Annotated in this window: 44 protein-coding genes and 1 tRNA gene (1 of these 45 running past the window's edge); 27 read left to right on the top strand and 18 right to left on the bottom strand. The window is 37.5% G+C overall.

What is annotated here, in order from left to right:
• The 4 genes from PLJ10_06135 to PLJ10_06120 form a co-directional block, all read right to left on the bottom strand.
• Positions 1 to 656: the beginning of a DUF4139 domain-containing protein gene (locus PLJ10_06135; GenBank protein HOK09225.1), read on the bottom strand. The gene continues 790 nt to the left of window position 1, outside the view; only the first 656 of its 1,446 coding nucleotides appear in the window; its start codon is at positions 654 to 656; its stop codon lies off the left edge, out of view.
• Positions 657 to 938: 282 nt separating this feature from the next.
• Positions 939 to 1,388: a DUF1844 domain-containing protein gene (locus PLJ10_06130; GenBank protein ID HOK09224.1), complete on the bottom strand. Its 450-nt coding sequence runs from the start codon at positions 1,386 to 1,388 to the stop codon at positions 939 to 941.
• 225 nt (positions 1,389 to 1,613) lie between these two features.
• Positions 1,614 to 2,072, bottom strand: a complete 459-nt coding sequence (gene ndk / locus PLJ10_06125; GenBank protein ID HOK09223.1) for a nucleoside-diphosphate kinase — start codon at positions 2,070 to 2,072, stop codon at positions 1,614 to 1,616.
• A 93-nt stretch (positions 2,073 to 2,165) separates the two neighbouring features.
• The gene (locus PLJ10_06120; protein HOK09222.1) at positions 2,166 to 3,176 is read right to left on the bottom strand and encodes an ABC transporter ATP-binding protein; all 1,011 of its coding nucleotides are present in this window, start codon (positions 3,174 to 3,176) and stop codon (positions 2,166 to 2,168) included.
• 192 nt (positions 3,177 to 3,368) lie between these two features.
• Between PLJ10_06120 and PLJ10_06115 the strand changes: the two genes are divergently transcribed.
• Both PLJ10_06115 and PLJ10_06110 read left to right on the top strand, forming a co-directional pair.
• Positions 3,369 to 5,639: a GLUG motif-containing protein gene (locus PLJ10_06115; protein HOK09221.1), complete on the top strand. Its 2,271-nt coding sequence runs from the start codon at positions 3,369 to 3,371 to the stop codon at positions 5,637 to 5,639.
• 99 nt (positions 5,640 to 5,738) lie between these two features.
• Positions 5,739 to 7,829 carry a DUF4965 domain-containing protein gene (locus PLJ10_06110; protein ID HOK09220.1) on the top strand — a complete coding sequence of 697 codons (2,091 nt, stop codon included), beginning with the start codon at positions 5,739 to 5,741 and terminating at the stop codon, positions 7,827 to 7,829.
• A 12-nt stretch (positions 7,830 to 7,841) separates the two neighbouring features.
• Here the strand turns inward: PLJ10_06110 and PLJ10_06105 are convergent, their stop codons facing one another.
• Positions 7,842 to 9,887 carry a VCBS repeat-containing protein gene (locus PLJ10_06105; GenBank protein HOK09219.1) on the bottom strand — a complete coding sequence of 682 codons (2,046 nt, stop codon included), beginning with the start codon at positions 9,885 to 9,887 and terminating at the stop codon, positions 7,842 to 7,844.
• An 89-nt stretch (positions 9,888 to 9,976) separates the two neighbouring features.
• Here PLJ10_06105 and queF point away from each other — a divergent pair, with 89 nt between their 5' ends.
• Positions 9,977 to 10,471 carry a preQ(1) synthase gene (gene queF, locus PLJ10_06100; protein ID HOK09218.1) on the top strand — a complete coding sequence of 165 codons (495 nt, stop codon included), beginning with the start codon at positions 9,977 to 9,979 and terminating at the stop codon, positions 10,469 to 10,471.
• On the opposite strand, the gene PLJ10_06095 is transcribed toward queF, so the two are convergent.
• Positions 10,468 to 11,523: an alpha/beta hydrolase family protein gene (locus tag PLJ10_06095; protein ID HOK09217.1), complete on the bottom strand. Its 1,056-nt coding sequence runs from the start codon at positions 11,521 to 11,523 to the stop codon at positions 10,468 to 10,470. The genes queF and PLJ10_06095 overlap by 4 nt on opposite strands.
• 143 nt (positions 11,524 to 11,666) lie before the next feature.
• Between PLJ10_06095 and PLJ10_06090 the strand changes: the two genes are divergently transcribed.
• The 5 genes from PLJ10_06090 (at position 11,667) to tatB (ending at position 17,663) form a co-directional block, all read left to right on the top strand.
• Positions 11,667 to 13,592: a SurA N-terminal domain-containing protein gene (locus PLJ10_06090; protein HOK09216.1), complete on the top strand. Its 1,926-nt coding sequence runs from the start codon at positions 11,667 to 11,669 to the stop codon at positions 13,590 to 13,592.
• Positions 13,593 to 13,670: 78 nt separating this feature from the next.
• On the top strand, positions 13,671 to 15,398 hold the full coding sequence (gene pabB / locus PLJ10_06085; protein HOK09215.1) for an aminodeoxychorismate synthase component I: 1,728 nt from the start codon (positions 13,671 to 13,673) through the stop codon (positions 15,396 to 15,398).
• Between the two features lie 119 nt (positions 15,399 to 15,517).
• Positions 15,518 to 16,102 (top strand): hypothetical protein, encoded by a 585-nt coding sequence (locus PLJ10_06080; GenBank protein HOK09214.1) that lies wholly within the window; start codon positions 15,518 to 15,520, stop codon positions 16,100 to 16,102.
• Between the two features lie 143 nt (positions 16,103 to 16,245).
• Complete coding sequence (gene tatC / locus PLJ10_06075) at positions 16,246 to 17,079, top strand: twin-arginine translocase subunit TatC (protein ID HOK09213.1); 834 nt, start codon at positions 16,246 to 16,248, stop codon at positions 17,077 to 17,079.
• 14 nt (positions 17,080 to 17,093) lie between these two features.
• On the top strand, positions 17,094 to 17,663 hold the full coding sequence (gene tatB, locus PLJ10_06070) for a Sec-independent protein translocase protein TatB (GenBank protein HOK09212.1): 570 nt from the start codon (positions 17,094 to 17,096) through the stop codon (positions 17,661 to 17,663).
• Positions 17,664 to 17,674: 11 nt separating this feature from the next.
• On the opposite strand, the gene PLJ10_06065 is transcribed toward tatB, so the two are convergent.
• Positions 17,675 to 18,175 carry a recombinase family protein gene (locus PLJ10_06065; GenBank protein ID HOK09211.1) on the bottom strand — a complete coding sequence of 167 codons (501 nt, stop codon included), beginning with the start codon at positions 18,173 to 18,175 and terminating at the stop codon, positions 17,675 to 17,677.
• A gap of 199 nt (positions 18,176 to 18,374) precedes the next feature.
• Between PLJ10_06065 and PLJ10_06060 the strand changes: the two genes are divergently transcribed.
• Positions 18,375 to 19,385 (top strand): hypothetical protein, encoded by a 1,011-nt coding sequence (locus PLJ10_06060; GenBank protein ID HOK09210.1) that lies wholly within the window; start codon positions 18,375 to 18,377, stop codon positions 19,383 to 19,385.
• Positions 19,386 to 19,418: 33 nt separating this feature from the next.
• On the opposite strand, the gene PLJ10_06055 is transcribed toward PLJ10_06060, so the two are convergent.
• Both PLJ10_06055 and metF read right to left on the bottom strand, forming a co-directional pair.
• Positions 19,419 to 20,630 (bottom strand): hypothetical protein, encoded by a 1,212-nt coding sequence (locus tag PLJ10_06055; protein ID HOK09209.1) that lies wholly within the window; start codon positions 20,628 to 20,630, stop codon positions 19,419 to 19,421.
• A gap of 27 nt (positions 20,631 to 20,657) precedes the next feature.
• Positions 20,658 to 21,542 carry a methylenetetrahydrofolate reductase [NAD(P)H] gene (gene metF / locus PLJ10_06050; GenBank protein HOK09208.1) on the bottom strand — a complete coding sequence of 295 codons (885 nt, stop codon included), beginning with the start codon at positions 21,540 to 21,542 and terminating at the stop codon, positions 20,658 to 20,660.
• Between the two features lie 206 nt (positions 21,543 to 21,748).
• Between metF and PLJ10_06045 the strand changes: the two genes are divergently transcribed.
• From PLJ10_06045 to PLJ10_06035, 3 genes are all read left to right on the top strand, one after another.
• Positions 21,749 to 22,747 carry a pectate lyase gene (locus PLJ10_06045; GenBank protein HOK09207.1) on the top strand — a complete coding sequence of 333 codons (999 nt, stop codon included), beginning with the start codon at positions 21,749 to 21,751 and terminating at the stop codon, positions 22,745 to 22,747.
• A 115-nt stretch (positions 22,748 to 22,862) separates the two neighbouring features.
• A complete protein-coding gene (locus tag PLJ10_06040) occupies positions 22,863 to 26,489 on the top strand; it encodes a homocysteine S-methyltransferase family protein (protein ID HOK09206.1) in 3,627 nt (1,208 codons plus the stop codon).
• 81 nt (positions 26,490 to 26,570) lie between these two features.
• A tRNA-Leu gene (locus tag PLJ10_06035) sits at positions 26,571 to 26,654 on the top strand.
• A 116-nt stretch (positions 26,655 to 26,770) separates the two neighbouring features.
• Here PLJ10_06035 and PLJ10_06030 read toward each other — a convergent pair.
• Complete coding sequence (locus PLJ10_06030) at positions 26,771 to 27,886, bottom strand: aldo/keto reductase (GenBank protein HOK09205.1); 1,116 nt, start codon at positions 27,884 to 27,886, stop codon at positions 26,771 to 26,773.
• A 135-nt stretch (positions 27,887 to 28,021) separates the two neighbouring features.
• Here PLJ10_06030 and PLJ10_06025 point away from each other — a divergent pair, with 135 nt between their 5' ends.
• Both PLJ10_06025 and PLJ10_06020 read left to right on the top strand, forming a co-directional pair.
• Positions 28,022 to 28,939, top strand: a complete 918-nt coding sequence (locus PLJ10_06025; GenBank protein ID HOK09204.1) for a hypothetical protein — start codon at positions 28,022 to 28,024, stop codon at positions 28,937 to 28,939.
• Positions 28,939 to 31,371 carry a hypothetical protein gene (locus tag PLJ10_06020; GenBank protein HOK09203.1) on the top strand — a complete coding sequence of 811 codons (2,433 nt, stop codon included), beginning with the start codon at positions 28,939 to 28,941 and terminating at the stop codon, positions 31,369 to 31,371. Before PLJ10_06025 ends, PLJ10_06020 begins: the two co-directional genes overlap by 1 nt.
• 114 nt (positions 31,372 to 31,485) lie before the next feature.
• Here PLJ10_06020 and PLJ10_06015 read toward each other — a convergent pair whose 3' ends face one another.
• The 3 genes from PLJ10_06015 to PLJ10_06005 all read right to left on the bottom strand — a co-directional run bounded on the left by PLJ10_06015 (position 31,486) and on the right by PLJ10_06005 (position 36,346).
• Positions 31,486 to 32,652, bottom strand: a complete 1,167-nt coding sequence (locus PLJ10_06015; protein HOK09202.1) for a thiolase family protein — start codon at positions 32,650 to 32,652, stop codon at positions 31,486 to 31,488.
• Between the two features lie 26 nt (positions 32,653 to 32,678).
• Entirely contained in the window at positions 32,679 to 35,078 is a 2,400-nt protein-coding gene (locus PLJ10_06010; protein HOK09201.1) for a 3-hydroxyacyl-CoA dehydrogenase/enoyl-CoA hydratase family protein, read from the bottom strand.
• A 290-nt stretch (positions 35,079 to 35,368) separates the two neighbouring features.
• Positions 35,369 to 36,346 carry a polysaccharide deacetylase family protein gene (locus tag PLJ10_06005; GenBank protein ID HOK09200.1) on the bottom strand — a complete coding sequence of 326 codons (978 nt, stop codon included), beginning with the start codon at positions 36,344 to 36,346 and terminating at the stop codon, positions 35,369 to 35,371.
• A 162-nt stretch (positions 36,347 to 36,508) separates the two neighbouring features.
• Here PLJ10_06005 and PLJ10_06000 point away from each other — a divergent pair, with 162 nt between their 5' ends.
• Together PLJ10_06000 and PLJ10_05995 are read left to right on the top strand one after the other, a co-directional pair.
• Positions 36,509 to 38,284, top strand: coding sequence for a cytochrome c biogenesis protein CcdA (locus PLJ10_06000; GenBank protein HOK09199.1), 1,776 nt, complete (start codon positions 36,509 to 36,511; stop codon positions 38,282 to 38,284).
• A 25-nt stretch (positions 38,285 to 38,309) separates the two neighbouring features.
• Positions 38,310 to 39,716 carry a phospholipase D-like domain-containing protein gene (locus tag PLJ10_05995; GenBank protein HOK09198.1) on the top strand — a complete coding sequence of 469 codons (1,407 nt, stop codon included), beginning with the start codon at positions 38,310 to 38,312 and terminating at the stop codon, positions 39,714 to 39,716.
• 58 nt (positions 39,717 to 39,774) lie between these two features.
• On the opposite strand, the gene PLJ10_05990 is transcribed toward PLJ10_05995, so the two are convergent.
• Positions 39,775 to 40,401, bottom strand: a complete 627-nt coding sequence (locus PLJ10_05990) for a hypothetical protein (protein HOK09197.1) — start codon at positions 40,399 to 40,401, stop codon at positions 39,775 to 39,777.
• A 213-nt stretch (positions 40,402 to 40,614) separates the two neighbouring features.
• Between PLJ10_05990 and PLJ10_05985 the strand changes: the two genes are divergently transcribed.
• The 3 genes from PLJ10_05985 to PLJ10_05975 are packed head-to-tail and all read left to right on the top strand — an operon-like array spanning position 40,615 to position 43,118.
• Entirely contained in the window at positions 40,615 to 41,181 is a 567-nt protein-coding gene (locus tag PLJ10_05985; GenBank protein ID HOK09196.1) for a hypothetical protein, read from the top strand.
• A gap of 16 nt (positions 41,182 to 41,197) precedes the next feature.
• On the top strand, positions 41,198 to 42,148 hold the full coding sequence (locus PLJ10_05980) for a glycosyltransferase family 2 protein (GenBank protein ID HOK09195.1): 951 nt from the start codon (positions 41,198 to 41,200) through the stop codon (positions 42,146 to 42,148).
• Positions 42,135 to 43,118, top strand: a complete 984-nt coding sequence (locus PLJ10_05975; protein HOK09194.1) for a hypothetical protein — start codon at positions 42,135 to 42,137, stop codon at positions 43,116 to 43,118. Before PLJ10_05980 ends, PLJ10_05975 begins: the two co-directional genes overlap by 14 nt.
• Positions 43,119 to 43,168: 50 nt before the next feature.
• On the opposite strand, the gene PLJ10_05970 is transcribed toward PLJ10_05975, so the two are convergent.
• Entirely contained in the window at positions 43,169 to 44,473 is a 1,305-nt protein-coding gene (locus PLJ10_05970; GenBank protein HOK09193.1) for an alpha-glucosidase/alpha-galactosidase, read from the bottom strand.
• Between the two features lie 229 nt (positions 44,474 to 44,702).
• On the opposite strand from PLJ10_05970, the gene PLJ10_05965 reads away from it, so the two are divergent.
• The 6 genes from PLJ10_05965 to PLJ10_05940 all read left to right on the top strand — a co-directional run bounded on the left by PLJ10_05965 (position 44,703) and on the right by PLJ10_05940 (position 50,626).
• Positions 44,703 to 45,548: a hypothetical protein gene (locus PLJ10_05965; protein ID HOK09192.1), complete on the top strand. Its 846-nt coding sequence runs from the start codon at positions 44,703 to 44,705 to the stop codon at positions 45,546 to 45,548.
• A gap of 11 nt (positions 45,549 to 45,559) precedes the next feature.
• On the top strand, positions 45,560 to 46,324 hold the full coding sequence (gene hisF, locus PLJ10_05960) for an imidazole glycerol phosphate synthase subunit HisF (protein HOK09191.1): 765 nt from the start codon (positions 45,560 to 45,562) through the stop codon (positions 46,322 to 46,324).
• Between the two features lie 220 nt (positions 46,325 to 46,544).
• The gene (gene hisI, locus PLJ10_05955) at positions 46,545 to 46,910 is read left to right on the top strand and encodes a phosphoribosyl-AMP cyclohydrolase (protein HOK09190.1); all 366 of its coding nucleotides are present in this window, start codon (positions 46,545 to 46,547) and stop codon (positions 46,908 to 46,910) included.
• Positions 46,911 to 46,927: 17 nt separating this feature from the next.
• Entirely contained in the window at positions 46,928 to 48,415 is a 1,488-nt protein-coding gene (gene trpE / locus PLJ10_05950) for an anthranilate synthase component I (protein ID HOK09189.1), read from the top strand.
• Positions 48,412 to 48,984, top strand: a complete 573-nt coding sequence (locus PLJ10_05945) for an aminodeoxychorismate/anthranilate synthase component II (GenBank protein HOK09188.1) — start codon at positions 48,412 to 48,414, stop codon at positions 48,982 to 48,984. Before trpE ends, PLJ10_05945 begins: the two co-directional genes overlap by 4 nt.
• A 16-nt stretch (positions 48,985 to 49,000) precedes the next feature.
• On the top strand, positions 49,001 to 50,626 hold the full coding sequence (locus PLJ10_05940; protein ID HOK09187.1) for an FAD-binding oxidoreductase: 1,626 nt from the start codon (positions 49,001 to 49,003) through the stop codon (positions 50,624 to 50,626).
• 22 nt (positions 50,627 to 50,648) lie between these two features.
• On the opposite strand, the gene PLJ10_05935 is transcribed toward PLJ10_05940, so the two are convergent.
• The 3 genes from PLJ10_05935 to PLJ10_05925 all read right to left on the bottom strand — a co-directional run bounded on the left by PLJ10_05935 (position 50,649) and on the right by PLJ10_05925 (position 54,338).
• Complete coding sequence (locus PLJ10_05935; protein HOK09186.1) at positions 50,649 to 51,095, bottom strand: HNH endonuclease signature motif containing protein; 447 nt, start codon at positions 51,093 to 51,095, stop codon at positions 50,649 to 50,651.
• Between the two features lie 108 nt (positions 51,096 to 51,203).
• Positions 51,204 to 53,309 (bottom strand): right-handed parallel beta-helix repeat-containing protein, encoded by a 2,106-nt coding sequence (locus PLJ10_05930; GenBank protein ID HOK09185.1) that lies wholly within the window; start codon positions 53,307 to 53,309, stop codon positions 51,204 to 51,206.
• Positions 53,310 to 53,417: 108 nt separating this feature from the next.
• Positions 53,418 to 54,338, bottom strand: coding sequence for an NAD-dependent epimerase/dehydratase family protein (locus tag PLJ10_05925; GenBank protein HOK09184.1), 921 nt, complete (start codon positions 54,336 to 54,338; stop codon positions 53,418 to 53,420).
• Between the two features lie 211 nt (positions 54,339 to 54,549).
• Here PLJ10_05925 and PLJ10_05920 point away from each other — a divergent pair, with 211 nt between their 5' ends.
• Both PLJ10_05920 and PLJ10_05915 read left to right on the top strand, forming a co-directional pair.
• Positions 54,550 to 55,914, top strand: coding sequence for a cystathionine beta-synthase (locus PLJ10_05920; GenBank protein HOK09183.1), 1,365 nt, complete (start codon positions 54,550 to 54,552; stop codon positions 55,912 to 55,914).
• A 35-nt stretch (positions 55,915 to 55,949) separates the two neighbouring features.
• Positions 55,950 to 57,089 carry a PLP-dependent aspartate aminotransferase family protein gene (locus tag PLJ10_05915; protein HOK09182.1) on the top strand — a complete coding sequence of 380 codons (1,140 nt, stop codon included), beginning with the start codon at positions 55,950 to 55,952 and terminating at the stop codon, positions 57,087 to 57,089.
• Positions 57,090 to 57,671: the final 582 nt, after the last annotated feature.

Raw genomic sequence — 57,671 nt, 5'->3', positions numbered from 1 at the left:
CTTTTAGGTTCATCATAAACAAGTACATAATCGGCCTTCCATGAGATACCTGAGGTTAAATAAGTAGCTTCTAATTCCTGGTCTTCAAGGTCGTTATCTAACATCCACACTAAGGTGGGCTTCGCAATCAGTTCTGTTGGAAGTTCGGGCAGTACGACATTCCCTGGATGTCCTAAGTAAATCTGATTTTCTACCTGAAATACAGGTGATTCATTCACACTTAACAGTTTTGCGGTAACTTCATAAAAATCCATATCTTTGTTTTTATTCACCAACTTAACCTCTTTACCTACATACTTCTCCATTAATTTGGATGGGCTAATCAAATCATATTCATAATTTTGTTCGAGAATACGAAGACTTCCTGCTTTTGTTAAAGACTTCATACTAACCGTTTCGGGAATGATTCGCTCTGGCACACCCATAAATTTCAAATAACTCTCCCCTTCTGGTAACTTAACCTTTCGCTTCTCGCGTACCAAAGCACGGTCATTGTTATATATTGTAACAGCCACATCCGTCTGGTCTTGAAGGGTTGTCTCTGATTGCTTTACTTCGGATATTTTTACATTTAAGTTTGCATCCTGAGCCTGTGTAACTGACATTAAAAAAAACACAGCCAACACACATAATTTGACAAAATGTTTCTGTTTCATAAGTCGTCTCCTAATAGATTTTTTAATATTTTCTAATTACAATCTTACTACGAATATATTAATAAAACGAAATTTATTAATAATAAATAACAGAAACAATTTTTACAAAATAACCCGCTGGCACTTTGAAAACGTATGTTACTTTACTTTTTGTACCCTAAAAAATATTTTATATGCAAAGAACCCTATTCGGAATAAGAAGGTTTTATTGTTGATTGGTAAAGAACAACCTACTATAAAACAAGGCACAAAGAATTTGAGAAATAACTATTAATTGGATTTTTATGGTTGTTGTGGATTAGGTTTTATACCTGCTTGCCTCAGTTGGGCTTCATGGTATTGCTGATTGCGAACAAGGAAAATCTCCTGTAATTGAGCGATGGAATTGTTAAGAATACCTTCTTCCTGAGGAGATAGATTTCCCTTTGTTTTGTCACGCAGAATCATAAGCAGGTCAATAAAGAATTGAGCCTGTTCCAAATCAATAATAACCTGTTGAGACCCTTGAGGAGCAATAACACCTAATGCCAACATCGCATCTGTAGTAAGAATACCCACAATTGTTTCGAAGGACGGGGTAAGAGCCTCATCACCTTCGTTAACTCCACCAGCGGTTGTGTCTTGTTTCTGAGCCTTTTCTTGTTCTAACTTTTTCTGAAGTTCTTCTTTTTCTTTTTGGACTTTTGTTTTCCAATCTTCATCAATAATAATTTTCTTCTCTTCGTCGCTCACAATAATTCTCCCTTCTGAATGGTTGAGGCTCATTTAAAAGTACTGTTTCAGGAAAGGAATATCCCTTCCCTGAAACAACAAGCCTTTAATTACTTTTTATTTTTATGACGATTTAAGCGTCTCTTCTTCTTACGTTTATGTTTGTTAATTTTAGCTTTGCGAATTTTTCTTCCACCAGCCACGAATATTCTCCTTTATGTTATTTTGTTTTATTCTGAAACCTAATTATTTGCTCGTTAGCCAATGTTCATCATCTGTCTTATATTGTAATATATCTCCAGTTGAGAAATAAAGTGCTATCTCTCGCTCTGCGGATTCCGTCTTATCTGATGCGTGCACAATATTCATTTGCGTTATCAATGCAAAATCTCCACGGATAGTCCCTGGCTCCGATTTTAATGGATTGGTATTACCAATCATGTTCCGAACCTGATTTATAGCATCTTCACCTTCCCAAACCATCTGGACTGTCGGTCCTGAGGTGATAAAGCTTATCAAGCTTTCGTAGAATTCCTTGCCTTTATGCTCTTGATAGTGTTCTTCTGCCTTTTCACGGGTTAAAATCTGCATCTTTATAGCGACTAATTTAAGTCCACGTCTTTCAAAACGTTGTATACATTCGCCAATTAACCGCCGGGCAACACCATCTGGTTTTATCATGACAAAAGTACGCTGTATTGACATTCAGGGGAATTCTCCTTGGATGGGATTTATTTAATCAGGCATTAATTATAATACATCCTCCTTTTTTCCTGCAACCATGTTAGACACTGACAATTACAAACGTAGATTTATTTCTCCTTCTATAACACGCCAGCAGGATGTAAAATGCTGAGGGGCAATCTCAGTAAGTTCATCATCTTTCTCAAGACATTCACTTACAGCATTGGGACAACGCTCCACAAAAGGACAACATTTTGAAAAAGATTTCAGGTCTGGGGGAGTTCCAGGCAAACTTTCCAATCTTCTCCTTGAGCCCATATTACGTTTGAGAGAAAGAAGGGCAAAGGTATAGGGATGAGCGGGATTACGAAAAATTTGAGTTATCGTTGATTGTTCCAAAATTTTGCCTGCATACATAATCCACACATGACTACAAAGTCCAGCAACAAGACTGAGGTCATGAGTGATGATTATCATTGTAAAAGGATTATCTCGATGTAATTTTCTAAACAAATTCAAAACCTGAATTTGCAAAGTCGCATCTAATGCAGTGGTCGGTTCATCGGCAATTAGTAACTTTGGCTTTGTAATTAATGCCATAGCAATTGCAACTCGTTGTCTCATACCCCCAGAAAGTTCATGTGGAAACATACTAAGTCGAAGTTCAGGGTCAGGTATTTGGACAGATTTTAATATCTTTACTGCCTCCTGCCGTGCCATATCTTCTCTATAATTAAAATGGATATACAGAGGCTCAACGATCTGATAACCAATGGTCAAATGAGGATTTAATGATACAAGCGAATCTTGAAATACATAACTAATAAAATGCCCTCGTATCTTTCGCCAATCCCGTTCAGACACATTTAACAAATCATAATTTAGAAACCGCAGTTCTTCCGCCTCAATCTGGGTAATTTCTTCTGGTAAAAGCCTACCTAATGATAACGCAAACACACTTTTCCCAGAACCTGATTCGCCAACAATTCCTATTATTTCTCCTTCCTTGATACTACAACTTATTTTTTGGACAGGATAGATATTACCATACCGTGTTCGAAGGGTAACCGTTAAATCTTTTACTGATAGCAGGATTTTTTGATTGGTAACAGTTTTTACTTCCATAGAAATTTACTTATGATTTTGCTATTATTATACACAATTAAAATTTTAGTACTATAATATTCATTAAAATAAAGTTGTCAAATATTTTTTTGAAATTATATATAATTAAAACGGATAATAAATATATCCTGTGAATATTGGATATTGTTAAAAGAAATTAACATTATTGGTTTGTAAATAGAGGATTTTATTATGACCAAATTTGTGAACTTAAAAACTAACATGTTTCTTCTTGCAAGCTTATTAATATGTATTACCTATGCTTCGCATGCCATCCCTATTGAAATAAGTAGTGTATCCGATTTTTTAAAAATTGGGAAGGATGCTAATTATCCTCTGTCCGCAGAATATATTTTAAAGGTAGATTTGGATTTTACTGGAAGTCAAACATGGAATGACGATAAGGGTTTTGAACCAATTGGGACAGAAGAAAAGCCTTTTACGGGGAAATTTGACGGAAACTTGCACAAAATTATGGGTGTATACATTAATCGACCGTCTACTGACAATGTTGGAATTTTTGGTGTTATAGGAAAGGATGGGGAAGTATATAACCTGGCTGTTGACAAATCAACTATTGTGGGAAAAGATAGAGTTGCAGTGCTTGTTGGATACAATAAAGGGTCTATTCAAAATTGTTATGTATTAGGTGTGGGAGAAGGACAAAACGGGATAGGCCTTTTTAGTGGTCAAAATGAAGGAACTATAAAAAACTCCTTTGCAATGGGCTATATTAAAGGTAACACCTGGGTCGGTGGATTTACAGGAAGAAATGAAGGCGGAGAAATATCTTATTGTTATTTTGTGGGAAAACTTTATGGATTAACACTTTATGGAGGGTTTACTGGAGTAAACAACGGAGGGGAAATTAATTATTGTTACTGGGACAGGGAAGTGGCAGGAATAACAAACTCTGCTGGTGGAATATCAAAAACCACCGCACAAATGAAAAAGAAAGACACGTATGAGGAATGGGACTTCACGAATATTTGGGATATAAAAACTAATACAAACTATCCTTATATCAAAACATTAGGAGAAGTTTCATTCCCAACTCCACCTAAAAAGAATATTTCTACAATTGATGAACTTCAAAAAATTGGGGAAAGTTTAGAATATCCATGGTTTGGGATATATGAATTAACAAAAGATATTGATGCAACATCAACTAAGACATGGAACAATGGCAAAGGATTTCAACCGATTATACCATTTGGAGGCGAACTAAACGGAGAGGGCAAAAAAATTTCAAACTTATACATAAACCGCAAAAGTGAAGATTATGTAGGGCTTATAGGAAGATTGGTATCAGGTGGAAAAGTATCTCTTTTAAATTTAGAGAATTGTAAAATCGTTGGTAATTGGAAAGTTGGTAGTATTGTTGGACAAAGTGACAATGGCTCTATCGAAAACTGCACTGTTTCTGGGAAGACCTCTGATAATACTGTTATAGGTAATACGTATGTTGGCGGTATTGTTGGTTTAATTTCAAGAGGAACTGTGGCTGTTTGTAGCTACACAGGAACTGTAGAGGGCTACGATACTGTCGGCGGTGTTATTGGTAAAAATGAACGAGCAAGTATAACCGTTTGCGACTCCACTGGTTTAGTAAAAGGTGATTTCGTATCTGGAGGACTTTTAGGATGGAATAGTAATGGAACCGTTTCAGAAAGCTACTCCATTGCAACCTTAGACAAAAACGGTTCAGAATACGTCGGTGGTTTTGTAGGATTAAATGATAAAAAAATATTGAATTGTTACGCTAAAGGGAATGTTACAGCGTATAATTTTTTAGGTGGTTTCGCAGGAGTAAATAGTGGAGATATAAACAATTGCTATTCTATCGGTATTGTTACAGCAACCAATTCAATGTCACCAATTTATGCAGGTGGTTTCTGTGGATATAACGATAAAGGTATTATTATATACTCCTATTGGGACACTGAGGTGTCTAAACAGGAAAATTCAGACGGGGCTCAACCTTGCACAACAAAAGAGATGAAATGTAGTATTACATACAAAGACTGGGATTTCAATGAAATATGGTACATAAAACAAGGTACTGAATATCCAGTTCTACGTTGGCAAGGTGAATTTGAAGGAGAACTGGAAGGAATCGACAACTGTGAAATTGAAGGCGAGGGAATTACAGAGGGTGCCGAGGAAGGCTCCTCAGGAAATGAGGGAGAAGGAACCATAGAAGGCTCTACTGAAGGTAAAAAAGAAGGCGAAGGAACCAAAGAGGGGGGTGTAGAAGGCTCTACCGAAGGCAAAAAAGAAGGAGCGGGAACTACAGAAGGAACAACCGAAGGTGAAGGAACTAAGGAAGCAGAGAATGCAAAATGTGGATGTGACTTATTCAAAGGAAAATCCTTTACAAACTTCTGGAAGTACATCTTTGACTTCATAATTATAGGGATGTTGTTATCTATCATGAGTGGTATGTATATAAAGAAAAAGTAACCACCAAGAAAATTTGTTTTCACCACTGCTTAAAAGCGGATATATCATTGTTTAGGTAACACTGTTTTTAAAAAACAATTTTATAGAAAGGGTAGAACTATGCTAATGACCTTTATGATACTAAACATAACAGGCTATTTTATGCTTCAAGCAACAGAACTTCCTCCTAATTTTCGTCCACCTGCAATACCTTTAGTTGTCCATGACCCATATACAAGCATTTGGAGTTTCTCTGATACCTTAACTGAGCAATGGAGTAACCACTGGACAGGCAAAACCAGAACCATGGTTGGACTTCTTATAGTGGATGGAAAACTATATCGTTTTATAGGTCCTCCAGAGGTAGGAGGTGAAGCAATTCAAACAAAGTCATGTCAGGTATATCCAACCAGAACAATTTACCAATATGAAGGGGCTGGTGTTGCTTTTAAGTTAACATTTATTACACCTATGCTCGCTGAAAATTTTCGTTGGCTAACTGCTCCTATTTCTTATGTTGAATTTGAATTATCATCAATAGATGGCAATGCTCATAAAGCAGTGGTTTACTTTGACATAGGTACAGATTGGTGTGTAGACACTGAACAGCAGACAGTCCAATGTGAAAGACAAACATCACCGCAAGGTTTAACATTACTGAAAGCAGGCACCGTTGACCAGCCTATTCTTGAAAAAGCAGGGGATAACAGGAGAATAGACTGGGGTTATCTATATCTAACATCTTCTACAAACCAGAAAATAAAAACATCCATTGGCGAGCGAAAATCCATAATAAATACATGGACACAATCTACATTACTGCCAGAAAAAGATAGCAATACTGCACCCCAGGAAGTGGGCGAAAATCCTGTAGCATTGGCAGTGTCTATACCAATAGATATATCACCACAAGCCAAAGAATCGAGATACATAGTGGTTGGTTATGATGACATTTATTCTATCGAGTTTATGCATGAAAGACTTAGACCTTGGTGTTGGAAAGAATTTGGTGATAACTTTGCTCAACTGTTAGATGAAGCTTACAAAGAATTCCCCACCTTAAAACAGAAGTGTGAAGAATGGGATTCCTTTTTAATAAACGAATCTGCCAAACAAGTAAGTCCTGAATATGCATTATTGGTAGGCTTAACGTATAGGCACGTTTTGGGGAGTGGAAAAGTAGTTGTTGGGAAAGATAATACCCCATGGTTTTTTCATAAAGAATGCTTTTCTAACGGCTGTATTGCTACGGTAGATGTCTCCTATCCTGCATCACCTTTCTTTGCTTTATTTACCCCATCTTTACTGCGTGGTATGCTTGAACCTGTTTTCAGATTTGCCCAAACACCCGAATGGACATTTGATTTTGCACCCCATGATGTTGGAACTTATCCAAAAGCTAACGGTCAAGTTTACGGGAAAGAGAAGAATGTTTTCATATTAGAAAGACAAATGCCTGTAGAAGAATGTGGAAACATGATATTGATGACCGCCTTATACTCAGAAATTACAGGCAAAATCGATTACGCTCGAGAGTATTGGGAACTTCTTGAGCAGTGGGCAAATTATCTGAAGAACCACGGTGGAGATCCTGAAAATCAACTATGTACCGATGATTTTGCGGGACATCTTGCACATAATACTAACTTGTCGCTAAAAGCAATAGTTGCTATAGGTGCCTTCGCAAAAATGTGTCAACAACGGCACCTTGCAACTGCCCAAGATTGGGAGCAATTAGCAAAAAAGATGGCACAAGATTGGATTGAACGTGCAAAAGATAATGACCATTTTCGACTTACTTTCGACAAAAGTGACACATGGAGTATGAAATACAACCTTGTATGGGATGCCATTCTGGAACTTAATTTGTTTCCAACAGAAATAAAAAAGATGGAGATGGAATATTACAAAACAAAACAAAATCAATATGGGCTACCTCTGGATTGTCGTAAAGACTATACAAAAACAGATTGGTTAATATGGTGTGCAACATTAACACAAGACAAAGATGATTTTTTATCGCTATACCTGCCATTTTATCGTTTTATGAATGAAACCCCTGACCGTATCCCATTAACAGATTGGTACGACACAAAAACAGGTAAATGCGTTGGATTCCGTGCCCGACCTGTTATTGGTGGTGTTTACATCCCATTTCTCTATAACCGCAATCTATGGCAAACCATCGCCAATAAAGATATGTATAAATAACATTAATGAATTTTATTTGACATCTCCACTTTGAATGTCATTCATTTCAATTATTTGTCGTATCAACCGATTAGGAACTATATCACGAAGTTCTTTTATTACTTTATTTTGTGAACTAATAATAAAGTAAGGCAATTCCCATGAATCGCCCAAGCCAAAATAAAGACGATAGTGTCCCTGATTTGAACGAGAATGCTCTGATTCACCAACCACACGAACTTTACTCCATCCCTCTTCAGTTTTACATAGTACCTTTGTCCCAAAAGACTGAGGATTACCCTCAGGCCCATAAAGTTCAAACTGAACCCAATTCCCTGTTATACTGAGATTATGAAAAAAACTTAAATACCACCATGGACCATAACCAGATGGCGTATCACCATGAATACGATAGCCTAAAATAACATCCTGTTTTCCATCGTTATCTCCGTCAAAACATTCAACCCTTGCATCTACCATTTCTGTAACAGGAATATGATTCAAAGATAATATACTTGTGGATGTAAAAGATGCACCGTTATTGTTTATAAATACCCCTTCTGGGATTGAAATAAAATCATCAAAACCATCATTATTAAAATCTGCCCAACTCGCCCATAACGATTTTTCAGGCAACCCATATTGGTTAGGTTCAAGCCACTCAAAATGAGTATTCTCAATGTGCCTTATGAGAAATGTCTTAAATGTCTCATGGTTTGCAAAAAAGAATTCTAATTGTCCATCGTTATCAAAATCGCATGCCGATAAAAATGCGGGTGTTAAAATAATATTTCCTTCATTAGAAATCGATTCTTTGCGGAATTGAGTTCCATTCTGGTTGACAAATGCACAAAGTTTATCATCATAAAAAGACAGTAAATCGATAAAACCATCGTCGTTCATATCAAACCAAAAACAAGGCTGTTCCCCTATAATATTTAAGCCAAAGAGTTCTGAACACTCCTTATATTTTTCATTTTGGGTCTCTCTACGGAATAATCTACAAGGCTCATTACGAGCACATATCACAAATAATTCAGGGGACTTATCATTATCTATATTCACCCAATATGACTTCCGTGTTCCACAACCACAATTTACAAGGCCAGAATCATCATATACATTCTCAAACCAGTTATTATCTTTATTAATAAAAAGTTGGTCTTTTAATTGTCTTCGAAGATATTCATATTCTGGACTTCCTCTCAACCCACCACGTCCCGAAAAAACATCCATTCTACCATCATTATTAATATCAGCCCAAGAATAGGTGTGACGATCAAATGTATTTAATGTAAAATGATGTTTAGTAGGTGACATTTTACAAGTTCCAATATAGATCTTATTTAGAGGTAATTCATCTGAAATCTTGAATTCCACTGGAATGGAAGGTCGGTCAATATCAAGTACCACGAGTGCTTCCCGTTCAAAAATTAAATTATAATGTGTTTCCCCAATTTCATCTTCCTTCCCTTGTTCTATAATCTTGTGTACGATGATATCTCCCTGATGCTCAATCAAATTAGTACGCTTGTGAGGCACACGAATATCGACAGTAATTTTACGAGTCAATGTGGATGAAGGTAGATAGTAAATATGAAGTTTCTGCCATAAATAGTAAATATACAAACCAACTTCCACAACTTTAGGTGGTTCCATGCTACAAGCAAACTCAGACAACTCTGGTAGCAAACCCAATTGAAGTTCACGCACAGCATTCTCAAAAGTAAGGCCACCGCGATTTAATAAAATGGATGGGCGAAAATTACAATTACTGGAAAAAACATCTAACAATCCATCTTGATTAATATCTGCCACACCAAAATCAAATAACTGATGGCGATGTATCGGTAAAGAAACATGTTCAAAAATTAAAGACTTATTTTTAAGCACAGGACTTTGAAGTTCATATCGGGGCAAACCTGTTTCATTCAAAGGTGAAGCAGGACCTAATGGAATCTGAGGCGTTATAGAGTCATCAATACCAAAAAATGAACGTATTGCTCCTTCAAAAAAAACAAAAACTCCTATACCGATTAAAATAATAAGAACTACTCCCAATAAAACACGCAATAGCACTATATATTTCCTTTTAAATAAATAGCCTTTTATCGTATTATATCATTGAATAGAATACATATTAATAAACCTTAAAAAAGGCAATGACAATGGAAAAGAAGAAAAACACAACACGTAAGGTAAAGGTCATTCGTAATTTTAAACCTCAAGGGAAAACCCTCTCATTCAAAGGGCCAGAGGCAATAGAGAGTACCTGTTTAGAATGTTTTGAATATGAGTATGCAACAACAGAATCAGGCAGAAACATGGAAATTGTTTCAACGACAGATGAGTTTACCTCTGTGTGTCCCTTTTCTGGACTACCCGATTTCGCAAAGGTAACCATTCGCTATGTGCCAGATAAATATTGTTTGGAACTCCGTTCATTAAAATACTATTTGTTATCCTATCGGGATGTAGGTATCTGGTATGAGCATCTGGTAAATCGTATGTTAGAGGACCTCGTTTTTGCTTGTCGACCTCGTAAAATGTCTATTGTAATAGAATGTAACCCAAGAGGTGGCATATCCAGCACGGTATCTGCTTCTTATGATGCTGACATAATGGGTTCCCCCGAAGAATGGAGCAAAGGAAAAACACCTTAACCTGTCCGATTCGTCTGACTCGTCTGGCCTTTTAAATGCTTTTCAAAGAATACTATTAATGGCTTTATTGCTATTTCATGTCCACCAGAATGGATAATTAGTTCTGCTTGATTTTCTGCATTAAACACTCGATAAACAGATATTATCTCTGACCATCCCTTTTGTGCTAATGATGGTGGAAACTGGTCTGGCGGTTCTTTTTCTCCATTCTGACATTGTAAGGCACGGGGTGCCATCATAGCATAAATATCGGGAAAATCTACCAATTCACGAAGTCCCTCAAATTTCCAACACATACAATGATTTTTCTCCATCTGATCCATATAAGTAAGAAAACCACAAACAGCAGTTGCCTTAATTCGCGTATCTATCGCTCCTAACCACATCGCCATCTCACCTCCTAATGACAAACCAGCACAACCTATTCGATTTGCATCTACAAAAGGAAGTGTTTCAAGGTAGTCTACACAACGGATTAAATCCCAGAGTCGTTCACCAATCAACGTTCTACCTTGCTCATAAATATCATGCTGACCTACATCCGTAGTTATAACGATATATCCATTTTCAAGTAGTCTTTTTCCAAACTCATGATAGGGAGTTGGCTCTTTTTCAAAAGCAGTATAACGATTTCCACCATGCCCATGAATACAAACGACTGCAGGAAATTTCTTCGGTTTATCTGTTAGTGGAACACCAACACAAACATGAATACTCCTTTGAAGAGTGCTTTGAATCTTAAACTCTTCTAATTTATACCCTTCTCTCATTTCCTCATTTATTTTTTCCGTTTCGAAAGACGTGGGTTTTTGGTCAGGTAGAGATACTATCTTGGATAATTTTTTATGAACTTCTTCCTGCCATGTTTCGATTGTTTTCCGATTATCAACTGCGGTAGGAATTCTTAGTTGACGTAACGTGTTACCTTCTGATTGAACTGGTAACATCAGAACTAATAGGGCAGAACTTAATATAACGATAGAACTCAGCATATACATGTAAAGCCTTCTATAAACCCACAAAATTTCTTGGTTTTGTCCTTTTTTTAGCATATATCGAGTCCTATCGTATTTGAGTATAAAACACCAATTATGATACATTTAATGTTCAATTAACAAAATCCCTGATTTGTAACTAAATACTAATTTCAAACGTAAAATCTTTAACTGGATTAAAGTATAAAAGGTTTGTATCTATGATTCAAGATTTAATGAGAAAACATCGTCGTGCTATTTTATTGTTTGTAGTTCTTGTCATTGCAGTGCCATTTGTTCTATTTTTCGGGATGCCTGGTAAATACAGGTCAGCCACTCCTGAATTTAAAGATAACCCAGTGGCAACTGTTGCAAATTTACCCGTATTAGAAAGTGAATTTCGTAGAAATTTAAATATGCTTATTCAGCAAAGGTCTATGCCCGATAAACCAGCCACAATTGAAGAACTCGAGAAATCAGGTGAAACAGATAAAATTTTACAACAAATGATAGACTCCAACCTTATTACGTTAGAGGAACAAAAACGAAACTTTAAGGTAGACCGTAGCCTATTAATTGAACAAATGCAAAATTGGCCTCAATTTAAAACGGAAGATGGAAAATTTGACCGCGATGCGTGGAATGCCTGGGTCGATGCCAATAAAGGGAAAATCAACTGGAACGAAATTTATGCCGATTTGCAAAAATCCATTTCTCGACAGGTATTTATTAACGCTTTATTAGCACCTGCAAGATTTGACCCAACAACTATCGACAAAAAAGTTAAAAACAGTTTTACTAAAATTCGTATCAAATATGCCAAAGTAGAACCCAAAATAGAGATAAAAGATGAAGACCTCAACACATATTTTGAAGAACATAAAGAAATCTATCGCGACCCTGACTCAATAACAATCGAAACAGTACGTATCTCATTAGTACCACCTGTTCCAGATAAGGCTATTGAAGCATATAATAAAGCAAAGCAAGGAGAAGATTTCGCAACATTAGCCGATACATATTCAGACCAACAAACCAAAAATGGTGGAGATATGGGTTGGCAATCACCACGTGAGAATGACCCACCACATCGAGAATTATTATTCACCTTGAACGTTGGTGAGATTAATGAACCCATTTATACATTCGGTGCATATTATATTTTTAAGGTAGAAGAAGAGCGGACAAACCAGGAAACTGGGAAAAGAGAAGTTCATGCTCGTCAAATCATGATTCGTGCATCATTAACGGATGAAGAAAAGAAAGCAAGGGAAGAAGAAGCCAAATCAATAGCAGAAAAAGCAAATCAGGAAAAAAGTTTAGAAAAAATAGCAGGGGAGAAAAATTTAGTAATAGAAAAAATAGGACCTTTCTCAAAAGACTCAACCAAAATCCCAGGAGTCAATATGTTTGATGTATACCAGTTAAGAGGTGCATTCACTGACACAGAAAAAGATGCAGAGTATCAGACGATTACTGCTCGGGATAATATATTCATTGCAAAAGTTATAGAACGTGTCAAAGGTGAAATTCCACCTTTAGAAAAAGTTCGTGAACGTGTAGAAAAGGATTATATTGTTGTAGTAAAAAATAAAGATGATTATAAGAAAAAAGTTGAAGAATTGACGAACAGGATTATTGCGGAAGCAAAATCGATTGACGATTTGCCAAATCTGTTTCCAGATTTAAATGTCGAAGTTAAAGAAATAAGTAAACCTTTTACAGCCAAAGATTATCTTTATCAAGAAGGGTTGATGATTTCACCTGAAGCTATCTTTGAAAAAATCGAGGATAAAGACGTAGGTGCCTTGGTAGGACCGATTAAAGATTTCAATAACGACAACTATTTCGTACAGCTTTTAGAAAAGACTCCTCCAACAGATGCTGATAAGGAAAAAATGGAGGAAGAACGGAAAAAACTATTAGATATGGAACTACGTATGGCTCAAAACGAGATTTTAGAGGACTACCGACTATACTTGCGTGAAAAAGCCATGAAAAGTGGTGTACCTATAAAAATTAATCAACAACTCATCTCCTCTATATTAGGTAAAGATAAAGAAAAAACTGGGGAGGGAGAAAACAAACCTACTTCCAATAAACCAACCTCTGACCTTGAAAAATTAAACACACTAATTGGCGATTAATACTCTTTTCATTAATGTTTATTTCATGAGCATTTCAAACTCATGAAAGTAAAAGTTCTAATCCATATTGATTAAAAAATGGCACCTCACACTATCATTATTCATAACAAACAAGAATGGCATTTTAGCCGACCCTCTGAAGTAGCATTCTCGTTTTCACCAAACGAAGTTCATAAAGTCATCACTCAAGCCGATATCTGGGCACATCAAGGAAAATATGTTATAGGATGGGTATGCTATGAATCAGCCCTCGCATTTGACCATGCTTTCCCCAAAAAGCAAAATATTCCAGAACTACCATTGGTATGGTTCGGTGCTTTTCATGAACCTATAATAATCCCTTTATCTTTTTCTGCTAAACAACCAGCAGGGTATCAGGCAAAACATGACTGGCAACCTATGATAAAAAGGCAGGAATATAACGAGAGGTTTCAAATAATACATGAAAATATATGCAAAGGGAATGTGTATCAGGTTAATCTTACTTTTCCACTCACCTCAAAAATTGAAGGGGATTTACAATCCTTATTTTATCATCTTTGCTTTGCACAAGGTGACGGTTACTTTGTGTATATCCAAACTGAAGATTTTTCTGTTCTTTCCATATCCCCAGAGTTATTTTTCCATTATAAAGATGGCTCTATCACCTTAAAACCTATGAAAGGTACACGTCCACGGGGCAGATGGAACATAGAAGATACAAAAAACCTTCACGAACTGAAAAACGACCCTAAGGACCGTGCTGAAAATTTAATGATCGTTGATTTATTAAGAAATGACGTCGGAAAGATTGCCATTATAGGTAGTGTAGAAGTTCCAGAACTTTTCAGTTGTGAACCTTACCGTACTGTTTGGCAAATGACTTCTACTATTCGTGCCAAAACAGAAACACGTTGGATACATGTATTATCTGCATTATTCCCTTCAGGTTCAGTGACAGGGGCACCAAAAATATATGCTATGAAACTTATTAATGAATTAGAAAAATATCCAAGAGGAATTTATTGTGGTGCTGTCGGATGGATAACACCTAAAAATGAAGCCACTTTCAATGTGGCTATACGAACGTTAATTCATAACAAAAAAACAAATACTGCATATTATTATGTAGGTAGTGGTATTGTTTGGGATTCTGAGGCAGATAAAGAATGGGAAGAATGCATATCTAAAAGTGCTATTCTTAATAATTTCCCTTCATATTTTTCTCTAATAGAAACATTAAGAGTAGAGAACAAAGAAATTTTCCTACTAACACATCACCTTCAAAGATTGGAAAACAGTGCCAAGCGTTTCCAATTTCCTCTATCCATGTTTAACCTAAAAACCGAACTGACCAATTACATTCATTCCACTAACGAACCCCTATATCGGTTAAGGATTACCGTAACACCTGATGGTAAGTTCACCTTTGAAAAAAGTCCATATATAGAAACAAAAAAAATAAAAGTAGGATTTGCAAAAAAACCAATCCATACAAAAAATCTGTTTCTATATCATAAGACCACCTACCGATGTATGTATGAAGAGGCAAAAAAAGAACGTCCCGATTGTGATGATGTCCTCTTATGGAATGAAGAAGGCTATCTTACAGAAAGCACCATCGCAAATCTCGTGGTGTGTATTGGAGGGAGACTATTCACGCCACCTATCCACTGCGGGCTATTACCAGGCACATTCCGACAATACCTACTTGACCACGCTATTATTGAAGAGCGTTGTATAAAAAGAGAGGAATTACAGTCCGCAAATGCGATATACTTAATTAATTCAGTTCGGAAATGGATAGATATTGACTGGAATGGATAAAATAAATATTACAAAGCAACCCTGTGAAAAATAAACAGGTAGGTTTCAAGTTTAAATGACTATATACTTTTTGATAAATTAAGTAAAAGCAGGAAAAACTGAATAGAAGGGACGAACCAATGGCTCTGAGCAAAAAACAGCAAAAAATTGTAGATATATTAAATAAAAGAGTCGAGTTATGCAGAGAGTTCTTAAACGACTGGCTTTTATTTAATCAAATTATTAATGCCTATCCAAGCCCTGGTGCAAATAAAGCACAATTGGAAAATCAGTTCTTAAAAATAAAAAGTAAAATAGCTCGAACACATAAAGTATTGAAAGAACTCCTTATGGAGGATTATCAAATTGACTCTAATTTGATGAACTTAGTATCCGCCGCAACAAGTTTAGAAGCTATTTATAGCCAATCAGAAGTATCTGTTAAAAAAATGCAACAAGAGTGGCATCGTGCCTTTATTAGTATTAATGAAACGTTAGGTATTCTCGAAGATAAAAAAACACGAGCAGAAGCAGGTGAAAAAATAAATGTTATGATGGCTGGCGAAGGTGGACTAATGGCAGGAGCTGGTGGTTTGTCAGATAACCAAAAAACGTTCCTTATTATAGGTGCAGTTATTGCTGGACTTATTGCAATCTACATTATAGACCCATTTGGTATAGCTACTCTTTGGTTAAACTCATTCAAGAGTCTCGCCGGTCAATAATACAAACTATAACTAACAATACCGTTTTTTACTTCTATGACCTCTCATTCATAAATGTTTATAGGGGTTCTTGTTTGGTAAAATAAAGTAAACTGCAGATATAAACTTAATTTTTAATTCCTTGGAATGGAAAGGCATTGCCCATGTGGGACGACGATAAACGTATGACTTTTACAGAGCATCTCGCCGAATTGAGGATGCGAATTATCCATTCGGGAATTGCTGTGATTATTGCGATGATAGTTTGCTATATTTTCTCAAACCAAATCTTATTGGGCTTACAAAAACCATTGACTCTTTTACAAGATTTGGGAATCGTCGTCTTTTCAAATGACAAAGATTCAGCACATGACCCGACAGATACAAATGAAAAAAACGAAGCAACCGAGAAGAAGTCTGAATCAAATAAAATACCATGGGTCGTCTTAAATCCTTTTGAAATTGTAATATTAAAATTCAAAGTTGCAGGTTATGGAGGACTCATATTGGCTTTGCCCTATGTATTATGGCAAGCATGTGCTTTTATCTTCCCTGGTCTAAAACCAAATGAACGACACTTAGTAAAAATAATCCTATTCGGATGCAGTTCATTAGGTATTATTGGTGTCATCGTGGCTTATTTCGGAGTTATTCCACTGGTTATCCCGTACTTACTTCAATGGATCCCTACAGGCTGGGAAATTCAATTAAGGGCAAACGAAACAATATCTATCATTGTCCTACTCTTATTTGGATTCGCTTTAGCATTTCAATTCCCTATGGTTATTCTTGCTTTGGTCTATCTCGATTTATTAAACCCAGACACGCTACGTAAGCTCCGTAAATATGTAATTGTTGGCCTTAGTGTAATTTCGGCTATCTTAACACCCCCAGACCCAATCTCGATGATAATCATGTTAGTTCCACTAACCGTTTTATATGAAATAAGTATCTGGGCGTCATATTTAGTTCGGCGTAGACAATCGAACCCAGCGTAAGAAGGAGAATCCCTATGATAGGCATTGGTTTTACAGAGATGATTATCATTGCAGGGATTGCTCTCGTTGTTTTAGGACCAGAAAAATTTCCTGAATTTGCAAAAATTGCTATAAGGACCTTCCGTGACCTGCGAGGATATCTTGATGAAATTAAAACTGAAATTGCAAAAGAAGTAAAACCGTTAGAAAAAGAAATTCAGGAAATATCACGCAAAGGCAACGAAGTATATCGCGAAATATTAGAAGAGACAAATGAAACTTCATATACAACAAAAGGGTATAACCCTTCCACAAGTTATTTAGAACATTCTGTAAAGACAGATGAAGATATAAAAGAAGAAGAAGAAACAACTGAGAATATAACATCAGAAGAGACCGATTCCTACGATAGCGAAGAATTAGAAAAACAGTCATCAGAGGTATCTAATGAAATAATAGAACCTTACGACCCCGACATCCCTCAGGCAGATTTGCAAAAAATGGCAGAATCTACTCCACACAATGATGAGGACTTACATGAAAATAACGAAGATATAACAGAAGCACCTACTGATATTAAGTTTCCTGAACGACTTGACGGCTAAACTCTGAAATATTAATCCTCTTTTCTACGACTTCTACTATGGCGAATCGCATTCGCTTTATAAAACATAGCAGGTTCTATAATAGGGTCATGTAATCCTTCCGTCTCAATCCCACCAAAACATACACGACCACGATACGTGCGATTCGAAAGGATTATAGATATAGCTTGTCGAGACCATTTCTTCCCCTGACGTGTCAATATCCCTTTTGAATGGAGATAATCAACAACCCTTCCTGTACTGTGCGTCCGTATGTATTCGCGAAAAATCATACGTACAATTTCAGCTTCATAATCATCAATCACCAATGGCTTCTCTCCCTTTTCACCTCTACGATAACCATAAGGAGCTGGACCTGTCCCATATCTTCCCTGCTGAACAGACGAAATTTGTCCCCGACGAACTCGTTCTCCATGCGTTAATAAAGCCTCGTCATTATAGTCTTTTACTTCTACTTCTTCATAATGTTTCATCTCTTTTAATTTTGTTTCCTCTTTACGTATCTTAGCCATATCTCAAATCCCGTTTCTATCTTATTTTACATTTATGACAATTTTTTAATATATATTATGCCCAAATAAATCCTTAACTTGTAATTCAATATATATAGTTTATAACATTTTATCATAAATGTCAAGAAAAAAAACAATAAAAAATTAATATTATTTTTAAATTAGAATTAACATAAAAATATTTGGTTTCAAAAAATAAATGAAACATTTTTGTATATTTCTTCAAATAACACATTTCTTCATTGTTATCGTTGCCTCTTATATATTTGCATTGTATTTAGAACCTATCATTTACATGTTAGGATTCCTACCTTTAGAGATAGGAAATACATTTTGGGTATACATTACTTTAATGGCAACATTTTGTGTTTTCCAATTTTTGTTTAGAGCCATGATTCAACTGCTCTTCTCCGCACCACTCAATCTCACCACAGTAATAGATATACTTTCCTTTTTACCATGTTTTATTCTTATCGCTCATATTACAGGGTATATTTCTCATATCCCGAATGTTCCAACACAACTAATCCCATTTGCCTTTTTAGGTATATTTTTAGGAACACATCTTTTTTTAAAATTAATTGTTTTATTCGCATCTATTTATGGAAAAGCAAATTCGAGATGGTTTTCCATGTTTTGGTTCTTTGCAATGCTAATCATTGCATATATTGCGTTGGCAGGATTAATTCAATGGAAAAATGAACTTATAGTACATCGTTTTTTTCAGGTAAAAGAACCCATTCCAGTTGATAATAACAACAATGTTACTTTCGCTACAGAAGTTCCTGAGATGAGTTTCTATTTACAGCCAACCACTTTTAAAGAACATACGGAATATACATGGTTCATACGAGCTGGCAATAGATTTTCATCAACCTCTGAAATTCATATATACCTAATTTGCCCATATAAGAACACAAAACCTCAAATCATTACTACACCCGTTTTTAAAGACCAATGGATTGAATTATGTTTACCTGAAATAGCAGTTGATTCTTCCAACTTTATCCTTGTATGGTCAATGCATCGTTTTCCATCTGAATTAATTCGTCATGGACTTGTCCCTCAACTTTCTTTTTCATCATTGGAAGATATTCGTGAATTCTTATTTTCTGATAAAAAAGAAGAGATAAAATTATTCAAAACAATATATATTGATGGTCCATATTGCTCAAAAGAAGTATCTGGGGAAGTTTCTATCCTAAAATAAACTCACAAAAGAAGATTCATAAATTGCCTATCCCTAATCGTAAACCTCATTTTTTGCCAATGGTAAACTGTCATACTTCTCAGGAAGCAAGACTAAATGAATTTCCTCATAACCAAACCGAGAAGAATTAAATACAATACCAGAACTGTCTGGTAAAAATGATGCATGTGGGTGAACTTTTAAATCATTAGAAATCTTACCTGTCACTAAAAGTCTCCGTTCTTTTTTTTGAGGAGATATAAGCCAGATATTTCGCTCAAAATCATCTCCTAAAACCCATTGATAATCACGACTACCATGAGTATGCCATGCAGGATATGTCGCAAGAACATTCATTTTCCCTTTTGCCCCTTTTTTCTTATTCGTCTCTGCGACGCCATGTGGTAATTTCTTATGCTTTTCATCATAAGGCCAGATAGTAAACAGAGCACAATTTGCCCCCCACCAAACCTCATGTGTAACCCATAGGTCATCATGCTCCACAAAAAAAGGCTCCGCTTCCTTTGTTTTTTCTGACCAGCACCATGTTCGCTGTGGGCTATCTCCACCTGTCTCCCAACAAAACATAATAAGTTCAGGATTCCAATAATTAGTCTGGATATGTCCTATTGTGAAGGGGACACGTACACATTCTTCCCATGTCCCATCTTGCAATTTCAACCTACGCAAAATACGGTGTTCTTCGCCATCTTTGTAAGTACCACAATAAAACCAACCGTCATCAGAAGAAACAGCAGTTCCACCGATTGCACCGCCAAAAGATTCTGGTATAAAACCTACTTCTGTTTGCTTCCCCAAAACATCCTGTTTAACCACCTTATGCTCTTTAATAAAAAAAATCTGCTCTGATTTCCATGTCAAACAAAAATCATCAACATTGTTCTCAAATACAGGTATTATTTCTTTTGAGGCTATATCTAATCGGTGAAGTTGCATCTTCCCATTAGTACGGTCAGAATAAAAATAAAAATGTTTATTATTTATGCCCCACATAGGATGTGTCTGATAAATAGTGCTATTTTTTGAAGGTCCTGTAATAAGTCTATAAATTGTAGCACCTGTTTTCTCATCATTAAATGACTCATAATTTAAATATGTATTCCACCCATATTTCTTATCTTCCCTGTTTTCGCTGAAAACAATTTTCCCTCCTATAGAAAAAAGAAGAGAACTTAATATAAAATCACGTCGCCTTAAAAGATGCTTATTGGATAAGCGGTATATTCGCTTTGATATTTTTGACATCTGTTTTCCCTTTATCCCTTACATTGGTTATAACGTTAAAGCACGGCAAATATGCATCGCCGCACGAGATTTATTTAAAACATAAAAATGTATTCCTGGAACACCATGTTCAAGCAAATCTTCTATTTGCCTCCCCGCATAATAGACACCCACAGAAAATTGTCCTTCCTCATCCTTTTCATGCTTCTCTAATCGTTCCAGTAATACAGGATTAAGTTGCGCCCCACACAACGATGTAATTCTACGAACCTGAGCTAAATTAGTCACAGGTAAAATCCCAGGAACAATAGGCACATCTATTTTTACCTTTTCACAAAGGTCACGAAATCGATAGAAATTCTCATTGTTATAAAACAGTTGCGTCAAGATAACTTCACCACCTGCATCTACTTTCTCTTTAAGATGCTGTATATCTTCCTCGAAACTAATTGCTTCTGGATGTTTTTCAGGATAGCCCGCAACAAGGATACAAAACTCAGGATATTCAGCCTTAATAAGCCGAACCAATTCCACCGCATACTTAAAACCACCAGGTTTGGGAATAAATGGCCGAACATTCCCAGGAGCATCCCCTCGCAAGGCAACAATACCTGATACACCTAACTCTTTTGCTTTATAAAGATAATTTACCAAATCTGTTTTTGTTGCATTTACACATGTTAGATGTGAAACAATGGGTACCTCCGGATAATCACCATGAACCCAACGTAAGACTTCTAACGTCCGATTCTGTGCTTCTTCAAGTGAAGCAGTTCCACCAGCACCATAAGTACATGTAACGAATCCGGGCTTACACTTCATCAATTCCCGAAAATGCTCATATAATTCTGCAATTCCCTGCCATGTTTTTGGAGGAAATAGCTCAAAAGATACAACTGGTTTGTTGCTGTGATATAGTTCGGACAGTCGCATATTCATTTCCTGTCGTTATTAATCTAAATCAAATGTTCTACATTATACTTTTTATACATGTCACTATCCAAAAACAACACTCCGTTTGCTGATTACTATTTCTTATAGAGTGATACGTATGATAAAAAAGAAACATATCTTCTATAATTAAAACAAATATATTTTTCATAATCTAATCGTTATAAAAATGATTAGGGAATTAAAACATGTTTAAAATACTTTCTACATCAGTACTAATTTTATTCACCTTAACAAATTCACAAGGGTGCCAATATGAGCACCTTGTGTACCTATCATCGCCTCCAGGTTGGGCTTCACAAAATAACGGGACAACAGGTGGAAACAATACTCAGCCAATAACAATCACAACATTAGAAGACCTTCAAAAACATCTCTCCACTCCAGAACCAAAAACGATAATAATTAATGGGACTATTGGCGAGGGACTATCTACAAAAATACAGGTAAACTCAAATAAAACAATTATAGGTCAAAATGGAGCACTCTTAAAGGGAAGTTTTTATATAAAGGATGCACAGAATGTTATCATCCGAAACTTAATAATAGAAGGTCCAGGTGCTATCGATGTCAACGGTCCAGACTGCATAACAGTTGATAACTCAACAAACATATGGTTAGACCATCTGGATGTTTATGATGGACAGGATGGTAATATCGATATCGTCAACGGTTCAAACTATGTAACTGTATCATGGTGCAAATTTTACTATACGTCAGCATCAATAAATCATAAACTTTGCACACTTATTGGCAATTCTGATGAGAAAATTGCAGATAGAGGAAAACTAAAAACGACAATGATTTACAACTGGTGGACGAATGGCGTCGATTCTCGTATGCCCCGTGTTAGATTTGGACAAGTCCATGTAGTTAATAATCTCTATACAAGCGAAGGAAATGATTATTGTATCCTTGCTGGAACAGAAGCTGACCTAAGAGTGGAATATAACATATTTAAAAATGTAAATGAACCTATTAATCTATCAAAGCATAATTTTACGGCGGTCTCTGTCCTAAAAAATCATTTTGTTTCTACATCAGGGAATACCTCTGGAAAAGGACAGGCTTTTAATCCACCGTATCATGTTAAAATCATCCCACTAAATTTCCTTGAAATGCTTATACGAAAACATGCAGGTGCTACAATCACAGACATTCAAAAAATATTGGGAACAGCAACATAAAAATATCCTATTATTCCCAACTAAACAACAAAACAAGAATAAGAAACACATCATTTCAACGTTCATTTGTGATATGATTTTATCCAAATTTTCCCCAAATATATGAGAAACTTCCATGCAATTTACACAATACATAAAAGAAAAAATATTAATTATTGATGGAGCCACTGGAACTTTAATTCAAGACCTTGGGCTCGGCGCAGAGTATTATGGAGGCGAACCCTACCGAATGCTCACCGACCTGATAAATTTTTCGGCTCCAGATGCAATAAGAGCAATTCACCGCACTTATTTTGAAGTCGGCTCCTCTGCTGTTGAGACAAATACATTCGGCTCTTCTGCATTTCGATTATCCGAATATGATTTTTCAGCATTGAATACAAACATATTTCCATCCAATCCTTATAATCTAACACTACAAAAATTAACTCACAAAGAATGGAGTTATTATCTGAGCCGACGAGGTGCGGAAATTGCATGCGAAGCCCGAAAAGAATATTGTCAATCTCCTCGCTATGATGGTAGACCTCTCTTTGTTTTAGGTTCCATAGGACCTTCTAACCGCGTGCTCACTTTTTCTCGTGCAGGGTTAACACAATCCACATTTGAAGATATTCGCGAAAATTTCCGAATACAAACAAAAGGCTTAATTGATGGCGGGGTTGATGTCATTTTATTTGAAACCCAACAAGATGTATTGGAATTAAAAGCTGGAATTTTCGGGGCACGGGACGCTATGCAGAAATGTGGCAAAGTATTGCCTATCATTGCTCAAGTTACAGTAGATATGCATGCTCGAATGCAAATATTTAATACAGACATCCATTCAGCATTACTCAGTATTGAAGCATTAGGAATAGATGTTTTTGGGATTAACTGTTCCATCGGACCTGACCTTATGCGACCAGCTATCGAGAAACTATCACGATATGCTCATGTCCCTCTAAGTACCATCCCAAACGCTGGGTTGCCCATCTCCGAAGCAGGGAAGACGGTATTCCGTTTTGAACCTAAACCTTTTGCTGATATTTTAAGTACACTCACATTAGAATACGGACTTAACATTGTGGGCGGGTGTTGTGGAACAAGACCTGAACATATTGGTGAATTGGTCGAACGATTAAAAGATAAAAAGCCTACTCCACGACAACCCTCAAAAGAGGTTTTTATTGCAGGTGTTCAAAAAGCAGTTCCGTTAGATGCTTCCCGCGATTTAATACGTATTGGAGAACGACTTAACGTCCGTGGGTCAAAAAAAGTTCGAGAAGCAGTAGAAACTGATACAGGTATTGATATGGATACTCTGGAAAATATTGCCCATGAGCAAATTGATGATTTAGGCTGTTCAATTATTGATGTATGCATGGATTCAAATCAAGTAAATACTGTGGATACCTTGTGTAAAGTTGTCCATCAAATTAGCGCCGATATCAAAGGTGCCCTTTCTATTGATTCCTTCCAACCAGAGGCTTTGGTGGAAGCAATAAAATATTATGCAGGTATCCCTATTCTAAACTCTATCTCCCTCGAAGAAATAGAACCAGGCATAACAAAACTCGATTTTCTCCTTTCAAAAACGAACGATTTCGGCTGTTTCTATGTGGCTTTATGCACAGATTCTAAAGGTCCAGCAGATGTGGCTGAAAGAAAATTCATGCTGGCAAACGAAATCGTAAACCGTGCCAAAGCTTACGGAGTAACTCCAGACCGCCTATTTATTGATGTCAATGTATTTCCAATTGGTGCAGAACCTGAAGAAAACCTAAATTATGCCCTTGAAACTTTGCATGGGATTGAACACGTCCGAAAAATGATTCCAGAAGCACTTACAATTATTGGTGTCGGAAATCTTACAAATGGATTGGCACAAAAACCACATATGCGTAAAGTACTAACATCTGTATTTTTAGATGAGGCACGTAAGCGAGGATTACACTCCGCTATCCTAAATCCACAGCATTATGTCTTTGTAGAAAATTTAGACCCTGAAGATTATCAACTTGCAAAAAAAATCATATTTGAACGGGATATGGAAGCATTCACTATCCTTGAAGAGCGTTCCCTATCATTGAAACAAAAAGAAACTGTAAAAAAGAACAACTATGATGAACTACCATTAGAAAAATCAATATGTGAAAAGATAAAAGACGGGTATAAAGAACGAGAAAAAGGAACCATAACGTTTCATGGATTTGCATACGAATACCAGGATTTAATTGTTCCACAAGTAGCAAAAGCACTCGAAAAACACGAACCATTAGCATTCATTAGTGAATATCTTATGCCCTCAATGCAGGAACTCGGTGATTTATTCGGGAAAGGTGAAGTTTCTCTACCACATTTACTTCGTTCCGCCGACGTTATGAAACAAGCTATGGGCTTCATAGAAGCATACCTGCGATACAAAGCAAGACAAGAACAACAAAACAAAGAGACAGACACAACTCGTGGAACGATTATACTCGGCACTGTATATCAAGATGTACACTCAATTGGAAAAGATTTGACAAAAACCCTGTTAGAAAATTACGGTTACAAAGTCATAGATTTAGGTGTAATGGTACCCTTACAAGATTTTATCGACCATGCCAAAAAACATCATGCAGATGCTATTGGCATGTCTGCACTCTTGGTACAAACCGCTAACCACATGATAACGGTAGCGCGGATGACTAAAGAACAAAACCTAAATATTCCTATTCTAATCGGTGGTGCAGCAGTAACACCGAGACATACTGCATTCGTCGCTATGATGGGGCAAGAAGACATAAAAAACATACGCGGAGATGTCTTCTACTGCCGAACTGCGATGGATGGTGTCAATATTATGAATCAACTTACAACCTCCCAAGAAACACGAGATAAATTGTTCCAACAAAATAAAGAACAACTAAAACAACGATATCTTCAAGCCACACGACGATTACAAGAAGAGGAACAGAAACTACAACAACTACCGAGACGAGTTATTAAAGTACCATTCCCAAACTATCCAGAACAACCACGATTCCGAAGCAAGGTATTTCGCACAACATTATCACAATTCAGACAATACATCGATAAAAATACCCTATTTTCTCTTAATTGGAAATTTGGGGGCAAAACAAGTCAACAAAAAGCAGGTCATTCATCCAAAGAATTAGAACATCTTTTCAATAAATGGATTGAAATTGCTGAAAAAAATCATTGGCTTGAACCACAAGGTATCTACGGTCTATTCCCCGCAAAATCTGATGGCGATTGGCTACTCGTATTTAATCCCCAAAAACCGGAGGAACTCCTTGGAAAAATCGAGTTTACTGTCGTTATTGGCGCAGGTGAAAAAGATACCGTTTCCGGTGCCCAATACTTCCGTCCATTAGAAGATACCGAATGGGATGTCGTCGGAATACAAATAACTACAGCCGGACCAAACATAGAAGAGGGATTGAAACAATTTAAAAAACAGGGAGACAATGAATCCTGTCTGTTTTTACAAGGATTGGGTGACCGTATTGCAGAAGACACGGCGGAATATATCCACCAACATTTACGTGATTTACTTCACATACCTCAAGACCAGGGAAGACGTTGGTCCCCCGGATATCCTGGAATAACAAATATACAAATGAACAAAGAAATCCTCATCATCCTTGGCGGAGGGAACCCTATCGGTGTAAATGTATTAGACTCAGGACAATTCATACCTACATCCACAACAGCCGCTATAATTTCATTCCATCCCGAAGCAAAATATACCTGATTCCAAAGACAAAAACACCAATAATAACTACCTTTGAAATAAAATCATATTCTTCGATAAAATATAAATATATAAATGTTTGCCGGAGTGGTGGAATTGGCAGACACGCATGGTTCAGGTCCATGTGCTCGCAAGGGCATAGGGGTTCAAGTCCCCTCTCCGGCACGTTTTATCTTTTTGACCACCAACTCAAAAATTTTTCTTCTTGTCATATAACTTAACAACAATCATCAAAATATTATTAAATTGTGAGCCACTTTATCTTTCACTCAATTTCCAATTTAATTTTTCTTCTTCCATTCATCGTAGTCTTTGCATAACTCCTCAAACCGCTCCAGAATGGGGAGGCTCTGTGTGCATTCTTCTTCGCAATGTCGGCATTGGGTACATCTATTTATAATACTGCGGATGTCTTCGGTCCACCAGTGCCATTTCAGATGTTCCATTGCCTTTTCGGGACCGAATAAGAGCCGATAGTTGTATGTGTCCATTAATCGCACGATGGGTATTTCTGCAGGACAACCTTCGCAATACCCGCATTGGGTGCAAAAATCGTGTTGAACTTCCGCTATGTGTTTTTGCATGGCTTCAATCTCAGACCAGTCCATCTGCTCGAATCGGTTCACACTTTCGACCGCGGTTTCGACATCGTTTACATTGCGGAAACCCACTAATGCTACGGTTATTTCGGGAAGGGATAGGTTAAACCGAATAGCGGAGTCAAGAATACTTTTATCTCCTTCTTTCATCAGGAATGAAAACCGTTCGGGATGTTGGGTAATAATTCCACCTCCTAAGGTATTCATTGTAACCACACCCATACCCCGTTTTCCAGCCTCTACAACACCGGGATAACGCAAAGGGAAATTAATTGCGCTTAAACCGATTAACATTCCTTCAAATAAACCCTCGCCCTGGTCTAACATCTCTGCAATTTTTTTATGTTCCAGATGAGTAGAAACACAAATGTGTTTAATCAGTCCTTCTTCTTTTAATTGGCGGAAGCCGTCCAATACTCCGTTTTTCTTTCGCTTCGGTAGATCTTCAGGATGCACCAAACACCAAACATAATAGAAGTCCAGATAATCCAGACCGAGCCTGTCCAGACTACGCATACATGCTTCGCGAATATCTTTGGGGTTATCCGCCATCGTTTTGGAACATACATAAAAACTACTTCGAGGTTTTTTCATCTGTTTGAATGCATAACCATAGATAACTTCGCTCTGGTCATCACAATAAGATGGAGCGGTATCAAAAAAATTTATCCCTAATTCATACGCACGAATAAGCACTTCAGCCATTTTCTCTGTCTTATGTGGTTCCTCGAAACGCATACCTCCCATACCTAATCGCGAAACTTTTAAACCTGTTTTGCCATACTCCTTATATAACATAAAACTACTCCTATCGTTTTGTAAAGATAAATGATATGCCTTCTAATATGAAATATATAGTGCTTTTTTCTTATTCTTATTAATTATGACAAAGTTAGTATATGATAATAAAACAAGCAGAAAAGGATATTCATAATGACATATATCATAACCGCATTATATTTATGTGTAATTAGCACCAATACAGAGGTTTTTACAACAGATAAAATTCCTGATAAAATTGGCTCATGGACAAAAGAACAGAAGGTTCTTGAATTTTCGCCAGATAACTTGTTTGATTATATTGATGGCGATGCAGACCGATACCTACCTTATAACTTTCAAAAATTAACCGTGCTTTTTTATCGCAATGATTCCAATCCCGAAAAAAGTGTAGAGGTTCAAATATATCAGATGGCGACACATTTGGAAGCATTCGGAATATACTCTGTTCATAGAGACCGCAATAAGAATGTTTTCCCCTACGGGGAGGATGGTTTTATTGGTGAGAATCAAGCCATGTTTTATCAGACTCGGTATTTTGTCAAACTCATAACACAGCACACACAAAACGCAAAATCAGACCTTGAACTTTTTGGGAAGGAAATATCTGGATTACTTCCCAAATCTGAAGATACCATTCCAGAATTATCGTGTATGGACCAATCTAACAAAATTCCTCGTTCGGAATGCTATCTGGCTAAAGATGTTCTTGCCCAATCCTTTCTACCTCGCGGGGCTACCACACTTTACAAAATAGGAGATAAAACCGCAACGGGGTTCATAGTCATGTTCAAAGACGATACAGAAACCAAAAAAGGTTGGAACGAATACAAGAACTACTTAGAAGAGATTGGCGCAGAGTATCAATCTCAGGAAAATGAACTTATTATCACTTCCCCTGCATCAGAAATAGCAGTCATATCATTGTTAAAAAACCGAATTATAGGCGTCTGGATGCCCCAAGGGGATATTTCAGAACTCCAAAAAATACAACAGGGCATAAAAACATGTCTTACACAAACGACTAAAAGAACCGATACAAGTCAAGATAAAAAAGAATCCAGCAAGTAATGAAATTTCTAACAAAATTATGTAAATATCTATTTTTTTATCTCATTATTCCTATTCTTATTCTCGCAGGTATTGAAGGTTTTCTACGTTATAAAGGTTGGGGTGAAAACCGATTTCCATGGAAAGAACAGGTCGTTGGAGATGAAAAAATATATACAAAAAATCTTGCTTTCTATCAACAATTCTTTGAACATCCTGTTAATCCATTAGAATATGAACCCCACATAACAGTCATTCAATTACCAAAACCAGAAAATACTATCCGTATCTTCATTTTCGGAGAGTCTGCCGCATTAGGCTGGCCTGATTCGAGTTATTCGATGGGAAAGTTTCTGGAAGTGATGTTAAACATGCTTTATCCAGAACATCGCTGGGAAGTGTTCAATTTATGTTTTGCTGGAATTAATTCACATATTATCCGTTATTTGGTAGAAAATAGCCTCTTTTTACAACCAGACCTTGCTATATTTTATATGGGAAATAATGAAGCCCATGGGACATTCGGTCTACTCCATTCGTTTAAAAACTCTATCCCTCTTTCTCCCTTAATTGTACAAACACATATATATTTGCAAAATCTCTACCTTGCCCAAAAACTCCGCGAATGGACAATTGTATTGGGAATCTCTCACCCTCAAAAACCTATGCAAACGATTCGATGGGATGACCCAAAAGTAAATATCGTGAAGAATAACTTTGAAGAAAATCTAAAATCTATTATTAATACACTCAATAAACAACATATTCCCGTTTTCATCAGCACGATAGGTGCAAACTTGCGAGATTGGCTACCTATCGAATCATGGTTCCGAAAAGACACAACAAATGCAGAAGCAGAAAAATGGTTTGAATATTTTAACAAAGGACTAAATTTTCTAAGGGGGAATAATATTACAGAAGCAAAGGATACCTTTAAGCAAGCCATGCAGATTGACTCTTCTCCCGCTATTCTCAATTTCTTTTTTGCATGGTCATTACTGGCAGAAAACAACGAGGAAGAGGCTATCCAATATTTTTTAGAAGCATGTGAAAAAGACGGTTTCGGTTTTGTTCGAGCAAAACCTTTTATCAATCAATCTATCACTAAAATCACAAAAGAGTATTCTCAAACCAAAAATGTTTCCTTAATTCCTGTGGCAGAGAATCTTTCTCAACATGCAATAAAGAATATCCCTGGCAATGATTTGTTTATAGATTCATGCCACCTTAATTTTTATGGAAGTTATATTACTGCCTGTTCCTATCTCCAGAAAATTATTCAATACTACTCGTTAAAGCCAAATCCAGCACCTTCATTCGAAGATGTTCAAATAAGATTAGGCATTACAAAAAATAAAGAGTATGAGTACTATTCCAATGCCTATATTGAATTACCTCCAAATTTAATTTACTTCCCTGAGGGATGTAAAACATTTAACTATAAAGGATTCCTTAATCAATTAAAAGAAACCATTATTCCTTCCTCCTCTGAAGATTTCAGTCAAACCTATCGATATGACCCGAAAAATACGGAAATGATATTCAACACTTTAACGGACACTCCTGATGATATTAACCTATCTTTCATCTGTTTAGACATCTTAAAAAATTTAGGTTCTTTTCGTGAGGGTATATTAAAAACAATGGAACTATGTAAGTTCTATCCAAACAACATAAATCTTTATTACTTATTATTTGTTTTTGCTTACTATGCAAACGATAAAGAAACTGTAGAATACGCTTTAGATAAAATTAAAAATTTTGCCATTTATCCACAAGATATTTATCTAAACATTTCTCTTAAATGGGCAATAAAACAGGATAAAATAGAAGAATCTATAAGGATTAGTAAAAAATTAATTGCTCAAACTCGTTATCTTCCTTTGCAAAAGACATTAGCCCAGTGTGTCTTAATAAATGAAGACAAAAATTTAACATTCCAGCAAAAAATGACACAATGGGAAGAAATTCTCCAGAAAAACCCATGGTCATTTGACAGTTTTGAATACATCAGCAATCAAGTCCAGACCAAGACTCACGAGGATATGTTTAAAGAAGTTTTGTTGAAATTAATCCAAAAGGATACCAAATCTCCTTTGCCTTACACTTTTTTATCTCGTATTTTTGAAAAAGAGGATAAAATCCAGCAGGCAATTGAAATGTTACAAAAGGCGATACTTGTTTCACCATCGAGCATATTTATTTACTATAAGTTAACTTGCTTGATTACAAAAAAAGCAGAACAGTTACTAATACAAGGTGATATTGAGGGAGGTAACCGTTTGTTGGAAGAAGCGGTTCAAATATTTCCATATTATGCCCCTGCTTGGCTTGATTTGATGGATACCTGTTCTCTATTAAATGATGAGCAGGGTTTTCTGGAAAAATTAACAGAATGGCAAGAAATGCAAAACAAAGAGATTATGAAATATATCTGGGAGATTATTTATTAGGGAGAATCTGACTTGTCCGCCTTGTCTGACTTGTCCAACCCGTCCAAAAAAATCAACCTTTGCCCCGTACTATGAGGCAAAGGTTGAAGGCAATCAAGGAATTGATTTTATTGATTATTCACAGAGTTCGAAAACACCGGCACCACCCATACCACCACCAATACACATAGTCTCGAGACCCCATTTTACACCACGGCGTCTCATTTCATATATCAGTGTGCATGCGAGTTTTGCACCAGTGCAACCTAAGGGATGTCCAAGAGCAATGGCACCACCATTAACATTTACGATGTCTGGGTTTAAGCCCAGAGTTTTGATTACATACAGCGTTTGTGAAGCAAACGCTTCATTACATTCAATCAAACCAATGTCTTCCAATGTAATTCCTGCCTGACGACATGCTTCTTGAATAGCAGGAATTTGAGCAGGTCCTAAGTATCCCGGGTCCCCAGCGCCAACTGCGTATCCCCTTAACCGTGCCAACGGTTTCAAGTTGAACTCTTTTACAATATCCTCACTCACAATAACTGTCGCAGCGGCACCGCAACTGGTTTGGCTTGCATTTCCTGCTGTTGTTACACCTTTACCTGCGGGACCCTGAAATGCGAGTTTCAATTTGGCTAACCCTTCAAGCGTTGTATCCGGTCGTGGACCTTCATCAGTATCGAATATGAAGGTTTTTCCATCCAGACCTTTCACTTCTATCGGGACAATTTCTTCCTTAAATTTTCCTTCCTTAATAGCCTTTGATGCTAATTGGTTACTACGAAGTGCCCATTGGTCACATTCTTCGCGTGTAATACCAAAATCATTAGCAACATTATCAGCACATTGTCCCATAGATGTATAGGCACGAGGATTTTCACGAATCAGGCGTGGATTTGGACACGTTTTGTTACCGCCCATTGGGATAACACTCATACTTTCGACACCACCTGCAATACCGACATCTAACATGTCACATTCAATTTTCGAAGAAAGAATAGCCATCGTATCCAGACCTGATGAACAAAACCGATTTACAGTTTCACCTGCGATAGTATCTGGTAAACCAGCAATTAACAAGCCAATACGACCGACATTCATCCCTGCTTCTGCCTCTGGGAACGCACAACCGATAATACAATCCTGAAATCGCTCGGCAGGTATACCTGACCGTTTCACGACCTCTTTTAATACTGCCGCTAATAAATCATCTGGGCGGACATGTGCGATGGCACTTCCTTTTTTGGACTTACCTACCGCAGTTCTACATGCTGCTACAATATATGCTTTTTCCATATATAATCCTCCTTACAACTTTAAGGTTAATTCCGCAATGGTTTACCTGTGGTTAACATGTGTTGAATTCTTTGTTGTGTTTTTTCTGTTCCGCAAAGACTGCAGAAGGCTTCACATTCCAAATCAAGCAGGTCTTGTTCGGTGATTGGTGTTCCTTCCGCACGATCGCCACCAGTCAGGATATAAGCCACCTTGGTTGCGATTAGCATATCGTGCTCTGATGCAAATCCAGCTTCTTTCATTCCCCATACCGCCGCTTCAAATGCTGCACGTGGAGTTTCACCTAATGCCCATAATCTTGGTGGACGTGGAGGACGATAGCCTGCTTGTATCAAGCTCAAGCATACATTCTTTGCCCTGCCCACTTGAAGTTCAAAATTCGGTTCAATTATATCGGTAGGTCTTAAGTAACCTAATTCAACAACCTCAGCACCACTGGTGCCGACCTTCGCCATAGCAATATCTTCAAAGGAACGGCGAATAAATGGGAATGGATCTGCACTTACTCCTTCAGGTATTAATTCTAAAGCCCGAACCGTCATTTCTTTTGTTCCGCCACCTGCGGGAATAACACCAACGCCAGCTTCTACCAATCCTGCATAGGTTTCCCCTGCAATCACACATTTTGCACCATGCATACAGATTTCAAGTCCGCCACCGAAGGTATAATGATGCGGTGCTATAACCACTGGCTTAGAACAATATTTCATCCGCATATTGGCTCCCTGCAAACCACGTACCATTGCTTCAATAGCGTTCCAATCCTGTTGCATGATTTGCCCTAAAATCAGGAACAGATTAGCACCAGCACTGAAATGCGGTCCTTGGTTTGCTACAACCATACCCTCATATTTACCTTCTTCCAGAAGGTCTACTCCTTTACTCAACATGGTAACAATATCTGCATCCACTGCATTCATCTTGCAATGAAATTCACAGCAAATAATTCCATCACCAATGTCAATCAAACTGGCACTGTCGTTTCTATCAATCTCTTTATTGGGCTGTGCTTTGACAGATGCCAAACGAATCTCTTTCGGGTTCTTGGGTACTGGCTTATAAGATTTCGAAGCCACATCAAAGTAATACTCAACACCATTTTCTGTTTTATAGAAGGATTTGCCACCTGCTTCTATTACTGCTTTTGCAATGGCTGGTAATTCAAACCCTTCATCTTTCATTCGCTTGCAAACTTCGTCAAAACCTAACAAATCCCAGGTTTCAAAGATGCCTGCTTCCCACGCAAATCCCCACTTTACTGCATTATCAATGTTAACTATATCATCCGAAATTTCAGGGATACGATTCCCTGCATATTTAGCAACATTAGCAAACATCTTAAATACAAATTTAGAACCTTTATCTTCGCTGAAATGCATTACCTTCAATTTTTCCGCAAGATCTTCAATACTACGGACTGCACCTGTGCATTCAAACTTTGCTTTTATCGGGTCACGATATTCTACTGTGGCAGGGTCAATTGCTTGAACAATTGCTTTACCCTTTTCATCTTTCTTATCTGTCTTCTTATAGAACCCACTACCTGTTTTATTCCCCCACAGTTTTTTCTCTACCATCTTCTCTACCCAATCGGGCATCTTAAAGTAATCCCTGCACTCATCATCCGGACAGCCATCGTATACATTCTTTACAACCTTAACGAATGTATCCAGACCAACTAAATCTGCGGTACGGAAGGTCGCAGAACTGGCATGTCCAATTGCAGGTCCTGTAAGAGCATCAATCTCTTCAACCGTTAAACCTTCCTTCGTCATTTCATGGAGTATCCACGACATTGTAAAGGTTAGAATACGATTGGCAATAAAGTTTGGCGTATCTTTTGCATAAACAATACCTTTGCCTAATACATTTTCGCCAAACCATGCCATGGTCTCAATCACCTCAGGGAGTGTATCCGGTCCCGGAATCAACTCTAATAATCTTAAATAACGAGGTGGATTGAAAAAGTGGGTACCCATAAAATGCTGGCTCATTTCTTTCGGCATATCTTTTGCCATAGCACGAATTGGGATACCGCTGGTGTTTGACGTAACAATACTTCCAGGCTTACGATGTTGAGCCACCTGTGCATATACCTGCTTTTTGATATCCAGGTTTTCCATCACTACTTCGATAATCCAGTCACAATCTGCTATCTTGTGCATGTCATCCTCAAAGTTACCTGTCTCTATCATGTTCAGATAACTTTTACTGTAAAGAGGTGACGGTTTCGCTTTAAGCAGATTTGCCTTGTTACCCTCGACCAGCGCATTACGTTTCTTTGGATTCTTTTTCTCATCCTCAGAGAGGTTGGGAGTTACAATATCCAGCATAATACTGGGAACTCCACAGTTGGCAAGGTGTGCCGCAATTGCTGCACCCATTACGCCAGAGCCTAAAACTGCTGCCTTTCGAATTTCCCTCATGAGTTTCATTCTCCTCTGACAAGGTTAAATGTTAATTTACAAACAACATAATGTTATCTATACTTACCGTTCGTTATACAACATTTATAATACTATCTGCAAATTGAAAATGCAAATTAATTACTAACTACCAAAAAATACCTCCTATTTTTAATATTATAGATTTCTTTCTCAAAGATTTTAGCAATTTTATAATAACTACTTAGTTTTTTGCTTAAATTCAAAAAAATAGGTCCTATTAAATATAGGACTATAGGACCTACAAAAATATATTCCCTTTTTATTTTTCTCTATTCTGTTGCCCAGCCGTATTGAACACGAGGCATGGGTTTTCCTTCCCGTTGGAGGTAACGCAATTCTTTATAACTTATCAATTCTATTCCAAGCGATTTGATGTACTCCCGTGTTTCTGGTTTGCAGAAGAATTCTGTGTCCGCTGTTCTGCGACCTGCGGAACCTGTAGTAGCCTTCATTTCAGGGGTCAATTCACCACAATGAATATAAATTTCAGATACTTTGCCTTCAGGAATTTGTGCTAATCGTTCTTTCCACCAACTTTCAGTTGCTTCAATCGTTGGTGGGTCATCCATAAATAGTTCATCGGGATGTAAAACACCTAATTCATCTGCTTTATCTATTAAATACTCACCACCGTATTTTTTCATTAATTCACGACCTGCCATACGACAGGGCAAATTATAATCTTTTGCAATTTTGATATATATTTCGTGGTACCCTGGTGCATATTGTAATGTGCCCATATGAGAATCAATATGTGTTACATCAATCCCCGCGGATAAAGCCTTATCTATCTGTGCTCGAACTTCTTTCTCTGCTTCTTCAGGTTTTGCATTTAAATACACAAAGGGCACATCTGCATAGAAGTAGCCCATCTCATCACATAAACTTGGAACCGCAGTCCTTCCCAATACAGGACCCCATTTATATTTTCCCCATTCACTGGTTAATGTCGTATGCACACCTACGCTGGCTTTTGGATTTTCCTTGATTAAACTCACCGCTTCTGGAAACCATGGACAGGGGACCATCACAGTTGATGAAGTAACACCACCCACTCTCAAAGCCCGAATCGTCGCCATATTGGTTGCATGATTCATTCCGAAATCATCCGCATTAATAATCAATACTTTTGCGTTAGGTGGAAATCCCAATCGTTCAACCAAAGGAATTTTCTTTGGTTGGTCCTGAGCACAAACAGAAACGGTGATTGTTAAACACATAATAAAAAACAAAACTTTGTTTCTCATATAGATACTCCTTATATTATGTTAGAATAATTTTGGTTCTATTTTCGTTAAAATTATGATTGGATTTTAGACCCATATTAATCACATTTTGTTTTACTTATTTATTTTAAGAACAATAGAATACCTTAATTATATAAAATTGTTTTAGTAAAAGGACATATTATGAAGAAAACAAAATTCTATTTTATTACTATTTTTATATCTGTTTTCCTATCTTCTATTACTATAAATACAATGGCTCAATGGCAAAAACCTTCTAAAGAACCTCAAATAAGTTATAACGTCTTTGCAGAATATGACACCATAAAACCAGAACTCCCTGTTAAAATAGCAATACAATTTCAATTAGAAGCTGAATGGCATATTAATAGTAATAAACCTTTAGATGAATTTTTAATACCCACAGAACTTCTGTTTGAAGAAAATCCTTCAATCCAACTAATAAAAATAGTATATCCTCCTTCTAAAGAAGTGAACTTATCCTTTTCATCAGAGCCATTATCTGTATTTGAAAATGATTTCTTCATTGGTATCGAACTCATAGTTCTACCGAATATTGAAAACCGTAATTTGATAGAATTAGTAGGCTCCCTGAAATATCAAGCATGTAATGACCGACAATGTCTTCCTCCAACGTCTATCCCAGTTAAATTATCCCTAAATTTAGGTGATAATTCTATCCCAGCGAACGACAACATACAACAAAAAATAAAATCTATACAATGGGACAAAGCAGAATCCCTTCCCGAAAAAGAAACAGCCCAACAAGAAAAATTTTCCGACCAAACTTCATCATCCCCCAAAAGCACGATGGTTTCTGACCAAGGAACCTGGGAAGAACTTATAAACGATTTTCATATCGTATCCCGATTAGATGGTTACGCCAATCGAAATGAATTTATACAATTTATAGAATCTACTGAGCAAGAAGGCTCCACCATAGTCTCTAAAAAAGGCAATCGTAGCATTATTTCCCTACTATTTATCATCCTCATCGGTGGACTTGCTTTAAATCTTACGCCGTGTGTATTACCTGTAATCCCATTAAATCTGGCGATTATTGGTGCAGGAGCACGGGCAGGCTCACGCATACGCGGGTTTTTACTCGGTTTAGCCTATGGATTAGGAATCTCTCTTGTCTACGGTGGGTTAGGTATTGCAGTTGTTTTAGGCATTTCCAAAACATTTGGTGCTATCAACTCAACCTACTGGTTCAATGGCTTGATAACATTATTATTCATTATATTAGCATTAGCCATGTTTGACTTTATTATCATCGATTTTTCACGATTCCAATCCTATCTCGGCTCCCGCAGAAACACAAAGGGAAGTTTCTTCGTCGCCTTATTTATGGGCGGAGTATCTGCATTATTAGCAGGTGCTTGCGTGGCTCCTGTGGTTATATCTACAATACTGCAAGCACAGGATTTATATAGTCAGGGTTATTCTTCTGCTCTCTTCCTCCCTTTATTATTAGGTGTAGGAATGGCTTTGCCCTGGCCTGTGTTAGGTGCGGGTATGACACTTCTACCCAAACCTGGCAAATGGATGGAATACGTTAAATACGCCTTTGGTGTGTTCTTACTTTGTCTTGCAGGTTATTATGGATACACAACCTATTCATTGTTTAACATAGGAAGTATCCAGACAGAACAAATCACAGAAGGTTGGCGTACTTCATTAGCAGAAGGATTAAACGAAGCAAAAACAACAAACCAGCCTGTTATTATTGACTTTTGGGCAACATGGTGTAAAAATTGCCTTGTCATGAATAAGACTGTTTTACCTGACGAAACAGTTCGACAGAAGCTGAGCAACTTTGTCAAAATTAAATACCAAGCAGAAAACCCCGATGCACCCGAAACCCGAAAAGTTCTCGACCATTTTGAAGTGTTAGGTCTACCAACATTTATCATACTTAAACCAAAAGAAAAATAATATTCAATTTGTTACGATGTAATCTATGACTATTATCTATCAACTCTTAGTTGAACATTTTTTTACAGTCGTCGGGTTTCTATTTGCGGTGTTCCTTATCCTTAAAATTGTCAGCGAACATCGTCGTCCTGGCGGTGCTATATCATGGGTTGTAGCGATTCTCTTTGCTCCATATATCGGCGTCCCTTTGTATTTCATATTCGGAGGCAGAAAAATAGCCAAGAAGATTAATCGAAAAGAACCTCTATATGCTACCCCAAGCATAAAACCTGAGCAACCCATAAAAAATCCAATAGAACGAGTCCTTTTATCATCTGGCATGCCTCCCATACGACGGACACATTCCGTATTATTCTCGTTTGATGGTGTTGAAGCCTATAACAGATTGATACAAATTATAAATGAAGCAAAAGAGTACATTTATTGCACAACCTTTATTTTGGGCAAGGATAAAACAGGTTTGAGTATCATCAATGCATTAGCAGAAAAAGCCAAGCAAGGGATTCGAGTATGTTTGCTATTAGATAGCCTTGGATGTCTAACTGTTACAAAAAAAACACTTGCACACTTAATACAATCAGGTGGAGAAGTGGGTTTCTTTCTACCCGTTCTACCCTTACGACGGAAATGGTCTGCAAACCTTCGCAATCACCGAAAAATTGTGATTGTCGATGGAACCATTGCCATGATAGGTGGGATGAATCTCTCGGATAATTTTATGGGTCCTGTGCCTTCGCCCAAAAGATTCCTGGATAATACAGTCTTCTTAAAAGGGGAAGCCATTTACGATATTGAACAAGTATTTCGTAGCGATTGGTATTTCACAACAGAGAAAGAACTGCCAGAACCCAAAACAGATTCTTTCAATACCGAGACGAATGCCCACTCCCTTCCAGGGCTTGTGCAAGTTGTCGCCAGCGGTCCTGATGTTTCCGAAGACACCCTATATGATGCCATACTCACCGCATGTATGGAAGCAAAGGAACGAATCTGGATTGTTACACCCTACTTCGTCCCAGATGAACCCATCTTAAAAGCACTTAACCTCCAAGCACGAGCAGGAGTAGATGTTTCTATCATTATGCCCAAACATTCCAACCACAGGGTAGCCGATTTTGCTCGTGGTCCTGCCCTTCGCGAACTCCTCGATAGCGGTGCGAATATATGGTTTTATGAGAAAGGCATGGTGCACTCTAAATTACTTGTATTTGACCGATTTCTTGCTGTAACTGGTTCGCCCAATTTAGATATTCGCAGTATGTATCTCAACTTTGAAATTGCACTGTTCCACTACTCCCCAAATGAAATTGATGCTGTTGCAGGCTGGACTTATCAACTCATGAATAATTCAAAAAAGATATCCTCACTCTCCGACAATACATATCAAATCTGGCTCGAGAATCTCAGTCTCCTCATCGCACCTCTAATATAGCAAATTACAAACTTGGTTATTTGTCAACACAAACTCTAAATTTATATTAAAACCGTTACTAATTTCCACCTCTACCATTTCCGCCTCTATTTCTACCATTTGCACCATTGTTTCTACCATTATCCACGTTGCTATTATTACCCCCGTTATTATTCCCTTCTCGTTGATTTTCATTCAACCTATCGCGAGTTCTTTCTCGGTTTCTATCCTGAATACCTTCTCCTGAAACATTAAGGTTACTAACTACTCGTACTTTAACCTCTCTCTCCACACCGTCCAATACCTTTATTTTTATTGCTGACTCCAACGGAGAGGTATTTGACACCATTCCAAGTACGGAATTATCCAACTTCACAGAGATAGCCTCCCTATCCCACGGTCCCTTAGATACACCTTCATCAGGAGCAACAACAATCCACTCCTCCATCGGTTGAACTATAAACTCCATTCTCGTCCCAATCAGAAATCTATTCCAGACCCGAAACTCCTTTTTTATGCCATCCATAACATCATTTGTAGTAAAAACAACATTTTTCGGTGAATAAGCCAATTGCAACCCACGCCACCAACGATATACCTGCCTCGCCTTAATCATATCCTTCGACAAATCACCTACCTGCTCACATCCTTGCACAAACATCAACATCGCCAGACAAAATCCAATAACACTCACATACTTCTTCATATACCCAAACTCCTTAATTAAATATTTATTACTGTAAATATAACAATATACTACTATTAATATTATAACGTTAAATGTTAAATATAATTTAAAAAATTGAAATTTTTGGTGTTAATTAAGAAATTTTATTTCTGTTTTTATTTTGGGGTATATTTATTATACTTTTTTAATTAGCAACCTTGAACACATAATGTTATTATGGGTCGATAGATTATGAAGAAGTATAAACATCCAAAGGCAATTCGACGGTGGATATTAGAAAAGTTGTATGAGCGATATTTAGAAAACCCAACAGAAATGTTGGGCCCAGAGGACTTTTTGGAAACAGGAAAGATTGATAAAAAACAATTAGCGGTAAATATTCATTACCTTTTTGACCGCAATTTAGTAGAACTCATTACAGGGTATAACCCTCCACTTTTTGTTGCAGTCCGAATCACACCTAAGGGAATTGACCTTGTAGAGGATTCGCGTGAGTTCGACCGTCTCTTCCCTGCATTTCCAGAAGGACTTGAAGAAGACACGGCGGAGATTCTGGACATTATGGAACAATTAGTTGTTGAGGCAGACCTAACACCATTAGAAGGAGAAATACGAAAAAATATGTTGCGTGATATTCAATATTTGCGTGACGAATTATCAAAGCCTGCTCGCAAATGGCGTAAGGATGTGATTGAACATGTGATACAATGGATAGAAAACAGTTTGGGTAATTTAGACAGAAATGAATATATGCCATCTTTATTATTAATACAAGAACAGGTGCGCAAATTGTTATGATAGGATTGACTATTGAATGAAAATAGAAAACGCGGTAGAAATAAGCATTGTTATTCCAGTTTATAATGAAGCGGAAAATATTACCACAGTATTAGATGAAATTATCGCGGTCATGGATAATTTAGGTCGTTCGTATGAAATTATAACCGTGGATGATGGCAGTAAAGATAATACATTTGAAATTTTAAAAAAGTATCATGAAGAAAAACCGCAGGTAAAAGTTATCCGCTTGACACGCAACTTTGGTCAACATCCAGCATTATACGCAGGGTTTAATTATTCACAGGGGAATGTCATTGTTACTATTGATGCAGATGGTCAGAATCCACCTCAGGAAATTCCAACGTTAATAAAAACATTAGAAGAAGGCAACTACGACTTTGTCCAAGGCTGGCGACAATCTCGGCAGGATAGTATATTCCGCACATTTTTCTCACGAATAGTAAACTGGATTATCACAAAAATAACCCGTGTCCAATTAATGGATATGGGATGTGGTATGGCTTGTTTCAATCGCCCCACTATAAAGAAACTGATTCAGGCAACTCATCATTCACGATATATTCCTGCTGAGGTGGCATGGATGGGACTTAAAATAAACTCTCTTCCGATTACTCAAAGAAAACGAAAAAAAGGTCGAAGTAGATATAAGATTTGGTCTTTATTTTGGATTAATTTTGATATCATTGCGAGCATCAGCACATTACCAGTAGAGATAATGGGCTTTATCGGTTTCCTCTTTGCAATTATTGGCTTTGGAATTGGTCTTAGAATATTATTACGACGTATCTTATGGAACATGACATATAATGATATGGCAACGGTAACAGCCCTATTCTTTATCCTCGTCGGTGTGCAAATCCTATGTACCAGTATCCTTTGTGCGTACATAAGCCGTACATATCGCGAAGTTCAACATAGACCCTACTACATTATAGAACAGGTTTTAACTGATGAGCACCGTTGAAATATCCCTATGTAAAAGCATCCGAAAAGAAGATCTACTCAATCTACTCGAACGTCAAAAGATATTTCCTTATGACTACATTCGTGGTATTACAAAAGAACAATTTATTTCATACATGTATAAAGAGATAAAAAATTGTTCAGGAAAAAACGTTAATTTTTTTGTAGCCTATAATAAAAACCAAGTTCAAGGTCTGCTCATTTTGCAACTTCTTCCTTGGGACTCCACCATTTTTGGGTTCCCTTGTGCAAGAATCAAATACATCTTGGCTAATGAATCAGATACGGATTATGAAATAAAATTGGCACTCATCTCTAAAATGGTAGCATGGGCTAAAGAACATGCCATTCAATTTATAGATGTACATATATCCCCAATAGATTTACATGGAATAAAGGCACTTACTAAAAATCATTTCAACCTCATCGCAACACATATACATCATGTTTGGGACTTTCGTAACAACTTTGTATTAGAGCGAACGCATCACATTCCTATCCGAATTGCTACTCTCGACGACTTGCCTAAACTGGAACAACTTACCGAAAAATTTATACCTCCTCTTAATCGGTTCTTTTTAGATGAAAAAATTAGAAATACAAACAAGGTACCTGTTATGTTCCATGAGTGGCTTAAAAACTCCTTGTTAGGTAGAGCAAAATGTTTTTTGGTTGCTGAAATAGACAATCAAATTGTAGGTTACACTACGGTCACAGTAGACGAAGAAATAAAACACACATTGGGTGTTGTGATAGGCGATGTTGAACTGACGGGAGTTATTTCAGACAGCCAAAATAGGGGCGTTTGTCTGGATATGATTACCTTTGCGGTACATTGGGCTCAAGCGAACAAATTAGATATTATGGAGGGAGTAATCCACATAAGTAATTCCCCTGCAAATGTGGTTCCACCTAAACTTAATGCGCGTATGTTAGGAGCCCATCATACTTTCCACTGGCATGCAGATTAATAAAAAATCACCCTTTTCCCCTCGAAACTATTTTTGTGTTGGAAAATTCGTTAATGGAATTCTGGTAACCAGGAGCCGTGAGCCTCAATCAGGTCATCACAGAGATGTACAATTTCATCAATAGTCAGTTCCGCTGATGTGTGTGGGTCTAACATTGCCGCTTGATAGATATGTTCCTTCTTCCCTGTCAAAACTGCTTCGATAGTAACCTCCTGCACATTTATATTTGTCCGATTAAGTCCTGCACATTGTACAGGCAAGTCTCCAACATAGGTAGGCGTTATTCCGCTACGGTCTGCAACACACATCACTTCAACACAACATTTATAGGGCAGGTTAGTAATCAACCCATAATTTAATACATTTCCACCAAAGGTAAATGGCTTCCCTGTTTCTATCGCTTCTAATATATACGATGCATATTCATGTGTTCGTTCGTGAGACAATGGCTTATCTAAACTTGTCAATTCATCCCTGATATATTTCCACGCTTCTATCTGTGCAATACAACGTTTTAGATATTCATCCAAAGGTATATTAAATTCATCAATTAACTGTGGTGCTTTACTCTTGATAAACCACGGAACATATTCCGCATTATGTTCACTCGACTCGGTCACATAATATCCGAACCGTTTCATAATTTCGAATCGAACTGTATCCTTCCAGCGGTATTCTGGCAGTTCCGCCCGACGTTTAATTTCGGGATACAAGTCTTTTCCATCCCGTTTCACTTCCAATAACCATGCCTGATGATTAATACCTGCAATCCTCCACTGCAAATTATCGTCTGGTAGTTCTAACATCAAACATAATTGTGGTGCACATACCTGAACGCTATGACATAAACCCACTGTTCGCACTGACGTCGCTTTTAAGATAGCCCCTGTAACCATTGCCATTGGATTCGTATAATTCAACAGGAGAGCATCGGGGGCTACCTTTTCAATAACTTCGCAATACTTCAACATCACAGGGATAGTCCGCAATGCACGGAAAATACCTCCAATACCTAAAGTATCGCCTATTGTTTGCCTTAATCCATACTTCTTAGGAATTTCAAAATCAATTACAGTACATGGTTCATAACCACCTACCTGTATGGCGTTAACAATATAATTTGCATCCTTAAACGCCTTATCCGCATCTTCAGCCAGATATGACTCAATCTTCATATCCGCCCCTAACGTCCTATTCAGATTTTTGACCATTCGCTCTGATTCACCCAACCGTTCTGGGTCAATATCCAATAATGCAACCGTCGCATCCCGAAGTGCTTCAACATGCATACAATCACCTAAAACATTCTTCGCAAAAACAGTACTTCCCGCACCTAAAAAACAAATCTTGCTCATAATCGTTCCTTTGCTATGATATGTTAAAAAACAAACAATTCAATAAAAACAATAAGAGATATATAATTTAAATCTTTTTACCTTTTAACTTCAAAAAGGACAGTTTAATAGAAACTCAGGGAAGATTTGATACGTTATAATGGCAATGAAAAATAGTATGTACATGAAAAAAACATAGATAACATGTTAAAATCAAATATTAATAAAAAATAACGATAAGGATTACAATATGAAACTTGTCTTCTTGAAACTTTCTGCTTTGTTAGTGATTATTGTTGGAATAGCATTCGTTGGACAATTTATCCAATGTCCATATGTATGTTCTTATATCGAAAAAACGACAGATGGCTCTCTGGACGTGCTATTTCCAGGTTCGTTTAAATTACTATCAGGAATTGCTTTTATCCTGATAGGTGTTTATTCCTTCCTTCCTTCCTTACGACGAAAAAAACCTGCAATTCGTATCATTAAACAGAACCTCGAAAACGGCGTGTCGGAAATCAATCTCGCAACAGTAGAGAAAGAATGCGAAGCCATGCTCAAAAAAGTTGCTCCATTAAAACAAGTCTCCATCACCTTAACTCCAAGTAAAGACCAAAAAAAGGTATGCGTAGTAGTAAATCCCATTATTAATTTAACAGAAGACCAGAACTTACCAGATATTCAGGAACTGATAATTCATCGCATTGAAGAATTCCTCAATAGTTATTTTGGGCTTTCCATTTCACCCCCAGTGCTCATTAAATTAGATAGTTTCCAATTAGATAGTGATAAAATTTACTCATCCTTAGGGAAAACCGCTTTCGATACAATTTCACAAAAATATGAGACTACCGAAACCAATATCCCAGAAGAAAAAACCGTTCAAACAAAAACGTCTCTATCAACCGCTCCACTGGATGAAAAACCCATCTCTGATGATTACCTTTCATGCAAAATAGAAGAACCCAAACAAGAAGAGATAAATCCTCTTCCGACTCTGTCCGACCTATCCAACCCGTCTGATTTGTCTGACAAGTCTGACTGGTCTGATAAGTCCGACTCACCCAACAACACAGAATTTCCTAAATATTAAGGAGTTTATACGTGCTGTGTAAACGTATTATACCTTGTTTAGATGTGGCTGATGGTCGAGTTGTAAAAGGTGTAAAATTCTTAGGTTTGCGTGATGCGGGCGACCCTGTTGAAATAGCTCGCCGTTATGATGAAGAGGGAGCAGACGAAATTGTATTTTTAGACATTCGCGCCTCAACAGATAATCGTAAAACGATGTTAGATGTCGTTCAGAAAACAGCCGAACAGGTATTTATGCCTCTTTGTGTTGGAGGCGGTATCCGAACCATAGAAGATATTCGTCTTCTTCTTAGTGCAGGTGCGGATAAAGTTTCCATAAATACCCCCGCCATCCTAAATCCCGATTTTATTAATGAGTCTTCTGCTCGTTTCGGTTCGCAATGTATTGTCGTCGCCATCGATGCCAAAAAGGTAGGTAATCGCTATATCGTGAAAAGTCACGGTGGTAGAGATGGTGGCAAACCTACCGAATTAGAACCCGTAGCATGGGCTATGGAAGCAGAACGACGTGGGGCTGGAGAAATTTTACTTACCGCTATGGATGCTGATGGTACCAAAGAAGGTTACGACATTGAACTAACTCGTGCAGTAGCAGAAGCAGTTAATATTCCCGTTATCGCCAGCGGTGGCGCAGGGAATTTAGAACATCTGCGGTCCGCCTTACAGGAAGGCAAAGCAGACGCTGCTCTTGCTGCATCTATCTTCCATTTTGCAGAATATTCCATTCGCGAAGCAAAAGAATTTCTTGCAAACCATGGTGTTCCTGTGCGATTATAATAGTATCTAACAAAAAAACAGGATGAACTAATGGAAAATATTTTTTTAATTTGTAACATCTCTACAATCACACAAGGGGTGTGTCTTCATCCTGCCCACATATTTCGATGGTGATACCTTAAAATCTCCCTTCTTATATTCCTCCCTCTCTTTAAAAGTAATTTACCTATACGAAATTATTTTAATATGATAACAATAAAAAAATAATAGGAGATTAACCATGAAACTCAACGATTTAATTAAGTTTGACAACCAAGGTCTTATTGTTGCTGTCATTCAACATGTAGAAACGGGTCAAGTGCTTATGGTTGGATATATGAATTCCGAATCATTAAAAATCACACTAAAAGAAGGTATTGCCTGTTTCTGGTCACGTTCACGGCAAAAACTCTGGCGTAAAGGAGAAACCTCAGGTAATGTTCTTAACGTGCGGGAGATACGCATCGATTGCGATGGCGATGCTTTATTACTTCGCTGTGACCCAGCAGGACCAACCTGTCACACAAATGAAACCAGTTGCTTTTACCGTAGAGTAGAAACCGATGAATCTATAATCTTAGATGGCGATGGTGTCGCCAAAGAATAAACAAAAAGGAGATTTTTATGATTTACCCATCCTTTGATGAATTTCGCACAATTGCTCGGCAAGGTTCTATTGTGCCTGTATATAAAGAATTATTAGCCGACTTAGAAACCCCTGTAAGTGCCTATTTAAAAATCTCAAGGGGATACCCTTATTCATTCTTACTTGAAAGTGTAGAACATGCCGAAATCCTCGGTAGATATTCCTTTTTAGGTGCCAATCCGTCCGTCATTTTTCAAGCACGAGGAAATAATATCAGTATCACTCGGAATGGAATTACAGGCTCTTTCACCTCAGACCAGCCATGGAACGAATTGCGAAAACTCATGAACGAATATACCCCTGTAATAGTGCAGGGACTTCCTCCTTTTTTTGGAGGGGCAGTAGGTTACATTTCTTACGATACAATCCGATTTTTTGAAAACATACCTGATAAAAATCCCGATACTTTGGGTTTGCCTGATATTTATTTCATGATAACCGATACCTTACTTATTTTTGACCATTTGAATAATCGCATCATGATTGTCTCCAACGCTCATGTTCGTTCTAATGCAGAAAACGCATATAATGAATCCATCCGTAAAATTGGGGAAATTGAAGCACGACTTCGCGGTCCTTTAGCAGTTTCTACAGAACATGTTCACCAAACTAACGGGCAAATTGAAATTAAATCAAATTTCTGCAAAGAAGATTTCTGTAAAGCAGTAGATAAAGCCCGTGAATATATCTGTGCTGGCGACATATTTCAAGTTGTTCTTTCTCAACGTTTTGCAAGACCTGTCTACGCCAGTCCTATCAACTTATATCGTGCGTTACGGCGAATCAATCCTTCCCCTTACATGCTACTTATGCAATTCCCCGAATTAGCCCTTGTCGGTTCCAGTCCTGAGGTAATGACGCAGGTAAAACAACGCCGATGCCTACTTCGTCCCATTGCAGGAACACGACCTCGTGGAAATACCCCTGATGAAGACCTGGCTCTCGAAAAGGAACTGATTGCAGACGAAAAAGAACGGGCTGAACACATCATGTTGGTTGACCTCGGAAGAAACGATTTAGGTCGCGTTTGTAAAATCGGAACCGTTAAACCCGTTCCAAACCGATTCATGGTCATTGAGAGATATTCCCATGTTATGCACATTGTAACTGAAGTTGAAGGTGAACTTCGTCCTGAATGCGATGCCTTCGATGCATTACAAGCAACATTCCCTATGGGAACCGTTTCAGGAGCACCTAAAATTCGGGCTATGGAAATTATAGATGAATTAGAACCAGAACGACGCGGACCCTATGCTGGTGGTGCTGGTTATGTTAGTTTCACAGGCGATATGGACACCTGTATTCTTATCCGCACCATGATTGTAAAGGATGGTATTGCTTATTTACAGGCAGGAGCGGGTATCGTTTATGACAGCGACCCCGAACGTGAATACATAGAAACTGTTAACAAAGCAAAAGCACTGTTCAAAGCAGTAGAATTTGCTGAGAAAGGATTGGAACTATGATTCTTTTTATTGACAATTATGACTCCTTTACCTACAACCTTGTCCAATATTTAGGTGAAATGCACCCGGAGATGAAGGTCTATCGGAACGATACGATTACCATCCCGGAGATTGAGCAAATTAATCCCGATTATATTGTTATTTCCCCAGGCCCCTGCACACCCCGCGAAGCAGGTATTTCCGTAGAGGTCATCAAACAATTGGGACATAAATATCCCATTTTAGGCGTGTGTCTTGGGCATCAAAGTATTGGGTACGCCTTTGGGGGCGACATTGTTCGTGCAGAACGAATCATGCATGGAAAAATTAGTGAAATTTACCACACCAATGCCCCCTTATTTAAAGGTATTCCATCACCTTTTGAAGCGACTCGCTACCATTCCCTCCTAATTAAACGGGACACATGCCCAGAAGTGTTAAAAATTGTCGCGGAAACAAAAGAAGGCGAAATCATGGCAGTGGAACATAAAGAATTGCCTATTTGGGGCGTCCAATTCCACCCTGAAAGTATCCTCACTGAATATGGTAAAATCCTACTACAAAATTTCCTTTCCTTGGGGAAAAAATAAAAATAAGGAACAACGGATGAATCTCAATGAACGGAAATGGTACGGATGGGGACTAATACAAGGTCCCGATTTACTTAAAGATAAAAGGGATTCTTTCTGGAATTGGTTACGTGAACTCTCAGGATTTGCAGAACTACCTTATACCCCACCTGTTGATATAAATTCCATTCAGATGAGTGAACCTGCACTACCACCTCCACTTATATCCGAATTAAAAGCAAAAATACCACAGGGGAAAGTAACATCCGAACCCATAGAACGAATTATACATGCTCGTGGGAAGAGTTATTTAGACACATTAACCTTGCGTTCGGGTAGATTACCAAATGTTCCAGATATTGTCATCTATCCGAAGACAAAAGAAGAAGTTATTAACATTATCCACTGGGCTTCACTAAACGATGTAGCAATTATCCCTTTTGGCGGGGGCACAAGCGTCGTCGGCGGAGTAAATCCAATAAAAGGGCAAAATCATTTAGGAATTGCAACCCTTGACCTACGTGCAATGAACCATCTCATAAATATTGATACAAAATCGCGAATCGCATGTGCAGAAAGTGGAATAGAAGGACCTCATTTAGAAGAACTTTTACGAAAGGAAGGCTTTACTTTAGGGCATTATCCTCAGTCATTTGAATTTTCGACATTAGGGGGATGGGTTTCTGCTCGGGGAGCAGGTCATCAATCTATCCGTTACGGAAAAGCAGAGGACTGGTTCGCAGGAGCAGAAGTAATAAGTCCCGCTGGATTATGGAAAACAGAAGCATTCCCAGCTTCCGCCGCTGGACCTCAAATCAAAGACCTTATCCCCGGTTCCGAAGGCACTTTGGGCATTATGACGAATATAGAATTCCGTATCCATCCACTTCCTCAGGAAAAGTATTACAATGCATATATATTTCCCTCATTCGAAGCAGGCGTCGAAGCCAGCCGACAACTAATGCAAACAGATATCCCCCTTGCTATGATACGACTCTCCGATGCCCAGGAGACCTTCTTCTATACCGCTATGCAGATGGGCGGAGGCGACCCATCATCGCTACCCCAATTCTGTCTCATGCTTATAGGGCTGGAAGGAGATTCCCTATGCATTACCTCAGGCAAACAGGTAATAGAAAATATATGTACAAATTATCAGGCAATCTCCCTTGGTGAAGGTATTGCCAACCAATGGTTCAAACAACGATTTCTTCTCCCCTATCTCCGTGATGAAATGTTAGATTTTGGACTTGGTGTAGATACATTAGAAACTGCAACACGTTGGAGCAACCTTCTTAACCTGCACGAAGCCATATATAACGCCATTCGGGATACTATCCAAAACGACCCTGACCAAAAACCTCAATTCCCTATCGTTATGGCACATCTCAGCCATGCCTATTTAGATGGGGCGAGTCTTTATTTTACATTTGTATTTCCCCGTTCCCAGAAAGACCCTTCTCAGCAGTGGCATAGAATTAAAAATACCGCTTCTAATGTAATTCGTGAACATAATGCCACCATTTCACACCATCATGGAATCGGCACCGACCATAAGCCCTGGTTTGCAAGTGAAAAATCTGCCCTTATCTACGAACTCCTTCGACAAATCAAATCACAAATCGACCCCAAAAATATCCTCAATCCCGGAAAACTAATATAAACCACATCCCAAAATCTTATCCTCACCTCTTACTACAATGTGCATTGTCCACCTTATCTATTTTATCTGGTCGGTTTATATGCACATCAATCTTATATTTATCATAGACATCAAAAATCTCCTTGCAAAACTGTATAATCCTATTATCCCCTTTCTCTTTCGCCTCTTTATAAAGCCTTATTATAAATCTCTTCCCAAACTCTGTCTGAGAATAATTTTTCTTTAAAATGTTATGTTCCGAACATAATGTCTGTCCATTTTCAGCAGTATTTATCCCTCCCTTATCCAGAGGAATTTTATGGTCCGCATGTATCTCTACCCCATCTGCTTTGCCTCTTCCACAAACTACACAACGATAATTGTCTCTTTTAAATATTTCTTCCTTCACTGAAATAGGAAATTCAAACAACTCTTTTTTCTGAATGAAATCAGGGTCATATTTATAAATACCCTTTTTTAACTTCCCCAAACAAAATATTAAAATACCCTACGAATTACCTTTACTATTACCCTAAAAAACCTGTAATTAATTTTGTATTATATTTTTCACTAATACTATATATAATGATTAATAAATTTAATTATTCCTCAAATTTTTTATTATTTCATCCTGTATCTTTTCTCTGTATTTGTCTTTGTATAAGCCGATTTGGGTAAAGGGAATGGTCTCAAAATTGAAGTTTAATGTAGATAGTATATCTTTATTTATCTCAAAGTTACCCTGTGCAGATTGGGGGAATAAGGCATTGTCGTTATTTACCAGATTGTCCTCAAAGATAATCTGGTTTGCCTCCATTTTTCGCATTACTTCGTTACATTTCCAGAATATGTTTCTTCGCACAGTATTTTTATTTCGGTCCTCATAAATGTGTGCTATTTCCGGATATCTCTGCACATAGAGGTTGTAATCCATATCGGGTTTGTTGAAAGCCTCATTCACAATATTTTTCCATTCTTCTTCGGTGCAGGTCTGAAAGGTAACCCCTATAAAGCAGTCCGCAAAGATATTGTTTTCTATCAGGTTATCCTTACCACCGTTTACCTGAACTCCACCGAAAATGCCATCTTTTGCGGAGGCTCGATAAAAAATATTACCATAGATTTTTACCCCTGATATAGGAAAATCCAATCTCACTCCCCCCTGTAAACGCAGACCTGACTTGTCCCAATTTCCGATATGGTGCCAATAGTTATACCGATACACCATACCGCGATAGGTCGGGTTTCCATAACTATCCAAACCTCCCTGGTCGTCTGATTCACGAACTACATCGCAAACCTCATTGTATTCTACAATAATATCGTTTCCATCCATGCGAAAAGCACTACTCGGGTTCTTATGAACAAAATTATGGGAAATTACATGTCCTACTCCTTCCCCGTACACTGCTGGATTATAGGTATGGTCAACACGGTCTAAATCGTAAAAATAGCAATTATCCACTTTGAACCCGCTCGGGGTCAGTGTTTTGCGGTCACCTCCTTTCAAAAAGACACCCCCTTTCCCTAATGTTTTGAAATCACAAGATTGGATACAATGGTTTCTCCCTCCATCAATATTAACACCATATCCACCACTATTCATAAAAGAACAACCCCGTATTTGAATATCTTCCCCTCCATATATCTCTATAATATTCCCCGAACATAACTGAAAATCAATGCCTTCTAAATAAATATGTTTAGCATTGTTAAAAACAAACATGGGTCCCTCAAACCATGAAAAATCAATTTGAGCGGAATCCAGTGAGTCTGGAGGATAAAAATACAAAAGCATATTTTCTCTATCCAGATACCATTCTCCAGGTTGGTCTAATTCACATAGCATATTCAAAGCATAAAATCGTGCCCCTTCTTTATAGCCATAAGCAGAGGCGGAATGTGCCAGTTTTATTTTTGCGGTATCAGGTGTTATTTTCTCTACTGTCTCATACGAGTCTGCCCAGTCAAAATACCAGTAACCGTGAAGTAGTATATTGGGTTCCATTACCCAATTTTTCAAAGGGCAATTGTCTACTTTTAGCACAACATCTTTCATTGTTGAAAAGCTTTCTAACTTATTCACAGGCTCTCCCTCTACCCCCGCTACATGTATAAAACCTTCATTGGGATACCTTGCCAGAGTCATAGGTTGACCATTGAAAAATAATTCCACATAAGGGAATGTGGTATATCCCTTATAGCTACGGTCCTTCTCCCTTAATTTTAAACTCCCAAAACCTCCTAATTCCAATGGCGGCAATGACTTTAATCCGTAGTCTTTCAAGTCCGCTACATATAATTTCTCCTGTACACTTTTTTTTATTCTTCCCTTCCTATCTTCATTTAGTTTTTTGAAATTTTTTATCTGGATACCTCCACTTATGACCGATTTATTCTCTACTGTAATAATAATTGGCTTTCCCCCATCCCCACTATGTTCCTCTGTAAAAATAAAGCGTTCGGATACTTTATACTCATCCCCACAAATAACAATTTTTATTCCTCTTTCAGGGAAATTTCCATCTTCTTTTACTTTTTTTATGTAATCGAGCATTTCCTTAAAATTTTTAAGAGATGCTATCTCTTTTTCCTCTTTTTTTTCTTCACATAAATTAAATACTTTTATTGTTTGTGAAGATAACTCAAGGGTAAACAGTAAAAATAAACTGAAAAATATGGCAAATATCTTTTTTATAATCATAAACTGACCCTTTATTTACCTATTTACTTATTTTAAAATCCATAACATCAACAGAAAAAATTTCCCTCACTCTATTTCTGTAAAATGTTAAATTTATTTTATTAAGTATCAGTTATTTCTTATAAACTCTACTGTTTGAATAAGTCCTGATTTAAGGTCCGTTTGGGGACTCCAGTCAAGAATCTCTCGGGCTTTATTGCCTGTTATGTAGATAGTTTGGACTTCACCAGGACGCAATGGGGCTAATTGGGGTTCTTCGTGGTAGCCCACAGTATTCGCAATAATATCAAAAATTTCGCGAACAGTTGTTCCCCTGGCGGAACCTAAATTTACAGTTTCATTTTCACCTTTTTCCAGTCCGTATAAAAATGCTCGTGCAATATCCTTCACAAAGACATAGTCGCGTTGAGGGGTTCCGTATCCATATAGAACAGGCTTGTTACCTTTGAGCATTAGTCCTGTGAGTATAGAACATACGCCAGCTTCGCCTTCAGGACTCTGACGAGGCCCATAAACATTGGGTAATCGTAATATGAGGTATTTCAACCCATGAAGTCGTTGATATAAGCCTAAATAATGTTCAAAGGCTAATTTGCTTGTTCCATAGGGGGACATGGGTTTGGGAAGATATGTCTCTGGAACAGGCAAAACATCCGTTTCACCATATATGGCACCACCCGTGGAGGAAAAGATCAATTTTTTTACACCATATTTCACAGCACTATTTAATAGATTAATTCCACCTAATATATTTACTTTTGCATCAAATATCGGGTCTGTTACACTTTTTCGCACATCAATTTGTGCTGCTAAATGAGCCACAAACTCTGGGCGAAAATCACGAAATATGGTATCTATCTGTTCTGAACAAATATCCATTTCAACGAAATCTGCTTTCGGATTTAAATTCTGTCTTTTTCCTGAACTCAAGTTATCAATAATAAGCACTTTATGCTGATTTTCAATTAATATATCTACCACATGCGAGCCAATAAACCCTGCTCCACCTGTAACTATTACTTTTGACATAAAAACACCCTTTCTTTTCGATGAGTTATAGAACAATTGAAAATCTATAATATCAAAAAAAAGTATTCATTTTCATTGCATTTATTTTATATGTAGTAAAAATATTGCGAATAAATGACAAATTTTTACTTTCCTTTCCAACGAAATAAAAATAAATATTTTTTTGTTTTTTGTTTATCTATAAAAGTAAATACATTTAAGGAGATTGGTTATGGCTTTATCTTTTCGTCCTGCATATAATGACATTCTTGAAGCGGTTGGAAATACGCCTTTAGTTCGTTTGAATAAGATTAATAATGATTTAAAACCGAAGATTTACTTGAAGTTGGAATATTTTAATCCTGGAGGGAGTGTAAAAGACCGTATTGCTCTGGCTATGATAAAAGATGCGGAGGAAAAGGGATTGCTCAAGCCAGGGGGCACAATTATTGAAGCAACCGCAGGGAATACCGGTTTAGGACTGGCTCTGGTGGCAAGCGTGAAAGGGTATCGGTGTATCTGTGTTATGCCTGATAAGATGAGTTCGGATAAGGTTCGTCTTCTGCGTGCTTATGGTGCGGAGGTAGTAATTACTCCAACCAATGTTCCACCGGACTCACCTCAAAGTTATAATGGTGTTGCGGACCGTTTATCTCGTGAAATACCCGGTGCATGGAGACCTAATCAGTTCCAGAATTTAGCCAATCCCGAGATGCATTATAAAACCACCGGCCCTGAAATATGGAAACAAACAGAAGGGAGAATCACAGCTTTTGTGGCAGGTGCGGGCACAGGTGGAACCATTAGTGGTGTAGGAAAATACTTAAAGGAAAAAAATTCTAAGGTCCAAGTTATTGGTGCAGATATTGAAGGTTCTGTACTAAGTGGTGATTCCCCTAAATCATGGAAAGTAGAGGGAATTGGTGAAGATTTCGTTCCCCATACTTTGAACGCACATGTTGTGGATGAATGGATTCGTGTTAGTGATGCGGAATCGTTTCACACAGTTCGTAGGTTAGCACGAGAAGAGGGAATTATGTTGGGAGGTTCCAGTGGAACAGCAATCTATGCAGGATTAAAATATGCTCAGCGTTGTTCGGATAATGACTTAATTGTTATTATGTGTCCTGATACGGGTAGAAATTATTTGAGTAAAGCGTATGATGATGAATGGATGTTCAAAAATGGCTTTACGGATATATCCCCTGACCAAACACATATTGGTAAAGTCCTTGAAATCATTGGGAGGGAAGGGCATATCTGGACTTTGAATAAAGAGCAAAACCTGGAAACTGCGATACAATTATTCCGTGAAAAGGGAATATCCCAGATACCTATTGTTGAAGGAGAAGAGGTTGTGGGTTCGGTTGAAGAGATTACTATCATGCATGCTTTACACCAGGGAAAACCATCTACGACCCCGCTTTCTGAGGTAATGGCTCGCCCTTTACCCGTACTTGATGCGGATACAAAGACAGAAGAAGTATATCGTCTTCTTTTAGCTGGCAACCCAGCGGTTGTTATCCGACAGAATAATCGTCTCATAGGGATTATAACCCGAACTGATTTGATATACTTTTATGAATTACGGAAGTAAACAAGGTAAATACATACAGGGAAAGGAATAAGATAATGCAATTTGCAACTCGAGCTATTCATGCTGGACAGGAGCCCGACCCCTTAACTGGAGCAGTAGTTACTCCTATTCATCTTGCTACAACTTTTCAACAAGATGCTCCCGGCAAACATAAAGGATTTGAATATACACGCACACTAAATCCGACACGGAAAAGTTTAGAAGAATGTATTACTCAACTCGAAGAGGGTTCCGCAACTGCATGTTTCGCTTCCGGTGTCTCTGCAATATCCGCAATAATACAGACACTATCTCCAGGCGATGGTATTGTAGCGGGACATGACCTATATGGAGGGACAGTCCGCTTATTGGATAAGATATATTCGCAATGGGGTATTGAGGTTGTTTATGCGGAGGATAATCACCCGTCATCTTTTGAGCAGGCTATTCAGAAATTAAAAAATCCTCGACTTGTATGGATAGAATCTCCAACCAACCCTTTATTAAACATTGTAGATATAAATTCCATTGCTAATATAGCGCATAAAGAGGGCCTTAAACTTGCGGTGGATAATACTTTTGCTACACCCTATCTACAAAAGCCTTTGCTTTTAGGGGCGGATTATGTGGTTCATAGTAGCACAAAATATTTAGGAGGGCATTCGGATGTGCTTGGTGGTGCTGTTACGGTTAAAAATCTTGAAGATATAAAGCCAATTCAGTTTATTCAAAACAGTATCGGAGCCGTTCCTTCTCCATTTGATTGTTATCTTCTAATGCGAGGGATAAAAACCTTACATGTGCGAATGGAACGCCATTGCGATAATGCAGAAAAAATTGTTCAATATCTCATTCATCATCCTAAAATCAAAAAGGTTTACTATCCTGGACTGGAAAAACCACCCATTTTGGATATTGCCCAAAAACAAATGCTCCGCTTCGGTGGAATGATAACTATCGAACTGAAAGATATGAAAACACTGGAGAACTTCTACCAGCGGGTAAAAATATTTACCCTTGCAGAAAGTTTAGGAGCTGTTGAATCCTTGTTTTGTGTTCCTTATTACATGACCCATGCGGGTTTATCCGAAGAGAAAAAACAAAAATTAGGAGTTATACCAACCCTTGTCCGTCTCAGTATCGGCATTGAAGACATTAACGACCTTCTCTCCGACCTCAAAAATGCTCTCGACTAATAAAGCCATCAAAAACCATTATCAATAAACCCATATATCTACAACTCTAAATGTCTTCCTTACATTAAACCTTCAAATAACCAACTTTACAATTAAGCAACACTAAAACAGCTTTACATTGTGTTGCTCTTCATTTAAATTAATCCATACCTATCTTCACTCCACCTCATAACCTACTACCTATTTTCCCCGTTTTATAATCATACTTCGTCAATGAAATAGAAGTATTTCCGTAGCGTCTTATCCGAATTATTCAAAACATCCATCTATAGAAAATCTTCGAGACCATCTTCTCCTTTTTACAATTCATCATATAACAAAGAATTCAGATAGTAAGATTTTCCCTTTACTTTTTCCCTATTCCTTTTTTGTTATTATGTTTCTTCCTTTTTCCCTGTGGTGGCTCTGCTTTATAATAACCCTAATTTTTGTTTGATGTTTATATGTTTTTTAGTGTATATTTTACGTTGAAGTTGTGTATTTTTTTAAACTAATAATTTTTAAACTAATAAAAGGGAAGTATATATGAATACAAAAAAAGTATCTCAAAAATTTTGGAGAGTCATTAAACACATGATAAAT

This window comes from Candidatus Hydrogenedens sp. (genome assembly GCA_035361075.1).
In the GTDB taxonomy this organism is placed as follows: domain Bacteria; phylum Hydrogenedentota; class Hydrogenedentia; order Hydrogenedentales; family Hydrogenedentaceae; genus Hydrogenedens.
The sequence above is the reverse complement of the archived record's forward strand: the minus strand, read 5'-3'. Positions and strand labels throughout refer to the sequence as shown.

What these genes read in the sequence shown, in the direction of transcription:
- ndk (HOK09223.1), bottom strand. Translation starts at nt 2,072, where the DNA reads ATGTCAATACAGCGTACTTTTGTCATGATAAAACCAGATGGTGTTGCC.
- PLJ10_06120 (HOK09222.1), bottom strand. Translation starts at nt 3,176, where the DNA reads ATGGAAGTAAAAACTGTTACCAATCAAAAAATCCTGCTATCAGTAAAA.
- PLJ10_06115 (HOK09221.1), top strand. Translation starts at nt 3,369, where the DNA reads ATGACCAAATTTGTGAACTTAAAAACTAACATGTTTCTTCTTGCAAGC.
- PLJ10_06110 (HOK09220.1), top strand. Translation starts at nt 5,739, where the DNA reads ATGCTAATGACCTTTATGATACTAAACATAACAGGCTATTTTATGCTT.
- queF (HOK09218.1), top strand. Translation starts at nt 9,977, where the DNA reads ATGGAAAAGAAGAAAAACACAACACGTAAGGTAAAGGTCATTCGTAAT.
- PLJ10_06095 (HOK09217.1), bottom strand. Translation starts at nt 11,523, where the DNA reads ATGCTAAAAAAAGGACAAAACCAAGAAATTTTGTGGGTTTATAGAAGG.
- PLJ10_06090 (HOK09216.1), top strand. Translation starts at nt 11,667, where the DNA reads ATGATTCAAGATTTAATGAGAAAACATCGTCGTGCTATTTTATTGTTT.
- pabB (HOK09215.1), top strand. Translation starts at nt 13,671, where the DNA reads ATGGCACCTCACACTATCATTATTCATAACAAACAAGAATGGCATTTT.
- PLJ10_06080 (HOK09214.1), top strand. Translation starts at nt 15,518, where the DNA reads ATGGCTCTGAGCAAAAAACAGCAAAAAATTGTAGATATATTAAATAAA.
- tatC (HOK09213.1), top strand. Translation starts at nt 16,246, where the DNA reads ATGTGGGACGACGATAAACGTATGACTTTTACAGAGCATCTCGCCGAA.
- tatB (HOK09212.1), top strand. Translation starts at nt 17,094, where the DNA reads ATGATAGGCATTGGTTTTACAGAGATGATTATCATTGCAGGGATTGCT.
- PLJ10_06065 (HOK09211.1), bottom strand. Translation starts at nt 18,175, where the DNA reads ATGGCTAAGATACGTAAAGAGGAAACAAAATTAAAAGAGATGAAACAT.
- PLJ10_06060 (HOK09210.1), top strand. Translation starts at nt 18,375, where the DNA reads ATGAAACATTTTTGTATATTTCTTCAAATAACACATTTCTTCATTGTT.
- PLJ10_06055 (HOK09209.1), bottom strand. Translation starts at nt 20,630, where the DNA reads ATGTCAAAAATATCAAAGCGAATATACCGCTTATCCAATAAGCATCTT.
- metF (HOK09208.1), bottom strand. Translation starts at nt 21,542, where the DNA reads ATGCGACTGTCCGAACTATATCACAGCAACAAACCAGTTGTATCTTTT.
- PLJ10_06045 (HOK09207.1), top strand. Translation starts at nt 21,749, where the DNA reads ATGTTTAAAATACTTTCTACATCAGTACTAATTTTATTCACCTTAACA.
- PLJ10_06040 (HOK09206.1), top strand. Translation starts at nt 22,863, where the DNA reads ATGCAATTTACACAATACATAAAAGAAAAAATATTAATTATTGATGGA.
- PLJ10_06030 (HOK09205.1), bottom strand. Translation starts at nt 27,886, where the DNA reads ATGTTATATAAGGAGTATGGCAAAACAGGTTTAAAAGTTTCGCGATTA.
- PLJ10_06025 (HOK09204.1), top strand. Translation starts at nt 28,022, where the DNA reads ATGACATATATCATAACCGCATTATATTTATGTGTAATTAGCACCAAT.
- PLJ10_06020 (HOK09203.1), top strand. Translation starts at nt 28,939, where the DNA reads ATGAAATTTCTAACAAAATTATGTAAATATCTATTTTTTTATCTCATT.
- PLJ10_06015 (HOK09202.1), bottom strand. Translation starts at nt 32,652, where the DNA reads ATGGAAAAAGCATATATTGTAGCAGCATGTAGAACTGCGGTAGGTAAG.
- PLJ10_06010 (HOK09201.1), bottom strand. Translation starts at nt 35,078, where the DNA reads ATGAGGGAAATTCGAAAGGCAGCAGTTTTAGGCTCTGGCGTAATGGGT.
- PLJ10_06005 (HOK09200.1), bottom strand. Translation starts at nt 36,346, where the DNA reads ATGAGAAACAAAGTTTTGTTTTTTATTATGTGTTTAACAATCACCGTT.
- PLJ10_06000 (HOK09199.1), top strand. Translation starts at nt 36,509, where the DNA reads ATGAAGAAAACAAAATTCTATTTTATTACTATTTTTATATCTGTTTTC.
- PLJ10_05995 (HOK09198.1), top strand. Translation starts at nt 38,310, where the DNA reads ATGACTATTATCTATCAACTCTTAGTTGAACATTTTTTTACAGTCGTC.
- PLJ10_05990 (HOK09197.1), bottom strand. Translation starts at nt 40,401, where the DNA reads ATGAAGAAGTATGTGAGTGTTATTGGATTTTGTCTGGCGATGTTGATG.
- PLJ10_05985 (HOK09196.1), top strand. Translation starts at nt 40,615, where the DNA reads ATGAAGAAGTATAAACATCCAAAGGCAATTCGACGGTGGATATTAGAA.
- PLJ10_05980 (HOK09195.1), top strand. Translation starts at nt 41,198, where the DNA reads ATGAAAATAGAAAACGCGGTAGAAATAAGCATTGTTATTCCAGTTTAT.
- PLJ10_05975 (HOK09194.1), top strand. Translation starts at nt 42,135, where the DNA reads ATGAGCACCGTTGAAATATCCCTATGTAAAAGCATCCGAAAAGAAGAT.
- PLJ10_05970 (HOK09193.1), bottom strand. Translation starts at nt 44,473, where the DNA reads ATGAGCAAGATTTGTTTTTTAGGTGCGGGAAGTACTGTTTTTGCGAAG.
- PLJ10_05965 (HOK09192.1), top strand. Translation starts at nt 44,703, where the DNA reads ATGAAACTTGTCTTCTTGAAACTTTCTGCTTTGTTAGTGATTATTGTT.
- hisI (HOK09190.1), top strand. Translation starts at nt 46,545, where the DNA reads ATGAAACTCAACGATTTAATTAAGTTTGACAACCAAGGTCTTATTGTT.
- trpE (HOK09189.1), top strand. Translation starts at nt 46,928, where the DNA reads ATGATTTACCCATCCTTTGATGAATTTCGCACAATTGCTCGGCAAGGT.
- PLJ10_05945 (HOK09188.1), top strand. Translation starts at nt 48,412, where the DNA reads ATGATTCTTTTTATTGACAATTATGACTCCTTTACCTACAACCTTGTC.
- PLJ10_05940 (HOK09187.1), top strand. Translation starts at nt 49,001, where the DNA reads ATGAATCTCAATGAACGGAAATGGTACGGATGGGGACTAATACAAGGT.
- PLJ10_05930 (HOK09185.1), bottom strand. Translation starts at nt 53,309, where the DNA reads ATGATTATAAAAAAGATATTTGCCATATTTTTCAGTTTATTTTTACTG.
- PLJ10_05925 (HOK09184.1), bottom strand. Translation starts at nt 54,338, where the DNA reads ATGTCAAAAGTAATAGTTACAGGTGGAGCAGGGTTTATTGGCTCGCAT.
- PLJ10_05920 (HOK09183.1), top strand. Translation starts at nt 54,550, where the DNA reads ATGGCTTTATCTTTTCGTCCTGCATATAATGACATTCTTGAAGCGGTT.
- PLJ10_05915 (HOK09182.1), top strand. Translation starts at nt 55,950, where the DNA reads ATGCAATTTGCAACTCGAGCTATTCATGCTGGACAGGAGCCCGACCCC.